The following is a 56,437-nucleotide window of genomic DNA, read 5'->3' as shown; positions in this document are numbered from 1 at the left end:
TCGACGGCCATGGGCCGGTGCCCATCGACGTGCGGATCATCTCCTCGAGCTCGCAGAACATCACCGCCATGATGGAGGAGGGGCGGTTCCGCACCGATCTCTTCCACCGGCTGTCGGTGGTGCCGCTGCAACTCTCGCCGCTGCGCGAGCGCCGGGAGGACATTCCGGCCCTGGTGACGCTGTTCGTCGCGCAATTGTCGCGCATGCACAATCTGCCGCGCTTCATGTTCGGCGAGGACGCCATCGCGGTGCTGCAGGGCCAGGACTGGCCGGGCAATGCCCGGCAGCTGCGCAACGCCATCGAGCGTCTGCTGATCCTCGTGCGCGATCAGCAGCCGCCCGACGGCATCATCACCGCCAACATGCTGCCCTCCGATATCAGCGAGGTGCTGCCCACCATCGGCGACACCGATTCGTCGGCGCATCTGATGAGCCTGCCGCTGCGCGACGCGCGCGAGGTGTTCGAGCGGCAATATCTGATCGCCCAGATCGAGCGCTTCGGGGGCAATATCTCCAAGACCGCCGAATTCGTCGGCATGGAGCGCAGCGCCCTGCACCGGAAGATCAAGTCGCTCGGGGTGTGAGCTTCCGGCCGGGCGGCGGCGCGGGACGAGGAACTAGGCCATGCGAGTGATCATTTGCGGCGCCGGACAGGTCGGATACGGGATCGCCGAGGCCCTTTCCGCCGAGGGCAACGACGTCACGGTGATCGACAACAATCCGGTCTTCGTGCAGCGCGTGCGCGATACGCTCGACGCGAGGGGACTGCACGGGCACGGCTCGCACCCCGACGTGCTGGCCCAGGCCGGCGCCCGGGACGCGGACATGCTGATCGCGGTGACCCAGGTCGACGAGGTCAACATGACCGCCTGCCAGATCGCCCATGCGATCTTCGAGGTGCCGACCCGCATCGCCCGCATCCGCTCCCAGAGCTATCTCGATCCCGAATGGAGCAATCTGTTTTCCCGCGAGCACCTGCCCATCGACGTGATCATCTCGCCCGAACGCGAGGTGGCCGAGCTGATCCTGCACCGCATGGCCTATCCCGGCGCCAATGAAATCATCACTTTCGAGGACGAGGCCGTGGTGGTGATCGAAGTGGACATCACCGAGGATTGCGCGGTGATCGACACGCCGCTGCGGCACCTCACCGACCTCTTCCCCAATCTCAACGCCACCGTGATGGGGGTGCGCCGCGATGGGGAGATGCGGGTTCTCCATTCCCACGAACAGATGATCGCCGGCGACCAGGCCATCGTCGCGGCGGCGCGCGACCAGGTGAGCCGGGTGCTCGGCCTGTTCGGGCAGGACGAGGCGCCGCCGCGCCGGGTGGTCATCGCCGGGGCCGGCCATGTGGGGCGCCACGTGGCGCGGCGCATCGAGGAAACCGACGCCTCGATCTCGGTGCGCATCATCGAGAACAACCGCGACACCGCCCAGCAGGCCGCCGAAGCGCTCAGCCATTCGATCGTGGTGTTCGGCGACGCGCTGGCCTCCGACATCATGCGCGAGGTCGACGTGCGGGACGCCCATATGTTCCTCGGGCTGACCAATGACGACAAGACCAATATCCTCTCGGCGGTGATCGCCAGCGAGATGGGGTGCCGGGCCAATATCGCGCTGGTCAACCAGAGCCGGCATCCGGGCATCGCCGAGCGGCTGGGGGTCGACGCCTTCATCAATCCGCGCGCCGTCACCGTCTCGAAAATCCTCCGCCATGTGCGGCGAGGGCGCATTCGCGGCGTGTTCACCCTGGCCGATGGCGCGGCGGAAATCCTCGAAGCCGAGGCGCTGGAGACCTCGACCCTGGTAGGCCGGCCGCTGCGCGAATTCAAGCTGCCCTCCGGCATCCGCATCGGGGCGCTGGTGCGCGGCAACAAGGCGATCTCGCCCACCGGCGACACCATCGTGCGGGCCGGGGACCGGGTGATCGTCTTCGCGCTGGCGGCCAGCCTGCGCCAGGTCGAGCAGATGTTCCGCGTCAGCATCGACTTTTTTTAGAGCCGAGCCGGGGAGGGAGCCGTGCCGACCATTGCGATCCTTGCGGCTGGCATGTGGGGCGTGGTGGCCATCGCCATGGTGCTGCCGCTGATGACGGCGCTGATCGAAGGCAATTGGCGGGCCGCCGAAGCCATGACCCTCATCGCCATCGGCCAGGGCTTCGTCGCCGGGCTGACGCTGCTGGCGCTCGGGGGGCGGCGACGCCGGCTCACAAGGGCAGGGGTGTTCACCGCCGCCATCGCCATCTGGCTCAGCCTCGTCATCGCCGCCGCGCCGGCCTTCATGCTCATCGAGGGCCAGGCGCCGATCCCGGCCCTGTTCGAGGCCACCTCGGCGGCGGTCACCCTGGGCGCCACCCTCGTTCCGCCGGCCGATATCAGCCTCTCCATGTCGTTCTACCGCGCCACCATCGCCTGGGTCGGCGGGCTGACGACGCTGATGCTCGCCGTCTATATCCTCGGACCCTATCAGGTGGGCGGCATTCCCGACGCCAATCTGCGGCAGGTCCAGCACGCAAGGACCGAGGACGATCCGCGCTTCCTCCAAACCCTGCGGGCCATCGGACTGCCCTATCTCGCGCTGACGCTGCTCTGCGCCGCGCTGCTGATCATGCTCCGGGTTTCGGCCGACGACGCGCTGATCGTCGCCATGAGCATGCTGGCCACCAACAGCTTCATGCCGCACCAGACCGGCACCACGGTGCTCGGCAATCCGGCCGCCGAACTGGTGATGATCGTCTTCATGGTGCTCGGCGCGACCAGCATCGTCTGGCACCGGCTGGTGCTCTCGCGCAATGCCACCCCCTCGCGCGACCGGGACGAGGGCCGGCTCTACCTCGGGGCGCTGGGGGTGCTGGTCCTCGCCGCCATCATCGTCTCGCTGATTTCCCCCGCCACGGACGGGCCGGGCTTCGACACCGCACTCACCCATGTGTTCGACGTGGTCTCCGTCGCGACGACCACCGGGATCACCCATGACCGCGCCACGGGGCTCTCCATTCCGTTCGAGCTGGTGCTGCTGATCGTCTTTATCGGCGGCTGCTCCTATTCGACGGCCGGAGGGATCAAGGCGTTCCGGCTGCAAGCCATGCTGCGGCATGTGGGCAACGAGCTCGAACGCCTCGTCTTTCCCAACGCCATGCTCAAGGACGACGTGCAATATGACGCCCGGCAGCACGCGCTCGCCAAGGCGGTGTGGAGCGCGTTCTTCCTCGCCGTCCTGACCATCACCATCGGCCTGCTGCTGCTCGCCGCGCAGGGCCATGCGCTGCCCGAGGCCATGGCGCTCTCCGCCGGCGCCTTTTCCCAGGTCGGCAACCTCGTCGCCGGCGCGGCGCCGGGACTGATGGAGGAGGGGGGCTCGGATGGAACCCTCATGATCCTCATGGGCATCGCGCTCATCGCGCGCATCGAAATCCTCGTCGTCCTCGCGGCGCTGGCCGGCGACCGGTGGTGAGGTTTTTCTGGTCCCCCGGAGGGTTTTGCGATACGCGCTTGTGTTGGTGAAAAAATACGTCACAATGGCCCGAGCGGCACCGGGGTTCGAATATCTCCGCAAGGGGATTCAGGGCATCTGAACCCGGCCGCATGCCAGACGCGAACAAGAGGCCGAGCAATGCCCAGTGAAAAAGTGCAGAACCTTCAGGATTCCTTTCTCAACCACGTCCGCAAGAACAAGGTTCCGGTGACGATTTTCCTGGTCAACGGGGTGAAGCTGCAAGGCGTCATCACCTGGTTCGACAATTTCTGCCTGTTGCTGCGGCGCGACGCGCAGAGCCAGCTGGTCTACAAGCACGCCATCTCGACCATCATGCCGGGCGCGCCCATCCAATTGTTCGATCCCGAGAGCAACACCGATTGAACGATAGCGACGACGACATCGAAAAGGGCTTCGTGGATCTCCGCGAGGTTCCCACCCGCACCTCTATCGTCACCCCCGACGTCAAATCCCTGCGCTACACGCGCGCGGCCGACGCCCGCCATGCCGAATTCGTCGGCCTCGCAGCGGCGATCGCGCTGGACGTGGTGCATGCCGAAATCCTGCGCGTGCGCGAAATCAAGCCGGCCACCTATCTGGGCGGCGGGCAGGTGGCGCAACTGGCCGAACGGGTCAAGGCCGACGATATCGAGCTGCTGCTGGTCGATGCGGCGCTGTCGCCCATCCAGCAGCGCAATCTCGAACGCGACATCGGGGTGAAGGTGCTCGACCGCACGGCGCTGATCCTCGAGATCTTCGGCGAACGCGCCGCGACCCGCGAGGGCGTGCTGCAGGTCGAACTGGCTCATCTCAACTATCAGAAGGGACGGCTGGTCCGCTCCTGGACCCATCTCGAGCGCCAGCGCGGCGGCGGCGGGTTTCTCGGCGGACCGGGCGAAACCCAGATCGAATCCGACCGCCGCCAGATCCAGGAGCGCATATTGGTGCTGGAGCGGCGGCTGGACAAGGTCCGCCGCACCCGCCAGCTGCAACGCGGGCCGCGCGCCGCCGTGCCGTTTCCGGTCGTGGCGCTGGTAGGCTATACCAACGCCGGAAAATCAAGCCTTTTCAATGCGCTGACCGGGTCCGGCGTCATGGCGGAAGACCTGCTCTTCGCAACGCTGGACACCACCGTGCGCAAGGTGACGCTGCCGCATGGGCGCGAGATCATCCTCTCGGACACGGTCGGCTTCATCTCCGACCTGCCCACCGACCTCATCGCCGCCTTCCGCGGCACGCTCGAAGAGGTGACGCAGGCGCAGGTTGTGCTGCATGTGCGCGACGTCGCCAACCCCGACCATCCGGCCCAGGCCGAGGACGTGCTGTCGGTTCTGGCCGATCTGGGCGTGTCCGGCGACTCGGTGCCGATCATCGAGGTGTGGAACAAGATCGACGCCCTTGATGGCGGGGAGGCGGGGCAGGGGCTCGACTCCATCCAGCCGGTGGGCAAGGTAGCGGCCACGGTGCCCGTCTCGGCCCGTACGGGCCAGGGCCTGCCGGAGCTGCTGGCCCGGATCGAAAAGGCGCTGGCACAGGATGCGCGGCTGTTTTCCGTGCTCATTCCCCATGAGCTGAGCGCGGAAACCGGTTGGCTCTACGCCAATGCGGAGGTGATCGAACGGGGGGAGCCCGACGATTCCGGCACCCGCTACACGGTGCGCGTGCTGCCCCGGCACAAGGCGGAATTTTCGGAAAAATTCGCCGGGCGCATCACGGGGCTTAACCCCTAATTATCTGGAAAACCTACGGTTTCTCCTTGTCCAGCGCCCGGATTTCGTTCCAATAGCCGTCGAGAACGGCCAGGCCGGCCGTTTCGATGGCGATCCCGTCCGCGCGGGCCCGGGCTTCCACATGGTCGAAGCGACGCACGAATTTGGCATTGGCGTCGCGCAGCGCCGCTTCCGGATCGACGCCGGCATTCCGGGCCAGATTGGCCACGGCAAAGAGCAGATCGCCGATTTCCTCGGTTTTGGCCGCTTCGGACCCGCCGGCCAGCGCTTCCTCGGTTTCGGCCAGTTCCTCGCGGACCTTGGCGACGACCGACGCGGTATCGGGCCAGTCGAACCCGACCCGCGCCGCCCGCTTGGCCAGCTTGCCGGCCCGCAACAGGGCGGGCAGGGCGGACGGTACGTCGTCGAGGATGGACGGCGGCCGCGTGCCCCCGCGCCGCTCGGCCTTGGTGGCCCGCTCGGCCGCCTTGATGTTCTCCCAGCGCTTCTCCGTGGAAACGGCCGTGCCCGGATCATCATCGCCAAAAACATGCGGGTGCCGGCGAATGAGCTTTTCGGTGACGGCGTGGATGACGTCGCCGATATCGAACAGGCCTTCCTCCTTGGCCATCTGGGCGTGATAGACCGGCTGCAGCAGCAGGTCGCCCAATTCGTCGCGCAGATCCTCATAATCCTTGCGCTCGATGGCATCGGAAACCTCATAGGCTTCCTCGATGGTGTAATGGCGGATGGTCTCGAAATTCTGCTCGATATCCCAGGGGCAGCCGGCTTCCTTGTCGCGCAGACGGGCCATGATTTCGAGCAATACGGACATGTCGCGGGAGGGTTGCATGAGCGGCCTTGTGAGTCGGAACCAATGATGGGTGATCATATCGCCGCCCATGGGCGGATGGCCATAAGGGAAGATCGAGGGCATGGCCATCGCGGCATGACCGCTGCGGCATATTCTGCCGTTTGCATCAATGCACGAATCGCATAATATATATTATGGAACTTTTATCCTGATGGATCGCAAGGCAACCGGCTATGGCGCAGGTCACAACAACCCGGCCTATTGGCTGAACGTGATCTCCATGCCGTCGAAGGCTGGGACGACGTGTTCGGGGATTTCGGTGCGCAGCGTCTCGTAGTCCATGTCCACATGCAGATTGGTGAGTACGGCGCGGCGCGGTGCGTAGCGCGCGATGAGGTCGAGCGCCTCTTCGAGATTGAGATGGCTGGGATGCGACTTGTAGCGCAAGGCATCGAGCACCCAGAGGTCCAGATCGTGCAGGACCGATTCCGAGGCGGCGGGAATGCCGGACAGGTCGCAGGAATAAGCAAATTTCCCTATACGGAAACCCAGCGAGGTGATCGAGCCATGTTGTTGTTCAAACGGCATGATCCGGATCGCGCCGCCGGCCCCGGCGATGGTGACAAGCTCGCCGCCGGCGATCGAATTGGCGTTGAGGATGGGCGGATATGGGCTGCCTTCCGGAGCGGTAAAGCAATAGGCGAAGGCATCGCGCAGACGACCCTCGGTCGAAATGGACATATAAACGTCGACCCGCCGTCTTGCATTGAGCGCCAGAACGCGCAGATCGTCGATGCCATGGGTATGGTCGGCATGCTCGTGCGTATAGAGCACGCCGTCGACTTCCGGGACCTCGGCGGTGAGCATCTGCTCACGCAGGTCGGGGCCGGCATCGATGAGGACGCGGGTGACGCCCGGCTGGTCGTCGCGCCAGCCGGTGAGCAGCAGCGAACAGCGCAAGCGGCGATTCTTGGGGTTGTGCGGATCGCAGGCGCCCCAATCATTGCCGATGCGCGGCACGCCGCCCGAAGAGCCGCAGCCCAGGATGCGGGCCGTGATGTGGGTGCAGGGCAATGGAATCATGCCGTAAGACCCGCCTTGGAAAACAGCCGGGCGAAATTGGCCGAGGACTGTTCGGCGATAGTTTCGAACGGCACCCCGCGCAATTCGGCCAGTTTTTCCGCCGTATGGCGCACGAAGGCGGGCTCGTTGGAGCGGCCCCGATGCGGCACCGGCGCGAGATAGGGCGCGTCGGTCTCCACGAGGAAACGATCGGCCGGCACCGCGCGGGCCACCTCCTGAATCTCGGCGGCGTTCTTGAAGGTGACGATGCCGGAAAACGAGATATAGCCGCCCAATGCGAGGCCGCGCCGGGCCAGTTCGGCGCCGGAGGTGAAGCAGTGCAGGACGAAGGGGAAGGCCCCCTGCTCCGCTTCCTCCTCGAGGATGGCGATCATGTCGTCATCGGCCTGGCGCGCATGGATCACCAGCGGCAGGCCGGTCTCGCGCGACGCGGCGATATGGGTGCGGAACCCCTGGGCCTGCGCGTCACGCGGCGAGGAATCATAGTGATAGTCGAGCCCGGCTTCGCCGATCGCCACGCATTTGGGGTGCTGCGACAAAGCGATGATTTCCTCGACGCTTATGTCGAGCTCTTCATGTGCATTGTGCGGATGGGTGCCCACCGAGCAGAACACATTGTCATGAGTTTCGGCGATGGCGCGGATGGTGTCGAAGCGGCGGATGCGCGTCGAGATGGTGACGCAATGGGTGACGCCATTGGCGCGGGCACGGGCCAGCCCGCCGTCGATATCGCCGGCCAGCACGTCGAAATCGAGATGGCAGTGGCTGTCGACGAGCATCAGGCTACGCTCTCGTCCTTCTCGACATAGCGCGGGAAAACCCCTTGCGGCGCGGGCAGCGGAGTGCCGGGCACCAGGCGCCCCGGACGGCCCAGTTGCGCGAAGGTGCGCCCCTCCCCCGCCACGGCCAGCAGGTCGAGCAGCTTTGCGCTCGAGGCGGGCATGACGGGCTGGGCGAGGATCGCCACCTGGCGCACCACTTCGATGGTGACGTAGAGCACGGTGGCCATGCGGGCCGGATCGGTCTTGCGCAGCGCCCAGGGCTCCTGGCCGGCGAAATAGCGATTGGCGTCGGCCACCACCTGCCACACGGCGCCGAGATAGGCGTGGATCGCCTGATCCTGCATGGCGGTGCGGGATTTTTCACCCAGCGCGTCGGCGGCGGCAAGGATGGCCTCGTCCTCGGCGGTCAGCGGGCCGGGCTGCGGGATCAGCCCCTCGCAATTCTTGGCGATCATCGACAGCGAGCGCTGGGCGAGATTGCCCAGATCGTTGGCGAGGTCAGCATTGATGCGGTTGACGATGGCCTCGTGATTGTAGGAACCGTCCTGGCCGAAGGAGACTTCGCGCAGGAAATAATAGCGCATGGCGTCGAGGCCGTATTTCTCGACCAGCTCGAACGGATCGACCACGTTGCCGACCGACTTGCTCATCTTCTCGCCGCGGTTGAACAGGAACCCGTGGGCGAAGACGCGGCCGGGCAGGTCGAGCCCGGCGCTCATGAGAAAGGCCGGCCAGTAGACGGCGTGGAAGCGCACGATGTCCTTGCCGATCATGTGCACGTCGGCGGGCCAGTATTTCCAGCGCGCAGCGGCCTGGTCGGGATAGCCGGCGGCGGTGATGTAATTGGTCAGCGCATCGACCCAGACATACATGATGTGGCGCGGATCGCCGGGCACCGGAATGCCCCAGTCAAAGGTGGTGCGCGAGATCGAGAGATCGCGCAGCCCCGACTTGACGAAGCTCATCACCTCGTTGCGGCGCTCGGCGGGCATGATGAAGCCGGGATTGGCCTCGTAATGGGCGATCAGCCGCTCGCCATAGGCTGAGAGGCGGAAGAAATAGCTTTCCTCCTCGACCCATTCCACCGGCGAGCCCAGGGGCTCGCGGCGCACGCCATCCTCGCCGAGCGTGGTCTCCTTCTCGTCGAAAAAGGCCTCCTGGCGCACCGAATACCAGCCGGAATAGGTGTCCTTGTAGATGTCGCCGCGCGCGAGCATCTGCTGCCAGATGGCCTGGCTGGCGGCGTGGTGGCGCGGCTCGGTGGTGCGGATATAATCGTCATAGGAGATGTCGAGGGCCGCCCACAGATCCTTGAACACCTGGGAGTTCCGCGTGGCGAGCTCGAGGGGCGCGATGCCTTCCTTCTCGGCCGTCTGCTGCATCTTCTGGCCGTGCTCGTCGGTGCCGGTGAGAAAGAACACGTCCTTGCCGTCCAGCCGGTGAAAGCGCGCGATGGTGTCGCTGGCGATAGCGGTATAGGCGTGGCCGATATGGGGAACGCCATTGGGGTAGAAAATCGGCGTGGTGATGTAGAAGGTGGGGCGGCTCATGGAACGGTGTCAGCTCACGGGAACGGTCTTGCGCACATGGTCGCGGATCAGATCGAAAACCGCGACCAGGGTCTGCCGCCGGTCGAGATTGTAGATATCAGCATCGGCGACGAGGGCGTTCGCCTTGTCCCACAAGGCGTTGGCGGACGCAAGGCGGAAACGCCCGCCCTGCCCGGCCCTGGCTGCGGCTTCCGCCTCGGCGGCCATCCAGTCGCGGACCATGTCCTGGCCGAACCCCAGTTCCGCCCCCTTGGCGGCGGCCAGCCCCTCGGCGATGGCCAGATGGGCGCGGGCCGGGTGAACCGCCGGATCGGCGAGCCATGTCTGCAGCGCGTCGAGAACGTCGCCCGCTTCGAGCATCAGCGATTCAAACCCCCGGCGCGGACGGCCGCGGGCAAAGCCGGTGGCGCGGGCGATATCGTCCTGCCCCAGCTCGGGCTTGATGCGCCCAAGGACGCTGGCGACGTCGAGATCGGCCAGTGGCCGCAGGCCAAAGCTCTGGCAGCGCGAGCGGATGGTCGCCAGCATGCCGCCGGGTTTGTGGGAAATGACGATGAACAGCGTCTCGGCCGGCGGCTCCTCGAGCGTCTTCAAGAGGCCGTTGGCCGAGCTGAGATTGCAATCGTCGATGGCATCGATGATGGCGATGCGATAGCCGGCGCGGCCGCGCGTCTGGTGCAGGGAATCGCGCATGGCGCGCACGTCATCGACGCGGATGGCGGAGAAATACTTGTCGGCATTGGCCGGATCGGCCTTACGACGCAGCAGGAACAGATTGGGATGCGACAGCGCGGCCACCTGCGCCGCGACGCGCTCGAAGGATTCGTCGGATGTGGCGGCGAGCATGCGCCGCGCCACCTCGAAGGCGAAGGTGGCCTTGCCGATGCCGCGCGGCCCGTGCAGGAGGATGGCGCTGGGCGGGCGCCCGCGCTCGATGCCGGCAAAAAGGCTCTCCAGCGGCCCGGCATGGCCGGAAAGCGCGCCGAATTCGGGCGCGGGGACGCCCTCGATCTGATCGGCCTCGCGGCGCTCGACGCTCACGCCGGCCGCTCCCGCCGCGCAAGGTCGGGGAAATGATCGCGCACCGCCGCCCATACCTCGGCTTCGACCGTATCCTCGTCGTTTTCCGCCGAGAGGACAACGCAGCGCCCCGGATTGGAAATGGCGATGGCCAGGAAATTGTCGCGCAGGCGGCGATGGAAGTCGATGTCTTCCTTCTCGAACCGGTCGGCGGGCAGGCCGTCTTCGAGGGCACGCTGGCGCCGGCGCTCAAAGGCCGCATCGGGATCCATGTCGAGGATGAGGGTGAGGTCGGGCTCGCGGCCATCGAGGGCGAGACTTTCCAGCGCGTCGATGAGGCGGTCCTCCCCGCCCCCGGTCAGCCCCTGATAGGCGCGGGTGGAATCGGCGAAGCGATCGCAGATCACCCATTTGCCCGCCGCCAGCGAGGGCGCGATGAGCGCGTTGACGTGATCGAGCCGCGCGGCGGCGAAGAGGACGGCTTCAGCCCCGACGCCCCAGCTTTCCGGCTTGCCCTGCAGGATGAAGGAGCGGATGCCCTCGGCCTTGGGCGTGCCGCCGGGCTCGCGCGTGCGCACGGCATCGATGCCCATCCGCGCCAGACGGGCGGCGAGACGGCGCACTTGGGTCGACTTGCCGACGCCCTCACCCCCTTCGAAGGTGATGAAGCGCGGGACGACGCCCCCGTCGCTGTCGGCCACTGCGTTGCTCAAACGCCAATCCATCCGAATGCCAGTTCAAACAGGGCGTCAGTGGCCTTGCGCACCAGATCGCCCTCCCCAACCGAGTCGGCCGCATAAAGCGGCGCGGTCTGAATTAGCTGGTCATCGCAAAGTATGTTGAGTTGCGCAAGCCTGTCTCCGGCTCGCACCGGGGGAACGATCGGCGCCTGATAGGTGATGCTGGCCGAAAGGCAGCGGCGGTTGCCGCGCGGCAGATAGATGTCGATGGCCCCCTCGCCCACCAGGCCGACCCGCGATTGTGCGCCGCCATAGACGCTGGCATAGCCCACGATCGCCGCCTCCTCGTAGGCGGGAATGCGCTCGAAGCTGCGGGCGCCCCAGATGACGAGCTTGCGCGCCTCCTCATTGCGCTCATTGGTGCTCTGCATACCGTGCAGGACGGCAATGAGGCGCCGCCCGCCCTCGGTGGTCGAGACGACGATGCCATAGCCGGCCGACTGGGTGTGCCCGGTCTTGAGGCCATCGACGCTGATCCCCAGGTCGAGAAGCCCGTTGCGGTTGGTCTGGCGGATGCCGTTCCAGGTGAAGTCCGCGACGGCGAACACCGGATAGTAATCGGGAAACTCGCGGATGATGTAGCGGCCGAGCTGGGCGAGATCGCGGGCGGTGACGTACATGTCGGGGTCCGGCAGGCCACTCGCATTGGTGAAATGGGAATTCTCCAGCCCGATATCCTCGGCCATCTCGTTCATGATCGGGGCGAAGGCCGCCTCGCTGCCGGCAATGCCCTCGGCCAGCGCGATGGCGGCGTCATTGCCCGACTGGATGATCACCGAGTGCAGCAGGTCATCGACGCTGATCTGCGAGCCGAGCTCGGCGAACATGGTCGAGCCGCCCGAAGGCGCGCCGCCGGTGCGCCAGGCATTCTCGGAAATGAAGAACTGGTCCTCGAGGCTCAGCGCCCCGCGCTCGACCATGTCGAGCACCACGGCCACCGTCATGAGCTTGGCCATGCTGGCCGGCTCGATCCGCGTATCCGCATCCTTCTGGAACAGGACCGTGCCGGATTCATGATCCATCAGGATGGCATAGGGCGCGCGGGTTTCGAACGTTGTCTGCGCCGCGGCCGCGCCGGCCAGCGCGGCCAACAGCAGGACGGCAAGCGCCAAACGTTCAAATGCGCGAAAGACCATGATCCGTCCCCGACCGGCGCCCCATATTTATAATCCCAAGATTATCAATACGGAATCGGATCGGCCAAGCCAAGGGATGCGGCGAGTTGCGCGACGTCGGCGGCGGTCACACCTTCGCGAAGATGATTGAGGGTGAGTTGGGTCACCGACTGGTCGCCCTGGGCGATGGTGGTGGTATCGACCGCGCCCAGAACCGCGAACCGGGCCGCGATGTCGCGTGCCGCGTCGCTGTCTGTGAAACGCCCCAATCCGATCAGCACCGGCGTGCCGGTCGGCTCGGGCAAGGCGGGGGTGGCGGCGATATCGACGCCATAGGAGAGCAACTGGAACGGCAGGTTGACCGGCGTGGCGGCGCTGTTGGCTGCATCAAGGGCTGAGGGGGAAGGTGCCGGCTCGGTCTGGGCAACCTGCACGTCGCCATAGGCCATGCGGGTGCCCGAATTGATCTCATAGGGCGTCAACTGGTTGATCGAGGCGACGAGAAAGCGCGTGTCGTCGCCCTGGAGCGGCGCCGGGCCGACATATTGCACCCGCACATCGGTCATGCCCTGGTTGATGAAGCCGAGCACCTCGGCGGTGCGGCGCGACAGGTCGATGACCCGATCATGGGAGAATGGCCCGCGATCGTTGACGCGCACGATGGTCGAGGCGCCATTGGCCGTGTTGGTGACGCGCACATAGGACGGCAGCGGCAGGGTCGGGTGCGCGGCCGAGAGATGGTACTGGTCGAAGACCTCGCCATTGGCGGTCAGCCGGCCATGGAAGGCCGGGCCGTACCAGGAGGCCTGGCCGGTGACGTCGAGATCGGGTTGCTCGCGCGGGGTAAAGGTACGCCCGGCCACCGTATAGGGCGCACCCACCTGATAGCGCCCTCCCCCCTTGGGGACGTTGCGCGATGTGGTGACGCGCGGCGACGCCTTCACGCCCATGGACGATTCGGAGAAGAATTCATTGCCGGCAAAGAGATCGGCGGCGCTGCACCCGGCGAGGAGCACGGCCGATGCGGCGGCGGCGCCAATGGTAGCGGCAAGCGAACGGCGGCGCGCCGATGCGGTTTTCAAGCTCATACAATCCGACCCAATACACACAAGATTGTCGATGCGCTCGCGCGTCGAACCTTTGAAAAACCACAGCTTTGTGTAGGTTTTGTTAACGGAGCGACAAGGGATGGGGCGCGCGGGGCACGATGAAGCCGGCGGTTTCGAGTGCTTCACGCACCGTTCTGGCCAGGGTGAGCGCGCCCGGCGTATCCCCGTGCAGGCAGATGGACCGGGCGTCGGTGGAGAGGATCGTACCGTCGATGGCGACGATCTCGCCCTGCCGCGCCAGACGCAGGCAGCGCGCGGTGATCGCGGCCGGGTCCTCGATCACCGCACCCGGAACGTCACGGGACACCAGCAGGCCATCGGCGTCATAGGCGCGGTCGGCATAGGCCTCGGCGATCACCGGAAGACCGATCGCCCTGGCGGCGCGCTCCTGCGCCGAGGCGGCCAGCGCCAGCACGGCCATATGCGGCCAGCGCGCGGCGATGCCAGCAAAGATATGCCGCGCCAACCCTTCGTCCTCGGCGGCCATATTGGCCAGCGCGCCATGCAGCTTGACATAGGCGACCTCCGCGCCCTCCTCATCCGCGATGGCGATCAGGACGGCGATCTGGTCGAGCACCTGTGTGCGAACCGTGTCGGCCGGCAGGGCGAGGCGGAGGCGGCCAAAATGCTCGGGATCGGCGAACCCCGGATGGGCGCCGATGCGGACCCCATTGTCCAGCGCCGAGCGGATCGCCAGACGCATGGTTTGGGCCGTGCCGGCGTGCCCGCCACAGGCAATCGACGCGCTGGTGACGATAGCGAGCATGGCGGCATCGTCGGCGATGCCCTCGCCGAGATCGGCATTGAGATCGATCATCCCGCACTCCGTGCAATTTTGTGGGCGTGTTCGACCGTCACGGGGACAAAACGCACCGGAGCACCGGGACGCATCTGCGCGAAGCGATCGAGGTCGGAGGCGATGATCGTCCCGATGCGGGGATAGCCGCCGGTGGGCTGATGGTCGCGCATGAGGACCACCGGCGTGCCATCGCCGATGATCTGGATATCGCCGGGCACCACGGCATCGGAAACGAGATCGAGGGCGACGCCGGCGGTGAAAACCCCGGCCGGATCGGCCAGCCGAACCCCCATGCGGTCCATGCCGGGCGAGATGGCGAAGGGGCTCGTGAGGAAACCCGCCCGAATCGCAGGCGGGAAGATCGCCGCGTGCAGGCCCCAGACGATCCGGAACGGCGCGTCATCGGGTGTGCCCGGTGGTGGAAGCGCTTCAACCGGCCCGGACGCCAGCGGCGCGAGCGCCAGGGTGTCGCCGGCCGCCAGCGCCCTGCCCTCCAGCCCACCCAGGGCGACACCGAGATTGGTGGCGCGGCTGCCGAGGACGACCGGCACGTCGATTTCGGCGGCAAAACGCAGATAGGCATAATTGCCGGCCGGGCCGCCGGTCACCGAAAGACGGCCGCCATCCTGCAGGATGACCCGGGCCGGCCAGGAAATCGCCTCGCCATTGAGCCTCGCGGCGAAGGCGCCTCCGGCAAGGCCGGCGACAAGCGGCGCCCCTCTGTGGACGAGGTCGAGCCCAAGCGGCCCCAATTCCAGCCCCGCGCCGCAGGGCATCTCGGTGATGGCGCCGGCCATGGCATAGCCCTGCCGGTCCATGGGCCCCGAGGCCGAAATGCCATGGCCGAGAAAGCCCGGCCGTCCGGCGTCCTGGATCGAGGTCATGGGACTGGCCCGCACGATATCGATCCGGTTCATGACACAGCCTCGAAGACGATGGCATCGCCCGGCTGCAAGCGGGTCGGCGGCGTGCGGGCGGGGTCGAAATTGGCGAAATCGGTGTGCCCGATCACCGACCAGCCGGTGCGGATCGGGGTTGCGGCAATCGCCGTCTGTCCGGCGGCAAAGAGGATGGAGCCGGCGGGCACGGAGGGCCGCACCGTGGTCCGGCGCTGGATGTGCAGCTGCGGCGCGTGCAGGCCGCAATAGGCAAAGCCCGGCGCAAACCCGATGGCGAGGACGCGCAGGCGGCTTTTCGCATGGGCGGCAATGAATTGGCCCGGCGCCATGCCGAGCTGGCCCGCCACATCCTCGAGATCGGGGCCATGGGGCCCGCCATAGCGGATGGGAATGGTGTGGGTGGCGGCCGCCGCCGGGTCGTCCCCTGCCCGCTCCAGGGCCAGGGCGATCTCGCCGGACAGGGCGGCAAAGGACATCCGATCCGGATCGTAATGAACGGCCACCGATACGAGGTTGGGCACGATCTCGGTCACGCCGGGCACGGGCCGGGCCGCGAGCAGCGCGGCGGCGGCGATGGCCCTCCTGTTGGCCCGTACATCGAAGGCGTCGGCGAAACGGATGAGCAGCACCCGGTCGCCGAGCGGAAGAAGAAGCGGTAAGATCTGCACCTGAGCCTCGAAAACCATTCGGCAGGACCTTGCCGTTTTCGCACTCCACTTGCAATGATGCAGCAAAACCATGAAGTTGGGGCAAAGGGAGACGAGGCGTGCAGAACAATCGCATTTTCCTGATCGCCGCCGGGCTGGTGGTGGCCGTGCTGGCGCTGATCGGCCTGGGACTCTCGGCATCCGAATTCGGATTGGTCATGCTGGGGGGCGCGCTGGTCGTGGCCGTGGCGATGTTCGTGCTCACCCGGCGGCGCCATCAGCGCATGACCCAGTCCGACAAGGAAGACCGCGATCCGCCCCAGCTATGACCGGGCGCGGCGGGTTTGATTAAACTCCGATCCAATGCGTTTGCTCTCGATTTGGTGATTGCCCGCAAGATGGAAGCATGGCCTGCAAGCAACCAGATGACGACCGACAGAAAACCGTGTGCGGACAGGCGCATGCGGTGCTCGACACGCTGTCGCGCACGCGCGGATTGCCGCTTCGGCTGAGCCTTTCCATCGAGGAAATTCTCGAACGCGCCTGGGAACTGGCCTATTTCCGCCAGCGGCGCAACACGGTGCTCCCCTTCGTGCCGCGGGAAAAGTCTCGCCGCGACGACACGGCGGCGTGATCGGCTGCGGAGATGACGCGCCGCACGGCTTCGGCTATATCGAATCTCCTGGTGGGTACGGATGGGGTCCGATGCGAACGATTGCGGCTTTGGCGTTGACGATTCTGGTGGCGGCCTGCGGCTCCTCCCATGTGGCCAGCGCCCCCCAGCTCAATCAGGAGCTCGAGATCAAATGCGTGGCCTCCAACGCCCGCCCCTCGGGCTGCACCACCAGCCACACCATCGCCGTCTCGACGACGATCACCCGCACCGATGGCACCCTGCCCTCGGCCGCCGATCTGCGTCCGCCCCAGGCCGGTGAGAGCGAGTTTTAGACTTCCTGCTCATCGCGCTTCCGAACCGCAAATTGCCACCCACCTTGGCTGAAAGCGCTCCGAGCCTTATGTGGAGGGGCGTTTCGCCCAGACCAGAACGGCGGCGAGCGCGATCATCGCCCCGCCCGATGTCTCCCGCAGACGTCTTACGAGGACCGGATTCGATGCCGCGCCGTCCCGGATATGCCCGGCGGTAAACGCCACGACGATATCGGCCAGCGTGTTGAGGAAGACCGATATCGAGCCCAGCAGGATGAATTGCAGCGCGACATTGCCTGATTCGACGTTCACGAACTGCGGGATGAACGCGAGGAAGAAGGCAGCGGTCTTGGGGTTGAGGGCTTCGACCAGCGTGCCCTCCCGAAACGCCCGCTTCGCGCCCACCGGCGGCGTCGCGATGCCCCCCTTCAAGGCGATATCGGCCTCCTGCCGCGCCTGCCGAATCGTGCGGTAGCCTATCCATACCAGATAGGCCGCTCCCAAAAACTTGAGAGCCGTGAACAGTTCCGCACTCGCGAGCACGATCGCGGAGACTCCCAAGGCACCTGCTAGGACATGGAACATCCCACCAAGGCCATTGCCGAAGCTCGACGCGATGCCCTCCGCCCGGCCGCCTGCCAGGGTTCGGGCCGCGACGTAGAAAATGCCCGGCCCCGGGGTTACGGCCAGCAAAAGGCATGCGCCGAGATATAAGACAAACGAACTGGGATCGATCATGAGGAGCACTCTAGCAGGGTTCGAGGGGCGGAACAGCCGCCTCTTTTGGCCTGTGCCGGGGTTTATTCGCGGGCGATAATCCTATATCCGCTGGCGCTGATTTCACCTTGATCGGAGACGAGGCAGGAAAGGAAGCCGGAGCATCATGGAGAGTATAAGCGAGTTCACCGCGCAATATCCCATTGTGGAAACGGTGGGCGCCCTGGCGGTATTGCTGGTCCTGGCGTTCCTGGCCAATTTCCTGGTCAAAAGAGTATTGCTGCGGGTGGTCGAACATCTGCTCAGCCGCACGCCGCTCGGCCAGCGCCCCGATATCCGCGTGCAGGAGGTGAACCGGCGGCTGGCCAATATCGTCCCGGCGATCATCATATCGAGCGGCATCGCCCTCGTCCCGCACATGCCGGTGGCGGCGATCACCGTGGTCAAGAACGTCGCCAATGCCTTCGTGATCCTCACCCTCGCCATGGCGCTGGCTGCCGCCATCGATGTCGGCGAAGCGATCTACCGGCGCGGCCCCAAGGCGAGCCTCAAGCCGATCAAGGGCTATGTGCAGATCTTCAAGATCTCCATCTACGCCATCGCCGCCATCCTGATCATCGCCGCGCTGATCGACCAGTCGCCGCTGATCCTGCTCTCCGGCCTCGGCGCCATGGCCGCCGTGCTTATCCTGGTCTTCCAGGACACGCTGCTCTCGCTGGTGGCCGGCGTGCAGATCTCCTCCACCGACATGGTGCGCCTGGGCGACTGGATCGAAATGCCCGCCGCCGACGCCGATGGCGATGTCATCGAGATATCGCTCTATACGGTGCGGGTGCAGAACTGGGACAAGACGATCACCAGCATCCCGATCCGCAAGCTGGTGACAGACTCGTTCAAGAATTGGCGCGGCATGACCGAATCGGGCGGGCGCCGCATCAAGCGTGCCATCCATCTGGACCAGACCAGCATCCGTTTCCTCGACCCCGAGGAGATCGATTTCCTCCACGGATTCCGGCATTTGACGCCGTATCTTGATCAGAAGCAGGAAGAACTCAGGGGCTGGAATGCCGGGCTCGGCGACAAGGGCGAAGTGAAGGCCAATACGCGCCGGCTGACCAATGTGGGGACCTTCCGCGCCTATGTGGAAGCCTATCTGCGCAATCATCCGCGCATCCACCAGAACATGTCGCTGATGGTGCGGCAGCTCCAGCCCGGCCGAGAGGGGCTTCCCATCGAGCTCTATTGCTTCACCACCACCACGGTGTGGCGCGACTACGAGGCCATCCAGTCCGATATCTTCGACCATCTGTTCGCCCTGCTCCCCGAATTCGGCCTGCGGGTGTTTCAGGACCCGGTCGGCAGCGATTTCAGGCAGCTCGGGCGCCAGTAAGGGACGGTCTCCCCGCGTCACTGCGCAGCCGCGTCCTCGGGGATTATGGCCAGCATGGGACCGGCGCGGGCGATGATCCGGCCGGTGGTGTCGCCCGCATTCCACGCCGCCGTCCGTCCGGTGCCCGGTCCTTCCGGCTGCGGTTCGTCGATCATGACGATCATGGTGTATTGCGGCGCGTCCATGGGGAATGACGCGGCAAAGAAGGTGGTGACGCTTTCGCCGCTATAGCGCCCATTGACCACCTTCTCGGCCGTTCCGGTCTTGCCGCCCAGCCGATAGCCCTGGGCCAGTCCATCGGCCCGGCGGGCCGAGCCTTCCAGCGCGTTGAGGCGCAGCAGGTAGCGGATCTGCGCGCTGGTCTCGGCCTTGAGCACGCGGGGGGCGTCGACGACGTTCTGCGTTTCCTGCCGCAGCAGCGTCGGCGGCACGAGATAGCCGCCATTGACCAGCGCCGCCTGCGCGGACAGCATTTGCAGCGGGGTGACGCTCAGTCCGTGCCCGAAAGAGGCGGTGGCGGCGACCACGTCGGAAAAGCTCTGCGGGATCGCGGAAGTGGTGGTCTCGGGAATCTCGATATGCGGGATGTCGTCGAACCCCATGCGGGTGAGAAAGGCCCGGAACGCCTCCTTGCCCATGGCCTCCATGATGCGGATCGTGCCGATATTGGAGGAATAGCGGAAGACCTCCGGCACGGTGAGGACGCGGTTCTGCCCGTAATAGTCGGAAATCGTATGGCGGCCGAAGCGCACGCCGGTGCTGGCGTCGACCGTGTCGTCGAGGCTCACCGCATCGGCGTCGAGCGCGCCGGCGATGGTTATGGCCTTGAAGATCGAGGCCACCTCGAACTTGGCGGCGGTGATGCGGTTGAAGCGCCCTTCCCTGAGCATGCTGGCCGGCTGGTTGGGATCGAAATCGGGCAGGGAAACCAGCGCGACGATCTCGCCGCTGGCGACGTCCATGATGGCGCCGGCCGCAGCCTTGGCCTGGTAGCGCTCGAGCGCGGCGCTCAATTCGTCGCGCAGGATATGCTGCACGCGCAAATCCAGCGAGAGATGGACGGGCGCCAGATCCTGCCCGCGCGCCAGGCCCAGCTCCTGCAGGAGCGCGATTTCGAGGTCGCGGTCGAGATAATGCTCGATCCCGGCAATCCCGGCATTGTCGACATTGACCGCGCCCAGAACATGGGATGCGGTCGCCCCGCCGGGATAGAAGCGCCGGGTTTCCTCGAGAAACCCGAGGCCGGGAATGCCCAGCGCCATGATCTCGTCGCGCTGGCGCGGCGTGAGCTCGCGGCGGATCCAGACAAAGCCCTCCTCGCCGTCCAGCCGATCCTCAAGCCATTTCCGATCCAGCGCCGGCAGCACCGAAAGGATGGCCCGGGCTGCCTCGGGGACGTCGATGATGCGGCGTGGCTCGGCATAGAGCGAGGGGACGTGGATGTCGAAGGCGAGCTCCAGCCCGTTGCGATCGAGCAGGACCGGGCGGGAGGCAAGCAGGGCCGTCTGCGTCCGGGCCGTGAAGCTCACCGGCTCCGCCGTCATGCCGAGGGCGACCAGGCGGACCGCCATGATGGCGAAAATCGCGAGGATGACGGCGAGCGCGATGCGCAGCCGCGAACGGGTGACCGCGTCGCGCGCCTTGCGGGAGCCGTCGATGGCGATGGCGTCGCCGGAGGTCGTCATTGCGCGAACTCCAGCACTGTGGGGGTATCGGCACGATCGTGGAGCCGCACATAGTGCCCCGGCAGATCGACCACCGGCCGGCCCTCATGGGCCGTGGTCATCACCTCGCGCCAGATGCGCGCCGGGATCTGCCCGCCAAAGGCGCGCGTCGGAGAATCGTCGTCATTGCCCAGCCAGACGCCGCCCACATACTGCGCCGTGTAGCCGACAAAGAGCGCATCGCGGTTGCGCTGCGAGGTGCCTGTCTTGCCCCCGATCGGCCATTGCCCGAAATGGGCCTGCCGGCTGGTGCCGACCTCGACGCTGGAGCGCAGCATGTCGTTCATCATCCCCACCTGTTCGTCGGTGAGGATGCGCCCCGGCCCGGCCTCGGAGGCGCTATAGAGTATTTCACCATCGGCCGTGGCGATCTGGGAGATCACGTCGGGGATGACTCCATAGCCGCCATTGGCGAAGGGCGCATAGGCGCCGGTCAGCTCCAGAAGGGAGACTTCCTCGGACCCCAGCGAGATGGACGGCACCGCCTGCAGGGGCGAGGAAATGCCCATGCGATAGGCCGTCTCGACCACGGCTTCGGGGCCAAGCTCGATGGCGAGCAGCGCCGGGATGGTGTTGAGCGAATAGGTCAGCGATTCGCGCAACAGGATCGGGCCGACGAATTTGCCCGATGAGTTTTTCGGCGACCAGCCATTGTGCTCGAAGGGGCCATCGACCACCAGCGTATCGGGCGTATAGCCGTGCTGCAGCGCCGTGAGATAGACGAAGGGCTTGAACGCCGATCCCGGCTGGCGGCGTGCGGTGACGGCGCGATTATACGAGCTTCGCGCATAGTCGGTACCCCCGACCATGGCCCGCACCTGGCCCTCCACATCCATGATCACCAGCGCCGCCTGGGTGAAGCCGGCCCCCGGCCCCTCATTGGCGACGGCGGTGCGCAGCACGCGCTCCGCATGGGCCTGGAGGCCGGCATCGAGCGTGGTGGTCACCACCACGTCCTGGGCGACCTCGCCGAGATAGGCGGTCATCAGCGTCTCGACCCAGTCCGCCACATAGTGCTGCGCGCCCGAACGGCCCCCGGCGACGACCTGGGCATCCGGATCGGCCATGGCGGCGTCGGCCTGGGCCGTGGTGATGAAGCCGGCGCGGACCATGTTGGCGAGCGCCAGCCTTTGCCGCTCGATGGCGCGTTCGGGATAGGTGCGGGGATTATAGGTACTGGGCGCAGGCAGGATGCCGGCCAGCATCGCCGCCTGGCCCAGCGAGAGATTGCGGGCCGAGATGCCGAAATAGGTCTGCGCCGCCGCCTCGATGCCGGTAGCCCCCGAGCCGAAATGGACCCGGTTGAGATAGAGCTCGAGGATCTGGTCCTTGGTGTAGGTGCGCTCCAGCCATATGGCCAAAAGCGCCTCCTGAACCTTGCGCTCGAGCGATTGCTCGGGGCTGAGAAAGAGGTTCTTGGCCACCTGTTGCGTGATGGTCGAGGCGCCGCGCGTGACCCGGCCCGATTGCACGGATTCGACGGCAACCGAGACGAGGCCGAGCGGATCGACGCCGAAATGGGAATAAAAGCGCCGGTCCTCGCTGGCGATGACCGCCTGCCCGACATATTCGGGCAGTTCGTGCAGACCGACCGCCTCGCCGCCGGTCTGGCCGCGATTGGCGATCACCTGGCCATTGGCGGCGAGGACGCGGATATTGGGCGGGCGCTGCGGAATTTCCCATGTGTCGGAGGCCCCGAGGTCCTGACCGTAATAGGCCACGACGCCCCCCAGCGCGACGAGGGCCAGCAAGGCCAGCCCGGACACCCAATAGGTGAGTCTAACGACAAAGCCGAAGCCGCCATGGCGCCGGCTCCGGCGCCGGATGGCGGGCGGCCTGGGCTGGCGCGTGCGGACACGGCGCGGCTCGCGTCCGGTGGCCGCGCCTCTGTCGGTCGCAGGAGTCGCCGGGGCGGCAATCCGATCATCGTGATAGACACGGATGTCCATGGCCTGGTCCAGTTCTGTTGGGAAAGATGCGCGGGGGCGGGAAGGATCGGTCGTCACGAGGGTGCGCCCCAGCCGCATGGCGAGCCCAGCGCCCGTGGTTTTCACGGTCGCCAATTGTGGGGCATGCGCAAGAATCGGCGGATGGCACCTACCAGCTCGGTGGAGCTGGCGCTAAAGACGGACGATCAATCGGGATACAGCGACGGGATGTGCATCGGTCGGCCTCCATTGGGTGCTCCGCCATGCGCGAAACATGGGAGCCCCCTCTGTCATTAGCCTGAGAGTTTCGCCGCGATCGACAGGGATCGACCGCAACTTACACCGTCGGCGGGAGCTGGTGCTCCGCTTTCCAGAGTGTTAACCGGCAAACGGTCCGGTTGCCTGAGAGTTTCCGGGGCGGTTGCTCCTTCGGCGGCCGGTCCGAAACCGGCTCTCTCCCGCTTGCCAGGCGAGGGAACAGCATTTGCCGCGCCAAGGCAATGGCAATCTGTCCCGCGCAACCCCGACAGAGCGTTTCCTATTGCGAAACAATCGTCTAGGCGCGTTCACATTTGCTTGTCCGTGCCCCCATAAAGGGCTCAGATCCGGCGCCAGAGACCGTCCTCGACACTCTTGCGATGCAGGCTGACGCCGAGGCCGGGGCCGGTCTGGAAGGCCAGCCTGCCCCCCTCGACCAGCGTTTCCAGGGGCGTTTCGATGATCTGCCGATAGCCCGGCTCGGCGTCGAAATCGGGGAAGAGCTCGAGGGTGAGGGCATTGGAAATCGCGGCGCAGGCCTGCAGCGAAATGGCGGTGGCCAGGGGGCTGCCGTAATTATGCGGCGCCACCCGCAGGTTATAGGCTTCGGCCATCGCGGCGATCTTCTTGGTTTCCATCAGCCCGCCGGTGTTGCAGACATCGGGCTGGGCGATGCTGATGGCATTGCCGGCGAAAAGCGGCGCGAAGCCGTAGCGGGTATAGACGCGCTCGCCCGCCGCGACCGGAATCGTAGTCGCCTGAGCGACCCGGGCCAGCGCGTGCGGCAAGGCCGGGTCGACCGGCTCTTCGATGAAGGCGATGCCGATCGGCTCCAGCGCGTGCAGGATCTTCATCAGCTGGTGGTGGCTCAGCCCCCCGCCCAGATCGAGCAGGATCTCCACATCGGGGCCGACCGCATCGCGAATGGCCGCACAGCGGTCGATGACCATCTTCTCGTCGCGCACCTCGAGCATCCGCCGGGTCGGGTGCCGCACGATGGTGACCGGATCGGCCATCCCCAGCGGATAGAGCTTGAGCGCCGAATAGCCCCGCGCCACGGTATCGGCCGCCGCCCGGGCATAGCTCTGCGGATCGTCGCAGCCGATCCACCAGCCATTGGCATAGACCGGCACATCGTCGCCGACCGCGCCGCCGAGCAGGGAATATGCGGGTACGCCCAGATCCTTGCCCTTGATGTCCCACAGCGCATGCTCGATGGCGCTCATGGCGGCGAAGGTGATCGCCCCGCCGCCCTTGGTCCAGAAGGCCACGTCATAGATGGAATTCCAGATCGATTCGATTCTCCCGGCATCCTGGCCGATGACGAAACGCTCCACCATCTCGCCGACCAGCTCGGCCGCCGCCGTGGTGCCGGCCCCATAGGCGATGCCGGCTTCTCCTACGCCGGAAATACCCGCGTCGGTTTCGAGCTCCACGATCACAGCCCGCCGGTTGCCGCAAGGCACAACGTAAATGCTCGCCGATTTGACTTTCATGCCCTCGAACTTTCTGACGTTTTCGCCATATTCGAGGCATTGCCCGCGCCCAGCCAACCGAATTCTGGTCCGCAGGGTGCGACCGGCAGGAATAAGGACGGCTGAGTTAGGCCAAAAGGACCAGCAATTGCCGCTCGTCCTCCCGCATTTCGGCGATCAGCCATTCGCGCACCTCCTTGACGATGGGGCGCAGGGCGCGCTGGCTCGAGGCGACGAAATGATAGCTGCGATCGGTCCGCACCACGGTGCTGCTGGCGGGAACCAGCAGGCTGTCGATGATCAGTCCGGAGATCACCGAGGTCCAGCCCAGCACCAGCCCCTGCCCGCTCAGCGCCGCCTGCACGCAGACCGAATAGTCGGAAAACGAGAGCCGCTCGGTCTCCGCGCCGATGCGCCGGGACGCCTCATGGGCGAATTCGGGCCAGCCGAAATGATGGTCCGGCAGGCTGATCAGCGTGTGCGGGCGCTTGGGCGCCTCGAAGGTGCCATGCGCTTCGAGATAGGCCGGAGTGCAGATGGCCAGGACGCGCTCGGGGGCGAACCAGCCCTCCAGCGTGCTGGAATCGGCACCCGACGCGACGCGCAGGCCAAGATCGCAATTGTAGAGCGGTCCGCCGACGCTGCCCGGAATCAGCTGGAACTGCAGATCCACATGCGGGAACCGGTCGCGAAAGCGGTCATATCGCGGCATGAGCCAATGGGTCGCCATGCCCGAGGAGATCGAGAGCATGACGATCTCGCGCGAGCCGTCCCGGCCGGCCATGTCCTCGAGAACCTTTTCGATGGCCCCGAAGGAGCGCGAGGTTACCCGGCCCAGCTTTGCCCCGTTGTCTGTGAGCACCAGGCGTGGCCCGGAACGGATGAAGAGCTTTTGCCCCAGATGGTTCTCCAGCGATGCGATCGCGTGGCTGACCGCCGGCTGGGTGATGTTGAGCTCCTTGGCGGCGCGGGAAAACGAGCCGAGCCGAGCGGCGGCCTCGAAGGCCATCAACGCACTGGCGGAGGGGATGTAACGGCGCAATACCATGAATTCAATTCATACTAACGATGAAATTTATGATGCTTTTTCGCGTGCGGCAGAAATGCCAGTCTCGCGGTGAGCTCAGCCTATGCGAGCGCCAGAAATACAACAAGTGGGCTTATGGACATCGATTTCGAGACCCTCAGGCGGGATACGCCCGGGTGCAAGGGCAACATTATCCATCTCAATAATGCCGGCGCTTCGCTGATGCCGCAGCCGGTGTTGTCGGCCCTCTCCGGTCATGTGGAGCTCGAAAGCCGCATCGGCGGCTATGAAGCCGCCGCCGCCAGCGAGGATGCCATAAGCGGATTTTATGACGCGATCGCCGCGCTCCTCAATGGGCATCGCGACGAGGTCGCCTTTCTCGACAGCGCCACCCGCGCCTGGCACGCCGCCTTTCACGCCATGGAATGGCATCCGGCGGACGTCATTCTCACGGCCCGCTCGGAATACAACGCCAATATGGTGAGCTTCCTGCATGCGCGGAAGCGCTACGGGATCGAGTTCCGGCTGGTGCCGGATACCGTCGACGGCACTATCGACACCGAAGCCTTGCGGGCCATGATATGCCCGAAGACACGGCTGATCTGCCTCTCGCACATGCCCACCAATGACGGGCTGGTCAATCCGGTCGAGGAGGTCGGAAAGATCGCCCGCGAACACGGCCTTCCTTTCCTGCTCGATGCCTGCCAGTCGGCGGGGCAGATGCCGCTCGACGTCGAGGCGATCGGCTGCACCATGGTGTCGGCAACCGGGCGTAAATATCTGCGCGGGCCGCGCGGCACCGGCTTTCTCTGGGCCCATGCGGACTGGATCGAAAAGCTCGAGCCCTATGCCCTCGACATCCGGTCGGCGAGCTGGTGCTCGGCGTCTTCATACAAGATCGCGGACGGCGCGCAGCGGTTCGAGCTGTGGGAAAACAACATCGCCGGCCAGATCGCCCTGGGCGAAGCCGCGCGCTATGCCATGGCAGCCGATATCGGCGCCATGTGGCCACGCATCCAGGAACTGGCACGCGCGCTGCGCGAGAAGATCGACGGCCGCGAGGGGTTTTCGGTACACGACCAAGGCACCATCCGCAGCGGCATCGTGACCTTTTCCCATCCACGGCTTTCCGCGGCAGAGATCGTCGCTCACCTCCATTCGCGCCACACGATCAACACCTCGCTCTCGGCCAGCCAGCTGACCCGCGCCGACCTGGCCGCCAGAGGGGTTTCGCACATGGTGAGGGCGTCGGTGCACGCCTACAACACGACTTCCGAACTCGATGCGCTCGTTGAAGCGCTCGTTGCGATGGCACGCCAGAAGGACACGGGCTTGCCGCACGCCAATAAGAACAACAAAGCGTCCAACACATCCATTGGAGTGGAACAATGACCAATATTTTGACCCGGCGCACCCTGCTCAAGGGTGCGGGTGCAGCAGGACTGACAGCGCTGGCCGCCCCAGCCATCATCCGTCCCGCCTTCGCGCAATCGAACGAGCTCAATATCTGGAGCTATTCGGGCTTCGTCACCGACGCCTTCCGCCAGCGTTTCGAGGAGGAAACCGGCATCCGGCTCAATATTCGCCCGGTGTCCGACCAGGGCGAGCAATTCAACCTCATGGCGGCCGAAGGGAGCAATTTCAGCGCCGACATCGTGTGCGTGGCCGGCCATCGCTTCTATCAGTTCGTCGATGCGGGCTTCCTCGAAGCTATCGACATGGACAAGATGACCGCCTGGGACCGGATCGAGAGCGAATATTCGAACGCCAACTGGGTGTCGCGCAACGGCCGTCAGTGGGGCGTGCCGTTGGTCGTCGTCTCGACCGGGCTGCTCTACGATTCCAGCCAGTTCGAGGAGCCAACGAGCTGGGACATCATGTTCGATCCCGCCAATGCAGGCCGGACGACCTACCAGATCCAGGATTTCTTCCAGATCGTCATGAACTATCTGGGTTATGACGGGTCGGCCGTTTCCTATGTCGGCACGCCGGAAAAGGCGCAGGAAGCGGTGAACGCCACCCGCGACTTCCTCATCGAGCACAAGTCGCAGGTGCGCCGCTACTACGAGGCGCCCAACGAGATTCAGCAGATGTTCGTCAATGGCGACGTCACCCTGGGACAGGCCGGTTCCGGCCCCGCTGCCCAGCTGATCATCGACGGCTTCCCGGCCGGCTACACCATTCCCGAAGAGGGTGGATTGGCCTATGCCTACGGGTTCAACATCACCCGCAACGCGGCGAATATGGACAATGCCTATGCCTTCCTCAACGCCCTGCTCTCCTCGCCTGAAAATGGCGCCGAGATCGTGCGCTCGACCGGCTATTCCTCGGTGATCGCGGGTACGGAGGAACTGTTGACCACCGAGGAACGCGAGGCCCTTGCGCTCGACAGCGATGAACGCAGCCGCCTCTCCTGGGTGGATGTCGAGACGGCCCCGTTCATCTTCGACCTGATCGACACGGCAGCCGAAGAGATTCGCGCCGCCTAGTTCAGATCGTGCCATCCGGGTGGCCGCACGGCCGCCCGGACGGCACCAGACCTCGAGTGTTGGAATGACCGCCTTCTTCATCTGGGCGCGCCGCTTCGCGGCCTATAGAGCCCTGACGGAACTGCTCGCCCGATCGCCGGGTGCGCGCCTTTTTGCCACGGCGCTGCTGCCCGTCGCCTGGATCCTGCTCGCCAATCTGGCGCCCCTGGTGCAGATGCTGGTCATCAGCTTTTACGAAAGCTATCCGCTGGCGGAAGGCACCTCGGCGGAGCTGACGCTGCGCCACTACATGGCGTTCATCGAGCGTCCGCTCTATCTGTCGGCCTTCGCGCGCTCGTTCATCTTCGCCACAATCGTCACGGCGCTCACCCTCGTCGTGATGTTTCCCGTGGCCTATTACATCGCCAAGGGCGCGCCGCGCCAGCGCCGCGTCCGGCTGCTGCTGCTGGTCATTTCCCCGTTCTGGATCAGCGAGATCATCCGCAGCTTCGCCTGGATGCTGATGCTGTCCAATCGCGGGGCGGTCAATTCCTTCCTGTCCTTCATCGGCTATTCAGGCCCGCCGCTCGACCTCCTTTACAACAATGTCTCGCTCACCATCGGCGTGCTTTACCTCACCTCGCTCTACATGCTGCTGCCGCTCTATTCGGCACTCGAAAAGATCGACGACAATCTGCTGGAGGCGGCCGCCGACCTGGGGGCCACGGCGCCGCGGCGATTCATGCGCATCATCCTGCCCCTCGCCCGCGACGGCATCGTCACCGGCTGCACCCTGACCTTCCTGCTCATCGTCGGGCTCTACGCCATGCCGCTGCTGCTGGGCGGGCCGTCGAACACGCTGTTTGCCACCATTATCGGGCAGGTCTTCGGACGGGCCGGCGATTCCTGGCCGCTGGGAAGCGCGTTCAGCATCATCCTGATCGTCGCCGCGCTGGCCTATGTCGGCATCTTCATGACCATCGTCCAGAAACGGCCCCGGAGGCAGGGATGATCAAGCTCATCGGCCGCATCGCGCTGCCCACCTATTTCTGGATCTTCGTCGCCTGGCTGTTCCTGCCGCTTGCCGTCATGGCCGCCATGGGGTTCAGGGATTCCAATTTCGTCGCCTTTCCCATCCAGTCCTGGACCACCGACTGGTATCGGTCGGTGCTGACCGACAGGGAGATGAGCGCCTCGCTCTGGGTATCGCTGCAGGTGGCCCTGATCTCGACGGCGATGGGGCTGGTCATCGGCACCCCGATGGCCTTCATGGTCGCCCGCTTCACCGGCGCGATCCGCGCTCTGCTCATCGCGGTGATCGTGCTGCCCGCCTTCATTCCGATCGTGGTCGCATCGATTTCGCTGCGCATGTTCATCGGCAATTTCGGCTTTTCCACCGGCATCATGGCGGTCGCTTTCGGCCATGCGGTCTCTTCGGTGCCCTTCGTGGTGGTCATGCTGCTCACCCGGCTCAACTCCATGAGCACCAATCTCACCGATGCCGCCCGCGATCTGGGGGCCGACGATTTCATCGTCTTCTTCCGCATCGTGCTGCCCTATCTGGCCCCGGCCCTGTTCGGCGCCTTCATGTTCTGCATGCTGCTCTCGTTCGAGGATTTCACACGCTCCTTCTTCCTGGGCAGCTTCGACCCCACCTTCCCCGTCCTGCTCTTTGCCAAGCTGCGCTTCGGCTTCGATCCGGGCCTCGCCGCGATCTCGACCCTGGTCCTGATCGTGACCATCGCCCTGGGACTCTATGCCGAGCGCTTCTCGCGCCGCCGCAAACTGGGAAATCAAGGCCAGGTAACGGCCATAGGAGACAATGGGAATGGCTGAGACCACACCCGCGATCGAAACCCGCAACGTCATCAAGTCCTTCGGTTCGGTCCGTGCCATCGATGACGTGTCCCTCACCGTCGAGAGCGGCATTTTCCTCACGCTGCTGGGGCCGTCGGGCTGCGGCAAGTCCACCCTATTGCGCTCGATCGCCGGCTTTTCGCCGGTGACGTCGGGCACGATCATGGTCGGCGGACGCGATGTGACGCACCAGCCCCCGCATCTGCGGCCGGTCAACATGGTGTTCCAGGACTACGCCCTGTTCCCCCATATGAGCGTGCGCCGGAATATCGGCTTCGGCTGCGAGATGAAGGCCATGCCCAAGCCCGAGATCGAGAAGCGCGTCGACGCCATGCTCGACCTCATCCGCCTGCCCGCGGTCGGCCACAGGGAACCGGGCGAATTGTCGGGCGGCCAGCGCCAGCGGGTCGCACTGGCGCGGGCGCTCGCCCCCGATCCGGTCTCCCTGCTGCTCGACGAACCGCTCGGCGCGCTGGATCTCAAATTGCGGATCGAGCTCCAGCACGAGCTCAAGTCCATTCAGCGCAGCACCGGCAAGACCTTCGTCTTTGTCACTCACGATCAGGACGAGGCGATGTCCATGTCCGACCTGGTCGCGGTGATGAAGGACGGGCGCATCGAGCAACTCGACACGCCACAGGCCATTTATGCCCGCCCGGCGACGGCCTTCGTCGCGGGTTTCGTCGGCGCTGCGAACCTCATTCCCGCTCGCCTCGCACAACTGGACGCAGACAATGCCCTCATTACCGTCGAAGGGCGGGACTGGCAGGTCCCGGCGAGCCGCATCACCACCTCCCACATGCCGTCAGCGGGCGACGCCATCACCCTGATGATACGCCCCGAGGACGTGGCGCTAGGCCAGGCACCGGAAGGCGCGCTCACCCTGACAGGCAAGGTCGCGGACCAGACCTTTCTCGGCGGCCGGATACACATGGGCTGCGAGACGGCTGGCGGCACCAAGATCATGATCGAAACCCGGCCGGGCGGCATGCCCGATGCCGATGGCGCCATCGATTTCCATTTCCGTCCCGATGCCGTCGCCATCCTCTCCCATTCCGAAAAAGCATGACGGCATCCCGAGCGATGCCGTCACCCACGAACCGAAAAGGATACCAGCCATGCTCATGATCGATTCCCAGCGGGTCCACGAACTGCTCGACTTTCCCGGCCTGATCGCGGCGCTGGAAACGGCGCATATGGGCGGCATGCCCAAGCAGTCCGACCGGCAGATATACCAGGAGCCCAACGCCGAGGGGCAGCCGGACATCTTCATCATCCTGCCGGCCTGGCAGCCGGGCGAGGGCATATTGGCCAAGCTGGTCACCTCCTTTCCCAACAACAAGGCGCGGCATGGCCTCTCCACCGTCAACTCGATCTACACCTTCATCAATGGCGAGACCGGCGTCGTTGAGGCGATCATCGACGGCGAGGCGGTGATCTTCCACAAGACCTCCTCGGACTCCGCCCTCGGGTCCAAGCTGCTGTCGCGGCCCGATTCCAAGACCTTCCTGATGGTCGGCGCCGGCGGTCTGGCCCCCTATCTGGTCGAGGCGCATCTCACCGCTCGTCCGGGAATCGAGAACGTCCTTTTGTGGAACCGCACCTTGGCCAATGCCGAGGCGCTGGCTGAAAAGCTGGCCGCCAAGGGTATCAAGGCCGAGGCGGTGACCGACCTCGATGCGGCGCTGAGGGAAGCCGACATCATTTCGAGCGCCACCATGGCGACCGAGCCCCACATCAAGGGCAAGCTGCTCAAGGAAGGTGCCCATCTCGACCTCGTGGGCTCGTTCACGCCCGAAATGCGCGAATCCGATGACGACGTGCTGACGCGGGCCAAGATTTTCGTCGACCATCGCCAGACGACCACCCGTTCGGGCGAGTTCCTGGGGCCGTTCGAGCGCGGCGTCATCACCCGCGATGATGTTCGAGCCGACCTGTTCGAGCTTTGCCAGAAGCGGGCCGAGGGACGCACCAGCGATACCGACATCACCATGATGAAGAATGGCGGCGGCAGCCATATCGACTATTACGTCGCCAAATATCTCATGGACCGCCATGCCGGCCGTTCATTCTCGACAACCTGCAACAGTTAGGCTTCACCGCCGTCCGGACAGGAGGGTGACATATGGACCTGCCCCGTCGCGCCATACCATCCATGGCCGGTCTCCTCGCTTTCGAGGCGACGGCGCGTTACCTCAGCTTCTCCCGGGCGGCGGAAGACCTCTGCCTCTCCCAGGGCGCGGTCAGCAAGCGCGTCCGCAAGCTCGAACAGGTAGTGGGGGTGCCGCTTCTGGCCCGCACACGCCACCAGGTGCACCTGACCGAGACCGGCGAAGCCTATCTCAGCCGCGTCCGCCATCTGCTGGCCGAGCTGGAAGCCACCACCCATGCGGTGCGCAGCGAAGCCAAGGGGCGCGAGGCGATCGTCCTCGCTGCCCCCCTCTCCTTCTCCCTGCGCTGGCTGATGCCGCGACTGCGCCGCTATCGCGATGCTCATCCCGGCCTGCGGATCGACGTCGTCACCGCCGCCGAGAACGCGACGCTCGAACCCGATTCGGGCATCGACTGCCTCGTGCATCAGGGGCGCCGGCAGGGTAGCGATGCGCTGCATCTCCCCTTGTTCGATATCGATTGGATCGCCGTCGCCAGCCCCGCCTATCGCGACCGGCACGCCGTCCGCTCCCTCTCCGATATCGGCCGCCTCGTGCGTATCGAGCAATCCGACCTGCCGGGCCTGTGGCAGGCCTGGCTGGGGCAATCGGGGATCGAACTCTTCGACAACACCCATTCGCCGCGCGTGGAAGGGCTGGAACTGGCCATCGGCGCGGCCGTGGCCGGCAACGGCATCGCGCTGGCCCCCCGCGCCCTTGTCGAGGCCGAACTGGCGGCGCATGAACTGGCCGCGGTGTTCGAGGGATGCGAATTCCGCGACAAGGGCTATCAGCTCTCGATCCCGATCCGATTGGCGGGCGATCGCATGGTCTCGGGCTTTGCCGACTGGATGAGCCGGGAAGCCTTGGCGGGCGCGCGGACCATCCGCGCCGCCTGAGCGCTCAGGATAACGCTTCGACGATGACGATATGGGCCGTGCAGGCACCGTCCCGCCGGGCGCGCGCTGCCTGGTATTGCGGGGAATGATAGCAGGTCCGCGCCGCCTCCAGGCTGGGAAACTCGATGATCACGTGCCGCGAGAGCTCGGGTCCTTCCAGGACCTCATGGGCTCCGCCCCGGGCGAGGAAACTCCCGCCATGGGCCTTGAAGGCCTCGGGGGCCAGGGCCTGATAGCCCGCATAGGCTTCGGGGTCGGTCACAGTCACATGGGCGATCCAATAGGCGGTCATCGGCTCTTGTCCTCCGGCCTTGCGTCATTGCCGAGCAGGCGTCTCGCGATCTCGGCCGCCTCGGTGAGGTGATCATGGACGGCGCTCGCGGCACGCTCCGGGTCGCTGTCGAGGATCGCTTCGCAGATCCGCGTCATGCGGGCCTGCCCCGAAACATGGCGGTCGGTGGAGGCCAGCGTCAGGGCCCGAAGCCGTGAGATGCGGCCGTTGAGCCGCTGCACGATCTCCCAGGCCACATCGTGTCCGGCCACCGTGAAGATCACTTCGTAGAAATGGGTCGTCGCGTCATAGAGCCTTTGCGGCTCGGAGGCGCGAAATGCTTCGTCCAGCGCCTGCAGCGCGTCGCGGAGCGCCGCCTTGGCCGCCGCATCGGCCTTGCGCGCGCAATCGGCGGCGGCCTGGGTCTCGAGCAACAGGCGGATATTGTAGATCTGCTCGGCCTGCCCCCAGTCGAGGGTGGCGACGACCGGTCCGCTGCGCGGCGCATTTTCCACCAATCCCTCGGCTTCGAGATAGCGGATCGCCTCGCGCACCACCGAGCGCGACACGCCGAGCTGGTCGCACAGCGTGCGCTCCACCAGCCGGGCGCCGGACGGGAAACGGCCGGCGATGATCGCGCCGCGCAAGCGCTCGACGGCGATTTCTCTCAGCGTTCGGGGAAGGTGGTCGATCTTGAGATCGTCTAGGGCGGTGTTGTGCATGGCGTGAACCTAATAGCGAACAGATTTTCTGACAATAGATGTTGACAGACCATCTTATGGCATACCAAGATTAGCACACCTTGAGCCGAATGGAACGCAAAAATGTCCGCCATCATCCGCAAGACCCTCGTCAACGTCGAAACTACCCTGATCGAGGGCGGGCGCGCGGCCGCCCGGCCGCTGAAGCTCATCGCGGCGGCGGCGGTGGTGAAAAACCCCTGGGCCGGGCGCGGCTTCGTCGAAGATCTCAAGCCCGATATCCATGCGGTGGCGCCTGACTTGGGAGAATTGCTGACCGGACTGATCCTCGATGAAGCGGGATCGGGCGCCGATGTGGAAGCCTATGGCAAGGCCGCTGTGGTGGGGCTGGATGGCGAGGTCGAACACGCTTCGGCGCTGATCCATACCCTGCATTTCGGCAATCCTTACCGGCAGGCGGTGGGCGCGAAATCCTACCTCTCCTTCACCAATACGCGCGGGCCAGCCAACTGCCCGATCATGATCCCGCTGATGGACAAGAACGACGAGGGCCGCCGCTCGCATTATCTGACGATCCAGTTCGCCATTCCCGATGCGCCGGCCGCCGACGAGATCGTGGTGGCGCTGGGCGCCTCGATCGGCGGGCGTCCGCATCACCGCATCGGCGACCGCTATCAGGACCTCAAGGATCTCGGCCATGACGCCGCAAATCCTGCAGCTGTCTGACGGCGCCGCGGTTCGGCTCCGCGACCTGGGGGACGGCGAGCCGATCCTGCTGATCCATGGCGTGGGGATGCGCCTGGAGGCCTGGGAGCCGCAGATCGCGGCCCTCTCGACGCGCTGGCGGGTGCTTGCTGCCGACATGCCGGGGCATGGGGAAAGCGATCCCCTGCCCGAAGGCGCCGGTCTCGCCGATTTCGTCGCCTGGGCGGCGCGGCTGATCGAGACGCTCGCATGCGGGCCGGTCAACCTCGTCGGCCATTCCATGGGCGCGCTGATCGCGTCGGGGGTGGCCATCGAGCGGCCCGAACTCGTGCGCCGGCTGGCACTGCTCAATGCCGTCCATCGCCGCACGCCGGTGGCAAGGGCGGCGGTGCTGGCGCGGGCCGAGGATATCGCCCAGGGCCGCACGGGAATAGAATCGGCGCTGGAGCGCTGGTTCGGCCCGGGTGACGAAGCGGTTCGCGACCACGTGGCCGACTGGTTTCGGACCATCGACCAGCAGGGCTATCTTGCGGCGTATCGGGCCTTTGCCCGGGGCGATACGGTCTATGCCGACCGGCTGGGGGAAATCGCAGTGCCGGCCCTGCTGCTGACCGGCGAGAACGATCCGAACTCCACCCCGGCCATGTCCCGCGCCATGGCGGCGCTGATGCCGCGCGGGGAGGCAAGGATCGTCGACGGGCACCGCCATATGGTCAATCTCACCGCGCCCGAAATGGTGACGGCGGCGCTTGAGGACCTGCTGGCGCGCGAGGAGGCCTGCCCATGAGCGCGATGGACCTGCGCGCGCTGCGCGATGCGTTCGGGACCTTTATGACCGGGGTGACCGTGGTCACCACCATGGACGCGGAGGATCGGCCGGTCGGCTTCACCGCCAATTCCTTCTCCTCGGTTTCGCTCGACCCTCCGCTGCTGCTCATCTCCATCGCCCGCAGCTCGCGCAATTGGGACACCTTCGTCAAGGCGCGGGGCTTTGCCATCAACATCCTCTCCGAAGGGCAGAAGGAGGTTTCCAACACCTTCGCTCGCCCGGTCGAGGACCGGTTTTCCAGCGTCGGCTGGCGGCGCGGCCCGGCCGGATCGCCGGTGCTCGAAAATGTCTCGGCCTGGTTCGATTGCGCCCTGCACCAGGTGGTCGAGGCGGGGGACCATGCCATCCTGATCGGCCGCATCGAGGCGTTCGAAGCGGGCCAGGAGCCGGGCCTGGGCTATTATCGCGGCAGCTATTTCACCCCCGCCCATACCGGAGCGCAGATGCCGGCCGGGCCGGACGTCATGGTCTCGGCCATCATCGAGGCCGAGGGCCATGTGCTGCTCGAGGACGACGGCAAGGGCGGGCTGGTCCTGCCCCATGGCCGGGCGGGACGGGAAGGATTGCAGCCGGCATTGGACGCCCTCATCGCCCGCACCGGCCTCGATGCCGCGCCTGGCTTCATCTATTCGGTCTATGACGACACCGAGCGCGGGCACCAGCGCATCGCCTTCCTGTGTCCCGCCGCCCGCAGCGAGGCCCGGCGCGGCAGCTTCGTGGCGCTTTCGTCCGACGGGCTCGAACGGGTCTCGGACCCGGCGGAAAGGGTCATGCTCGAACGCCTCGCGGCGGAAAACCGGATCGGCAATTACGGGGTCTATTTCGGCAATTACCAGCAAGGCCGCGTGGCCCGTGCCGGAGAGAGGAACCAGACATGAAATTCTCCTTGTTCGTCCATATGGAGCGGGTCTCGGCCGAAGACGACCAGCAGCAGCTTTACCGCGAAATGCTCGAACTTTGCCGTATCGCCGACGAGGGCGGCATGCACGCCATCTGGACCGGCGAGCACCACGGTATGAATTTCACCATAGCGCCCAATCCCTTCCTCAACCTGGTCGATCTCGCCCGGCGCACCAAGAATGTCCGTCTGGGCACGGGCACCGTGGTGGCACCGTTCTGGCATCCGATCCGCCTGGCGGGCGAGGCGGCCATGGTCGACATCATCACCGAGGGGCGGCTTGACCTAGGGATCGCGCGCGGCGCCTACAGCTTCGAATATGAGCGCATGTCGCCCGGGCTCGACGCCTGGACGGCCGGCGCCAAACTGCGCGAGCTGATCCCCGCGGTCAAAAAGCTCTGGGAGGGCGATTATGCCCATGAGGGCGAGCACTGGCAGTTCCCCAAGACCACTTCTTCCCCCCTGCCCGTGCAAAAGCCGCATCCGCCGATCTGGGTGGCGGCGCGCGACCCCAACAGCCACGAATTCGCGGTGTCGCAGGGCTGCAACGTGCAGGTGACCCCGCTGCATCTGGGCGATGACGAGGTCCAGAGCCTCATGGACCGTTTCAACGCCGCCTGCGAAAAATTCCCCCAGACCCCACGCCCCAGGATCATGGTGCTGCGGCACGCCTATGTCGCCGACAGCGAGGCCGACGCGCAGAAGGCGGCCGAGGAGATGAACCGCTTCTACAACTATTTCGGCGCCTGGTTCAAAAACGAGCGCCCGATCTCCATGGGGCTGATCGAAACGCTCTCGGACGCTGAGATCGCCGCCCACCCCTTCTATTCGGCCGAGGCGATGCGCAAGAACCAGATCATCGGCGAACCGGCCGAGGTGATCGCGCGCGTCAGGGGCTACAAGGACATGGGCTATGACGAGTTCGCATTCTGGATCGACAGCGGCATGAGCTTCGAACGCAAGAAAGCGTCATTGGAACGCTTCATCGCCGACGTGATGCCCGCTTTGGCCTGAGAGGAAAAATGCAGCAATTCGCGCATTATATCGACGGAGTCTTCGAAACCGGATCGGCGCAGTTCGACAGCCTCGACCCCGCCACCGGAAAGCCCTGGGCCCGCATGCCGGCGGCCACCCCAGCCGATGTGTCCCGCGCCGTCGCGGCGGCGAACCGGGCCTTCCGCTCCCCGGCCTGGGCCGGGCTGACCGCTTCGGCGCGCGGCAGGCTCCTGTTCCGGCTCGCCGACCTCGTGGCCGCCGCCGCACCCCGGCTGGCCGAGCTCGAGACCCGCGACACCGGCAAGATCATCCGCGAAACCAGCGCCCAGATTGCCTATGTCGCCGAATATTATCGCTATTATGCCGGGCTGGCCGACAAGATCGAAGGCGCGCACCTGCCCATCGACAAGCCGGACATGGAAGTCTGGCTGCGGCGCGAGCCGATCGGCGTGGTCGCGGCGATCGTTCCGTGGAACAGCCAGTTGTTTCTCTCCGCCGTCAAGCTCGGCCCGGCGCTGGCCGCGGGCTGCACGGTGGTGCTGAAGGCCTCTGAGGACGGCCCAGCACCCCTGCTCGAATTCGCCCGGCTGGTCGATGAAGCGGGCTTCCCGCCCGGCGTGGTCAATATCATCACCGGCGTGGCTGAAGCTGGCGCCGCGCTCACCACCCACGCCGGGATTGCCCATATCGCCTTTACCGGCGGGCCGGAGACGGCGCGGCACATCGTGCGCGGATCGGCCGAAAATCTCGCGCGCACCTCGCTCGAGCTGGGCGGAAAGTCGCCCTTCATCGTCTTTGCCGATGCCGATCTCGACAGCGCGACCAACGCCCAGGTGGCGGGCATCTTCGCGGCGACCGGGCAAAGCTGCGTCGCCGGCTCGCGGCTCCTGGTGCAGGAGGACGTCAAGGACGAGATGCTAGCTCGCCTCAAGGCCAAGGCGGAAGCCGTGCGCATCGGCGCGCCGGAACACATGGAAACCGAAGTCGGGCCGCTCTGCACGGCGCGCCAGCGCGAGCGCATCGCCGATGCCGTGGCGCGCTCGGTGGCGGAGGGCGCAAAGCTCATCACCGGTGGCGCAGCGCCGCAAGGCGACGGGTATTATTTTCCCCCGACCATCCTCGATTGCTCGGACACCCCCGATGCCCCTTGCGTCACCGAAGAACTCTTCGGCCCGGTGCTCTCGGTACAGTCCTTTGCCACCGAGGCGGAAGCGCTGGAACACGCCAACGCAACCCCATACGGCCTCGCCTCGGGCGTCTTCACCCGCGACCTGACCCGCGCGCACCGCATGATGCGCGGCATCCGGGCCGGCATCGTCTGGGTGAACACCTATCGCGCCGTTTCGCCCATCGCGCCCTTTGGCGGCCATGGCCTGTCGGGTCACGGACGCGAAGGAGGGCTGGCGGCGGCACTCGACTACACGACGGTGAAAACCGTGTGGCTGCGCACTTCGGACGATCCGATCCCGGATCCCTTCGTAATGCGTTGAACGACATTGGAAAACAGGGAGTGAGACCATGAAGCATATGCTGACAGCCCTTGCCGTGGCCGGGGCCCTCGCCTCGACCGGCGCACAGGCGCAGACCATCACCTTCTCGTCCTGGGGCGGCACCACCCAGGATGCGCAGACCGAGCACTGGGCGGCGCCGTTCACCGCCGACACCGGCATCGGCGTGGTGCAGGACGGCCCGACCGACTACGGCAAGTTCCAGGCCATGGTGGAAGCCGGCGCGGTGAGCTGGGACGTGGTCGACGTCGAATTCGACTTCGCCTTGCAGGCCGGCCAGATGGGCCTCCTCGAACCGCTCGATTTCGACATCATCGACAAGGACCAGCTCGATCCGCGCTTCGTTTCCGACTATGCGGTCGGCTCGTTCTATTATTCCTTCACACTGGGCTGGAACCCGGCGAACTTTTCGGGCGCGCAGCCCTCGACCTTCGCTGACCTGTTCGACCTCGAAGCCTTCCCCGGCAAGCGCACCTTCTATGCCTGGTCGCATCCGGGCGTGATCGAGGCTGCCCTCCTGGCCGACGGCGTCGCCCCGGACGATCTCTATCCCCTCGATCTCGATCGCGCCTTCGCCAAGCTCGACACGATCAAGGATGAGATCATCTGGTGGGAAGGCGGAGCCCAGTCGCAATTGCTGCTCGCCTCGGGCGAGGCCCCGCTCGGATTGTTCTGGAACGGTCGCCTCTATGCCCTCGAAGCCGAGGGGCTGGAGGTCGGGATCAGCTGGGACCACAACATCACCGCCGCCGACGCCCTCGTGGTCCCCAAGGGCACCAATAACCGGGAAGCCGCGATGCAATTCATCGCCGAAGCGACCAGCGCGCGCGGACAGGCCGATTTCGCGGCCGCCTCGGCCTATGCGCCGATCAACCTGGCTTCGCCCGACCTGATGGACCCAGCCATCCGCGCCACGCTGCCCGACGTCCAGACCGCCGTGCAGGTCAACGCCGACCTCGCCTATTGGGCGGAAAACCGCGAAGCGATCGGCAATCGCTGGTACGCTTGGCAGGCCCAGTAGGAAAACCCGCGCACCACGGCATCGGACAGGACCCGCTTCCCGCCCGATGCCCATCCCGGAGAAGGCAGATGGTGACCATCGCAACGACACAGCGGCGCCGCAGATCGGGACTGGGCATGGCCATGCCCGCCATCCTGCTGCTGCTGGCCTTCTTCGTGGTTCCCGTCGTCATGCTGCTCACGCGCTCGGTGACCGATCCCGAACCGGGCCTGCACAATTATGCCGCGCTTCTCGGCAGCCCGACCTATGGCCGGATCTTCTTCAACACCTTCTTCGTCTCGGGCCTGGTCACCCTCATCACGGCGCTGATCGCCTTCCCCATCGCCTGGGCGCTGGCCATCATGCCGCGCCTGCCGGCCGGCATCCTGTTCGCGGTGATCCTCCTGTCCATGTGGACCAACCTTCTGACCCGCACCTATGCCTGGATGGTGATGCTGCAACAGACCGGCATCATCAACCGCATGCTGCAATCCATCGGGCTGATCGACACGCCGATCCAGCTCACCAACAATCTGATCGGCGTCACCATCGGCATGGTCTACATCATGCTGCCCTTCATGATCCTTCCCCTCTACGGGGTGATCCGCAAGATCGACCCGGCCATCCTGCAGGCGGCGGCGCTGTGCGGCGCCTCGCGCATGCAGGCGCTGGTGCGGGTGCTGCTGCCCCTGGCCGCGCCCGGAATCGCCTCGGGCGGGCTGATGGTGTTCGTGATGTCTCTCGGCTATTACGTCACCCCCTCGCTCCTCGGTGGCACCGCCAACATGATGCTGGCCGAATTCATCGTCCAGCAGGTGCAGAGCCTGCTCAACTGGGGCATGGGCGGCGCCGCGGCCTTCGTGCTGCTGGTCGTGACCCTCGCCCTCTACGCCCTGCAACTGCGCCTGTTCGAGCCAAGGGAGACCCGCTGATGCTGCTCGATTTCGGCAAGTTGGGGAGCTGGAAGTGGATTCTCATCGCGATCTGTACATTGACCGCGCTGTTTCTGCTGCTGCCCATCGTCTTCATCATCGCGCTGTCCTTCGGCTCCTCGCGCTGGCTGGCCTTCCCGCCCCCGGGCTGGACATTGCGCTGGTATGAGGAATTGTTCGCCGATCCGCGCTGGATCCAGTCGGCGCTGACCTCGGCCAAGATCGCCATCATCGTGACGATCCTTTCAGTGGCGCTCGGGCTTCTGGCCTCGTTCGCCCTCGTGCGCGGCCGCTTTCGCGGGCGGGCCGTGCTGCGGGCCTTCTTCCTCACCCCCATGGTGCTGCCGGTGGTGATCCTCGCCGTGGCGCTTTACGCAGGCTTCCTGCGGCTGGGGATCAACGGCACGCTCACCGGCTTCGTCATCGCCCATCTGATCGTCGCCCTGCCCTTTTCGATCATCAACATTTCCGCCGCGCTGGAGACCTTCGATCCCGCCATCGAGGACGCGGCGGTGCTGTGCGGCGCTTCGCCCTGGGAGGCGCGCTACCGCGTTACCCTGCCCGCCATCAGCCACGGCCTGTTCTCGGCCGCCATCTTCTCTTTCCTCATCTCATGGGACGAGGTGGTGCTGGCCATCTTCATGGCCTCGCCCACCTTGCAGACCCTGCCCGTGCGGGTTTGGACAACGCTGCGCCAGGACCTCACCCCGGTGATCGCCGCCGTCTCTACCCTGTTCGTGGTCCTTACCATCGTCCTCATGGTCGCAACCGCGCTGATCCGCAAAGGCACGTCCAAATGACCACCCCCTACCTCCATATCGACGGCATCCGGAAGGTCTATGGCGAGGTCGTCGCCACCGATCACGTGGAGCTGACCATCGGGGAAAGCGAATTCCTCACCTTTCTCGGTCCCTCCGGCTCGGGCAAATCGACGACGCTCTATATTCTGGCCGGATTCCAGGACCCGACCGCCGGCGACATCCGCCTGCGCGGGCAGTCGATCCTGCGCATTCCCTCGCACAAGCGCCAGATCGGCATGGTCTTCCAGCGCTATACGCTGTTTCCGCATCTGAGCGTGGGCGAGAACGTGGCGTTTCCCCTGCGCGTGCGCCGCATGGGGCGGGCTGAAATCGAGGAGAAGGTCAGGAATGCGCTGGCCCTGGTGCGCCTTTCCGGCTTCGAGGACCGCATGCCCTCGGCCATGTCGGGCGGCCAGCAGCAGCGCGTGGCGCTGGCCCGCGCGCTGGTCTACGATCCGCCGGTGCTGCTCATGGACGAGCCGCTTTCGGCGCTCGACAAGAAACTGCGCGAGGAAATCCAGCTCGAAATCCGCCGCATCCATCAGGAAACCGGCGTCACCATCCTCTACGTCACCCACGACCAGGACGAGGCGTTGCGCCTCTCCGACCGCATCGCCGTGTTCAACCGCGGGCGGATCGAGCAGGTGGGCACCGGGGCCGAGCTCTATGCCGGCCCGGCCACCCGCTTCGTTGCCGATTTCATCGGCGACAGCGCCTTCCTCGCAGGGCGGCTGGCGACGGTGTCCGGCAATCGCGCCAGCCTGCGCTTCCCCGATGGCACGGTGGCGACCGATGTTCCCGTGCATGGCGGTGGCACCGTGGACCAGGAGGCTGAATTGATGCTGCGGCCCGAACGCATCGAGCTGACCCGCGAGCCGGGCCCGGAGGGCACCACCCTCCCCGTCACGGTGCAGGACATCACCTTCCTCGGCAACAACACCACGGTGGTATTGCGGACCGGCTGGCAGCAGGAATTGAGCGCGCGGCTGAGCTTCGGCCATCCCCTGGTGGGCGGCATCGGCCGGGGCGACAATCTCCATATCCGCTGGCAGCCCGACGTGGCCCAGGCTTTCGCCACGCCCTGACGGCGCCCCGCGACGGCGATTGCCTTGACGCGGCCGCTGCACTAGGCTCGCCTCGGGCGAACCCTCGCGTCGCCCGCACGAAACCTCGATGAGAACCATGATGGACGAAGGCCCTGGTTGCCCGACCTCGCCGGCTTGCCGCGGGGTCGCCTCACGACAGAAACCCCGTGCAGGGGCACCAAGAGGCGTGCGGTAACAGCCGGCCGCGCCTCCCGTGCCCTGCACGCAGGAGGCGCATATGCAAACAAAAACCAACGATATTCGCGACATCTTCCTCGCCGGCGCGACCGACGCCGTAACGGCGACCCTGGCGGCGGAACACCCCGCCGACCTGGCCGACGCCCTGCAGACCCTCGACCCGCCCGCCGCCTGGACGACGCTCGCGCACGCTCCAGTGGCGCGGCAGGCCGATATCTTCGGCTATCTCGACCATGAGTTCCAGATGCTGCTCGCCACGGTGATGCCGCGGACCGACCTCGCCGCCATCGTCATGGAGATGAATGCCGACGACCGGGCCGACCTCTACAAGGAATTGTCGGACCAGCAGCGCAAGGCCCTGATGCCCGCCCTCGCCCAGGCCGAACGCGAGGATATCCGCCGTCTCGCCTCCTATGACGAAGGCACGGCGGGCGCGATCATGACATCGGACTATGCCGCTCTCCCACCCGATCTGAGCGCCACCAAGGCGCTGACCATGCTGCGGCGCGAAGCCCCCGACAAGGAAACCATCTACCGCACCTATGTCATCGACGCGGAACGCCGGCTGCTGGGCTCGGTCCGGCTGCAGGACCTCATCACCGCGCCGGCGCAGGCGCGGGTCGCCGACATTATGGAGATCAACACCCATGCGATCCGCGTCGATGACGATGTGGAAGCCGCGGCGCGCAAAATCGCCCATTACGACGTGATCGCCCTGCCGGTGGTGGACACGGATGGCCGCCTCGTGGGCATCATCACCCATGACGACGCCCTCGACGTGATGGAAGCCGAAGCCACGGAGGACTTTCACCGCGTCGGCACGGTCACCAGGCTCGAGGCGGGCGTCGGGACGGCGTCGATCCCCATGCTCTACCGGGCACGGATCGCCTGGCTCATGGTGCTCGTCTTCGGCAATATCTTCTCGGGCGCCGGCATCGCCTATTTCGAGGACACCATCGCCGCGCATCTGGCGCTGATGTTCTTCCTGCCGATCCTGATCGCCTCGGGCGGCAATGCCGGCTCGCAATCGGCCACCCTGATGGTGCGGGCGCTGGCGACCGGCGAGATCGGCGTTTCCGACTGGGGCCGGGTACTCGGCCGCGAACTGGTGGTGGCGATCCTGCTCGGGCTGAGCATGGCCGCCGCCATCGCCATCATCGGGGTGGTGCGCGGCGGACCGGAGATCGCCCTGGTCATCTCGCTCTCCATGGTGCTCATCGTCATCGTGGGCAGCCTGATCGGCATGCTGCTGCCCTTCCTTCTCAGCAAGCTCAACATGGATCCGGCGACGGCCAGCACCCCACTGGTAACATCCATCGCCGACGCGACCGGCGTACTGATCTATTTCAGTATCGCCAACGTAATTCTCACCATGCCCTGACAAGACGGCATGCGGTATCGAGCCGCAGCAAAGCATTTCATCGGGCTTCGGTCCTGATTTTTCTGTCCTTCCGGGCTAGGATGCCCCCAAAATACGAAAGGACCATTCATGCTTCATCTCGACATTCCCACCAGAAACGAATTTTCCCGGCTGGCGGACAAACGTTCCGATGGCGCTGTCTCGATCTATTTGAAGACGACTCCGGTAACGGAGAACGTTCCCGCCTCCCGCATCGAGCTCAAGAACCTCATCCGGGAGGCACAGACCCAGCTCGAGGAAATCGATTTCGACAAGCGGCGGCTCGATGCGCTTCTGGATGGGCTCAACGACCTCCTGGACGATGACGAGTTCTGGCGCTTCCAGGCCAACAGCCTGGCCATCTTCGCCACCCCTGACAGCATCCGCACCTATCGCCTCGCCAACGACCTCTCCTCCATGGTGCAGGTGTCCGACCGCTTCCATCTAAAACCGCTGTTCCGGGCCATCACCTTCCCGCATTCGGCCTTCATCCTGGCCCTGTCGGAAAACGCCGTGCGCCTCGTGGAAATGAATGCCGACCTTCCGGCCGAAGAGATCAAGGTGCCGGCAATGCCCAAGGATGCCGCCTCGGCCGCCGGCAAATCCACCCTCAACGACCGGACATTCAGCGGCCGCATTCACGGCTCGGAAGGCCAGAACGTGCGGCTCGAGCAGTATGTGCGCAAAGTCGATGCGGCGCTGCGCCCGATCCTCGCGGGGCGCGAGACACCGCTGGTCCTCGCCGCGACCGGACGGCTGGCGGAACTGTTCAAGCAGTTCAGCTCCTATAACAACGTCCTGGGTGAAACCATTTCCGAAAGCCCCGATCGCCTGACGGCGGCCGAATTGGTCGCACGGGCGCGGCCGGTGCTCGACGCGGCCTATGCCGAACAGATTGCGGAGATAAGGGCCCTGTTCGAGCGACGCACCGGCGAGCGCCGCACCACGACCGATATTTCCGACGCGGCGCGCGCGGCAACGTTCGGCGCCGTCCAGACGCTGCTGGTCGATATCGATTCCGTGACCGCCGGCTTCATTGATGACGAGACCGGGGCCGTGACCTTCGTGGATACCGACGATGCCAAGGCCTATGGCGTGGTCGACCAGATCACCGCGCGGGCCTTTGCCAGCGGTGCGACCGTCCTGGGCGTGCGCCGCGAGGATATCCCCGGCGGCAACGAACTCGCCGCCATCCTGCGCTATCCGCACTGAGGAAAAATGGGTTCCGGCGGCACATCGCCGCCGGTCCCGCTTGTCGTGTCGCGCTTGCGAACCGCAAGAGCGGCGTCCACTTTTGCCGAAAGCCTTTTAGCGCGATGGGAAGACGCTCCAGCGTTTGGGCCTGAACGCGATGCGCGTCTGGGCCGTGGCGGGATGATCGACGGGGATTTCGATTTCCACCCGTTCCTTGGCCCCGCCCACTTCCAGTTCGACCTGCCGCGTGCCGGCGGTGCGGCGGCTGGCGGCGACGATGCCGACAATCGCCACCCCAGCATCCTCGACGATCTCGATATCGTGCGGGCGGAAGAACAATTCAGCCTCGCCATCGGCGCTGCCCTGCGCGTCGAGCCCCAGCGGGCGGTCGGCGAAATAGACTTGCCCCCGGTTGATCGAAACCGGGAGTTTCGACGACTCCCCGATGAAGGAAAACACCGTCGGCGAATTGGGCCGGTCATAGACTTCGTCCGGCTTGCCGACCTGCTCGATCCGGCCCTGGCTCATCACCACGACCCGGTCGGCGAGTTCGAGCGCCTCCTCCTGATCATGGGTGACGAAAACCGTGGTATGGCCGGTGGATTCATGCACCTCGCGCAGCCATCGGCGCAGTTCCTTGCGCACCTGCGCGTCGAGTGCACCAAAGGGCTCGTCGAGCAGCAGGACCTTAGGTTCGATGGCCAGCGCCCGCGCCAGCGCAACCCGCTGCCGCTGCCCGCCCGAAAGCTGGTTGGGATAGCGTTTTTCCAACCCGCGAAGCTGGACGAATTCGAGAAGATCGCGGGCGCGTTTCTCGATATCCGGTTTGGCCGGACGGTTGCGGCCCTTCCGCACCTTGAGGCCGAAGCCCACATTATCGAGCACCGTCATGTGCCGGAACAGGGCATAGTGCTGGAAAACGAAGCCGATATTGCGCTCCTGCACGCTTTTGAGCGAGGCGTCGTCCTCGCCGAAATAGATCGCCCCCTCGGTGGGGAAATCGAGCCCGGCGATCAGGCGCAACAGCGTGGTCTTGCCCGAGCCCGAAGGCCCGAGCAGGGCGATCAGCTCGCCCGAACGGATATCGAGCGAGACATCGTGCAGGGCGGGGAAATCCCCGAACTCCTTGCGCACATTCTTGACTGTAACGTCCATGTTCGGTCCTCAGTGACGAACCCCGCCCGCATGGTCGCGGCCATAGACACGCTCGAGCAGGGCCTTGAGGATCAAGGTGACCAGCGCGAGCAGCGCCAGCAGCGCGGCAACGGCGAAGGCGGCGGAAAAATTGTACTCGTTGTATAAAATTTCGATCTGCAGCGGCATAGTGACGGTTTCGCCGCGTAGGCGGCCGGACACCACCGAGACGGCGCCGAATTCCCCCATGACGCGGGCATTGCACAGCAGCACGCCGTAAAGGAGGCCCCATTTGATATTGGGCAAGGTCACCCGCCAGAAGGTCTGCCAGCCGCCGGCGCCGAGCGAGATGGCCGCCTCCTCGTCCCCCGTCCCCTGATCTTCCATCAGCGGAATGAGCTCGCGCGCCACGAAAGGAAAGGTGACGAACAGCGTCGCCAGCACCACGCCGGGCACCGCGAAAAGCACCTGCAACCCGGCCGAGTTGAAGATCGGGCCCAGAACGCTGCCGGAGCCGAACAAAAGCACATAGACCAACCCCGCAATGACCGGGGAAACCGAAAACGGCAGGTCGATCAATGTGGTGAGGAAGGCCTTGCCCTTGAACTCATATTTGGCGATGGCCCAGGCTGCCGCGACCCCGAACACCATATTGAGCGGCACTGAGATCGCCGCCACCAGAAGGGTCAGCCGGATGGCGGCCAGCGCGTCGGGTTCGGTGATCGCGGCGAGGAAGGCCCCCGCCCCGAGCCTGAACGCTTCGAGGAACACGGCCAGCAGCGGGATGAACAGCACCACGGCCATGAACAGGCCCGCCACGGCGATGGTCACCCATTTGACGGTTCCGGACTCGGTGGTCGGATCGGGCAATCGGATATTACGCGCCATGACCGTACCTCCCTCTGCTCCAGGTCTGGATGAGATTGACGGCGAACAGGACGATGAAGGCGAGGATCAGCATGATCGCGCCGATGGCGGTCGCGGCGGGATAGTTGAACTCCTCGAGCCGCATGACGATCAGCAGCGGTGCGATCTCCGAGACATAGGGGATGTTGCCAGCAATGAAGATCACCGAGCCGTATTCCCCCACCGCCCGGCCGAAGGCGAGCGCGAAGCCGGTCAGGATGGCCGGAAACAAGGCCGGCAGGATGATCGAGACGATGGTCTGCAACCGGTTTGCCCCCAGGGTAGCGGCGGCCTCCTCCACCTCCCTGTCGAAATCCTCGAGAACCGGCTGCACCGTGCGCACCACGAAGGGCAGGCCGATGAAGATCAGGGCGATGACGATGCCGATGGGCGTATAGGCGATGCGGATGCCCAGGGGGGCGAAGAATTGCCCGATCCAGCCCGTTGGTGCGTAGAGAGCGGTCAGCGCGATGCCGGCCACCGCGGTGGGAAGCGCGAAGGGCAGATCGACCACCGCATCGACGATCCTCCGCCCCGGAAACTCGTAGCGCACCAGGACCCAGGCGACGATGACCCCGAACACCGCATTGACCAGTGCGGCAAGGGCGGCGGTCCAGAAACTGGTGCGCAGGGCGGCAAGGACGCGGGCATCGGTTCCGATGCGCCAGAATTCCTCCCAGCCGAGGGCCGCCGAACGCCAGCCCACGCCGGCCAGCGGGATGAGGACGATGAGGCATAGATAGACGATGGCGAAACCGAGCGTCAGCCCGAAACCGGGAATGACGCTCGGCTGTTTCCATCGCCACCCACGCCGGGACGAGGGAGCGAGGCTCATCGATTACTGTACCGGCTGGTAGATCTGGTCGAATATGCCGCCGTCGCCGAAAAAGCTCGGCTGCACTTCGACCCATCCGCCATAGTCATCGATGCTGACCAGATCGACCGCCGGGAAGCGCTCCAGCAGGCTCTGGTCGGTCACCAGTTCGGGGTTCGAAGGCCGGTAGAAATGCCGGGCGGCGATGGTCTGGCCGACATCGGAATAAAGATATTCGAGATAGGCCGTGGCAAGGTCGCGCGTACCCTTGGCATCGACATTCTCGTCGACGATGGCGACCGGCGGCTCGGCGAGGACCGAGATCGAGGGCACCACGATATCGAAGGCGTCGGGGCCAAGTTCCTCGATGGCGAGGAAGGCTTCATTTTCCCAGGCCAGCAGGACGTCGCCAATGCCGCGCTGCGCGAAGGTGGTGGTCGACCCGCGCGCGCCGCTGTCGAGCACCGGCACATGGCGGTAGAGATCGCCGACGAACTGGCGGATCTGCGCCTCGTCGCCATCGAACTCACGATCGGCCCACGCCCAGGCGGCGATGAGGTTCCAGCGCGCGCCGCCCGAGGTCTTGGGATTGGGCGTGATCACCTCGACGCCCTCCTGCACCAGGTCCCCCCAATCAGTGAGGTTCTTGGGATTGCCCTTGCGGACGAGGAAAACGATGGTGGAGGTATAGGGGGCGTTGTTGTTCTCAAGGGTGCCGCGCCAGTCCGCGCGGATCTTGCCCGATTGCTCCGCGATAGCGTTGATGTCGGCTTCCAGCGCCAGCGTCACCACATCGGCATCGAGCCCATCGATGACGGTGCGGGCCTGCGAGCCCGAGCCGCCATGGGTCACCTGGATGGTGACGGCGCCATTCCCCTGCTCCTGCCAATGGGACGTGAACGCCGCATTATACTCGCGATAGAGCTCGCGGGTGGGATCGTAGGACACGTTGATCAACGTCTGCTGCCCATGGGCGGTCACGCTGCCGATAAACAGCAGCGAACCGGCCAGGGCGGTCAGCGCGAGTGTGCGTTTGAAGGTCATTGTCGTCATCCCTCCTGATTGGATCGACCCCTAAACCCTATCTGCAAGGTCGAGATTGTCAAGAAGAGACGGAATGGGCGATTCCGCATGCTGGGGACTTGGCGGGTCACTCAGGCAGAAATCTTGTAAGTCTCAGTAATATCTTGGATATTTCCATCCCGCGCATCGGCGAGCGAGGTGCTGTCAAGCACCATTCTGGTGGCTACGGCCACCTGCGCGAAGACCCTGCGCACCTCGCATTTGTCTTCGTTTTTGCAATCAACGCACCGACGATAGGCGATTTTGCTCAAGCAGGGGAGCGGCGCGATAGGCCCGTCGATGACGCGCAGCACTTCTCCGAAGAATATTTCACGCGGGTCCTTGATCAGCATATAGCCGCCGACCTTGCCCCTTCGGCTCGCAACGAGGCCAGAGCGCTTGAGATCGAGCAGGATCTGCTCGAGAAATTTTTGCGGGATATCCTCGGTGCGCGCCAATTCGCCGATCGCCACGGGCTCGTCCTCGCCCCGGCGCGACAGGGCAATAAGGGCTCGGAAGGCGTAACGCGCCTTTTGCGAAATCATCTGCGGCAAGCTCCAGTGGATGCCCGCTCCTTACCGCGAAATCGGCTTGCGCACAACGCGCGGCCCCTCAGGCCAGAGGCGGGATGTCCCGGCGCAGCGCACCGGCTAGCATTGCGGCCTGCACCCGGATTTCCGGCACGGATTCGATTTCGAAGAATTGTCCGCGCGTCAGGGGCCCAACCGCGAACAGACGCCGGCTGGGCCGCCCATCCGCCGCGACCACGGCGCAGCCCGGCGTCACCTCGAGGCCGATGCGCAGCGGATCGGGCCGCGCCTTGCCCGATGCGACGAGGTTCTGGATCACCGGATTGGAGCTTTTCGCTATGTTGACGGCGACCCCGCCACAATCATAGACCCGCGCCACCTCCAGCTCCTCGGAAATGCCGAGGCCACGGCGGCGAACATGGGCGACCACCCCCTCTCCCTCACTGGCGGCATCGAGCCCGATCACCTCGCCGGCGATGAGCGTGATCTGGCTCGACGCGACCGCCGCCGTCAGCCGCTCATGCAGGGCGGGTGGCAGGCGATGGCGATGGATGTTCCAGATCGGGCGCACATAGCGCAGGAAACGCTCGCGCGTCGAGCGCGGCCAGCTTTGCCAGATCTTCTGGCTGAACGGGCGTAGCCCGTCGACCACCGACCGCCAGTCGCCGCCCTTTTCCACCGTCTCCTCCACGAGGCGGCGGAACCAGTCCACGAAGGCGGTCATGTCCGTTCCGAACGGAATATCGGCCGCGGCGATATCGAGGGGCACGACCGGCTTGTGCGCGCGCGGCAGGAGGCCGTGGCGCGAGACGACGATGATCGGCCCCTGATGACGGCGGCCGGCCAGCGTCAACCAGGCATCGACCATGCTCAGCCCCGACCCCAGCACCATGACGCGGGCATAGGGATCGAGCGGGGTATCGGCAAGGCTGCCGGCGCGAACCGAAAGGCCGTTGCCGCGCGCCTGCCGCTCCTCATGGCCGAGCGCGAGCACCGCCGCATGGCCGATGATCGAACTGCCATCGTCGAGCCTCACCTCCACACCCCGCGCGGTTTCCTCGACGGCTTCGCAATGCGCGTTGACGAGGTGCAGCCGCTGACGGTCGGCGCGCTGGTCGAGATCCTTGAGCAACTGACCGAGATAATGCCCATAGCGCGCCCGGGGCGGAAAGCTGTCGCGCGTGACCGAGGGATCGAGCGCGCTGAGCCAGCGGAAAAAATGCTCCGGGTCGTCGGGGAAGGCGCTCATGCCAGCGGCGGTGATGTTGAGGATGTGATCGGGATTGTCAGTGGAATAGGCCATGCCATGGCCGAGGCGATTGGATTTTTCGACGATGGTCACCCGCACATTCGCCGCCGGGTCGCGCAGCAGATGGGCCGCCAGCAGCACACCGCTGGCGCCGCCGCCGATGACGATCACCGACACAAAGCCATTGTCATCAAGGGTCATGACTGTTCTCCTCACTTGCCGATCACTCAATCCTGTTATACCCTATCTGATTAGTCTAGTATAAATCTTCCGCTGTGGATTTCGGCCTGCGCAGCCCGGGAAAATGGGGTATCGGGCGCCGCCGGGCGAAATTCGTTGCCATTGACCCCTGCCCCAGCCCGAGCGGGCTCTCCGATACGATCGATGTTGTCGCAAAAAGCCAAATATGCTCTTCGAGCCCTCGTCGCCCTTGCAAGGGCGCCGCAGGGAAAGCCGCTGGTCATCTCGGAGATCGCCCACAGCCAGCGTATCCCCAAGAAATTCCTCGAGCAGATTCTGCTCGGCCTCAAGCATCAGGGCATATTGGACAGCCGGCGCGGCAAGGGCGGCGGCTATGTATTGCTCAAACCCGCAGACCAGATTTCTTATGGCGAAGTCCTGCGCGCCATCGACGGGCCGCTGGCTCCCCTGCCCTGCCTTAGCGTCACCGCCTATCGCAAATGCGCCGATTGCATCGATGAGGCCAGTTGCGAGACGCGGCGGGTCTTTGCCGATGTCGCGGCCCAGACCCGCCTTCTGCTCGACACCCGGACCATTGCCGATGCCATAGCCGAACCCAAGTCGACGCCGCCCGTCGCGTAATCCGGGCTTGCCGCCGGGGGAGAAATCGGTTTTCCATCATGCCTCTTGAGGCGGCGAGGTGCCCATGAGCTTCGATCAGATCGGCATTCTGGGCCTTCTCGCCGCCATGATGGTCGGCTTCGCCACGGTGCGCCGCTTCGAGATCGTGGCCCTGGCAGGCCTCGCCCTGGGAGGGCTCCTGGGCCTTGTGCCAGCCGCCGACCTGTTTGCTGGATTTGCCAGTCCCAGCGTCATCACGGTCATCGAAATCCTGCTCATCGTCGACGTGCTGAAGCGCTCGGTCGTCCTCGACGCCCTCGCCGAACGGTTGGGCGGAGCGCTGTCGAGCGAGCGCGGCGTGATCCTCGGCCTCTGCGCCGTCGCCGCAATCATGTCATCGGTGATGAACAATATCGGCGCGCTCGCGCTGGTGCTGCCCCTGGCGATCAGCCTCGCCGAGCGCTACGGCATCGCCCCCGAACGGATGCTGATGCCCCTCTCCTTCGCGACGCTTCTGGGAGGATTGTGCTCGGTCATCGGCACCCCGGCCAATCTGCTCGGCGCGGCGGCCATCGAATCCGCGCTTGGCGACAGCTTCGGCTTTTTCGAGATCGCGCTGGTGGGCCTGCCCCTGACCCTGGCCGGCCTCGCCTATCTCTGGGTTGTGCTACCACGCCAGGCGCTGGGATCGCCCGCCGAGCCGGACGCAACGCCAGATTCGCGCAATTTCCTCACTGAAATCGAGCTTACCGCCTTCTCGCCTCTGGTCGGCGGCACGCGGGAAGCGGCCGCCGTACGCTTCGGCGTCACCATCCACAACGTGGTGCGGCGCGATGCCTTCCTGTTCGGCCGCGACAAGCCGCTCGAAGCCGGCGACATCGTGATCGTCGAAGGGGAGCGCGCCGCGATCACCGCACTCTCTGGACACGACGAGCAGCCTTTGGATCTGGTGGAAGCGGTGGTGATGCCCGAAAGCATCTATATCGGCTCCGCCGTTGACGACCTCGTGGCTTTTGCGCAAGCCGGCGTCTCGATCATTGAGCTCGGAATCACCCCGCGCCGGGTGGAGGGGCGCCTGGCCAACGTCAAGCTCTCGGTCGGCGACATCATCGTCATGCGCGGCGACAAGGCGAGGATTGCGCAGGAATGCGCCGAAAGCGGCCTGCTGCAACTGGCCCCGGCGCGCCGCGATCCCGCGCAACCCACCTATTTCCCGTTGATCGCGTTCGGCATGGGCATTGCCGCCTCGGCCTTTGCCGGCATCGATCCGGCCGTCGCGTTCGGACTGGTCGTGGTGGTCCTGGCCCTTACCGGTCATCTGTCGCTGCGGCAAGGTTTCGAGGGCCTCAACTGGTCCATCCTGATCATGCTCGGCGCGATGATCCCGCTCGGCCAGGCGGTTGCCGGCACAAGAGCAGCCGAGGCCCTGGCCACGACCATGACCGGCTTCATACCCGAGATGAACACCGTCGGCCTCACGGCAATCATGCTGGCTTTTTCGGTGCTGCTGACGCCCTTCGTCAACAACCCCACCACCGTCCTCGTGCTCGCGCCCATCGCCGTGGCGCTATCCGGCCAATACGGCCTGCCCGCAACCCCGGCCCTCGTCGCGGTGATCGTCGGCGCCTCGCTCGACTTTCTCACCCCCTTCGGCCACCATAACAATACGCTCGTCATGGGCATCGCCGGCTACCGCTTCGGCGACTACGCCCGGCTGGGCTGGCCCCTGGTCCTCATCTGCTCCCTCATCGCGATTTTCCTCATCCCGGCTCTGTTCTGAGGAGGTGGGTTACAGCAAGGCGATCCCTCACTCCGCCCGGACCGCCTCGACGTGGAAGCTTACTGTGACCCCATGGCCGACCAGTTCTTCTTCCACGTCCTCGTCCATGTTGCCGATCTCGTAGTCGAGGCGGTTGAGCGAGAGCGTGCCGTCGGCGACAGCGCTGTCGCCGTCGATGGCCAGAGTGAAGGGAAGTTCGACCTCGCGGGTGACGCCTTTGATCTCCAGCGTGCCCAAAGCCACATAGCTCCCGTCGCTCGCCTCCACCACTGCGCTGGAGGTGAACACCGCCTGCGGGAAGTTCGCCGTATAGAACCAGCTGCGGTTCTGGGAATCGCTGTCGCGGTCGGGCGAGCCCGATGCGAAGGAGGCGATATCGACAAGGACCTCGATCGTGGCCGAGGAGAGATCCGCCGGGTCGAGGACGATGCCGGTCTCGAAGCGCCTGAACTGGCCCCGGAATTCGCTTCCTGTCTGGGTGCCGGCAAAGCTCAGCGTGCTGGCCTCGGGGATCATGGTCCAGCTTGCGGCCTGTATCTCGGTCATCGCGCCGGCTAGTGCGGCGGCAAACGAAGCCAAGGGCGGAAATGCGAACAGTCATGGCGGGTAATCCATCAGGGTTTGGTTGATCCGAAGGGCAGCATGCGACGCAGGGTGGCGTCACGCAGAACGAAATGGCGCTTGAGCGCACCGGCGACATGCAGGGCGATAGCGGCCATGAACAGCTTGTTGAGCCAGCCATGCAGCGCCAGCGCCGCGTCCTGCACCTGCTCGCTGGGGCCGATCAGGGCCGGGATGGGCGAGACCCCGAAAAAGCTCATGGGCAGGCCGGATGCCGAGGCGCCGATCCATCCCACGATCGGGATGGCGATCATCAGGGTGTAGAGTGCGATATGGGTTCCATGCGCCATCCATATCTCCCAAGGCCTGGTGCCCTGGGTCAGCACGGGCGGCGCCGGCCGATAGATGCGCCAGCCAAGCCTGAGAATGGCCAAGACCATGAGCGAAAGGCCCGCCGCCTTGTGGAAATCGAACAGCCGATAGGTGCGCAGCGACGGGGGCTGGCTGGTCATGTAGAGCCCGAACCCGATCAGCGACAGGATGGCCAGCGCCATCAGCCAGTGCAGCGCCTTGGCCACCGGGTCATAGGTCTCCGGCGATGGTTTCCCGGCTCTGGCGATCGTCTGCGGCTCGGCACTCATGGGCAATCTGGCTTCACGTCAGGCAGGTATGGACGGGCGTTCTGGGGCGATGGCGGGGACTTTGCCATCATCGCCAATCCAGGGAAAGCCATATTATGACTTTTCTTGTCATAATAGACTTGCATAACATGACTTCAAGAGTCATAAATTCGCCCGCATCCGCTGTTCCGCGCCATTCTCCGTCCGTTCGCGGACCCGGATGCTTCATGCGTCGCGAGCGTCTTCGCGCGGCGCTTCGCAACCAGCAGGCAATGGGGGGCTCGCGAGGAGCGCCCGCAACACGAGAGAGACTTCAGATGACTTTGATTGCTTCATCCACGGCACGCCGTCTGCGCACGGCCGCCCTGGTCATCGCGGGCGCGGGATTGCTCGCGCCGGCGGCTTTCGCCCAGGAAGTGGCGGAATCGGGCTGGGCCTATACCGTCGAGAGGATCGCCACCGGCGTCAACAATGGCTACCAGCTCGCCTTCGACTCGGAAGGCCGTCAGGTCTATTTCGCCGATACGCGCTGGCGCAGCGAAGCGCGCGATGCCGACGGCAATGTGGCGGTGACCCAGCGCGCGACCGGCAAGGTGGTACAGTTCGACGCCGAGACCCGTGCGATCAGCGACATCTATTCCTATCTCGGCCTGTCGCGCAGCGACGGCAATGGCACGGAAGGCGATGCGTTCGACTGGACCGGCGTCGACGCCGAATCGCTTTCGTCCATGCGCAGCCATTTCTCGCCGTATGGCATCGCCGTCGACTATAATGGCGGCGACCCGCTGGTCATCACCACGACGGCGCGCGGCCGCGATGCCGAACTCGGCTATGGCGGCCATGTGGTGGTGTTCAACCCCGCCCAGGGCGATCCGACCGATGCCGACCGCATTTGGCAGCTCGAAGACGGCTCGCCGGTCTTTGACGGCGTGCGTCGCGTCGCGGTCAACACCGAGACCCACAAGGCGTTCGTGACCAATTTCGCCGACGCGCGCGGCGACAAGACCCGTCCCGGCTTCGTCGTAGTCATCGACCTGCCCACCAGGACCGTCGAAGCCCGCGTCGCCATCCCCGAAGGCGGCGCCATCGGCCTTGCCGTCGATGAGGAGCGCAACCTCGTCTATGTCGGCTCGCTCGTGGGCGAGAATTTGTACGTGATCGACGCCGGCGCACTCGACACCAGCGCTCCGGCCGACCTCGAACTCAACGCCGATGCGGTGACCCTGCTCCCGGCCTCGGTTCCGGAGAATGCGCGCCCGACCTACAGCCCCGAGCTGCAGCGTCTCTATATCTCCTCCTATGCCAGTCCCGAGGGCACCATCACCGTCGTCGACGCCGACACGGACAGCGCCTCCTATGGCGAAGTGATCGACACCATCGCCACCGGTCCGACCAATTCCGTTGCCGTCGATGGCGAGCGCGGCCTGCTCTACTCGGCCAATCTGGGCGACCGCGAGGTCGTGGTCTATGACGCCGAGAGCTTCGAGGAACTGCACCGCCTGCCCACTACGGGCAATGCGCTCAACGTCGGCATCGATCCGGCGACCGGCGACGCCTGGGTCTCGAACTTCTCGCAGGCCAGCGTCACCGATGTGTTCACGCTCACCTATGTCGGCGAGTAAGATCTAGCAAAGCGGAAGCCGGGTCCGCCCGGCTTCCGCCCATTCGCTACCGCTCCGGCCCCGCTGGCATCCCGCCGACGGTGCCGTTTTTCCATGTCTAGAGCATTTCCTGTTCTGATTGAATCAGAACAGGAGCTCTAAGTCTTTGATTTGTCGCGTTTCCGAACCGCAAAGTGGTGTCCACTTTTGCTGGAAACGCTCTAGGTTCAATCGACATTCAGGATTCAATTCTGTCGGGGAGTGTGATTCATGGGTTTCCAGATTCAATGATCTGGAGG

The 56,437-nt window shown here is 65.3% G+C and carries 56 protein-coding genes and 1 riboswitch (1 of these 57 cut by a window edge); of the genes, 30 read left to right on the top strand and 26 right to left on the bottom strand.

What is annotated here, in order from left to right:
- From ntrX to hflX, 5 genes are all read left to right on the top strand, one after another.
- Positions 1-584 carry the 3' portion of a nitrogen assimilation response regulator NtrX gene (gene ntrX, locus DVH29_RS10745; RefSeq protein ID WP_114646178.1) on the top strand. 796 nt of this gene lie to the left of the window's left edge, so the window shows 584 of its 1,380 coding nt (coding positions 797-1,380); its start codon lies off the left edge, out of view; the stop codon is at positions 582-584.
- A 40-nt stretch (positions 585-624) separates the two neighbouring features.
- On the top strand, positions 625-2,001 hold the full coding sequence (gene trkA, locus DVH29_RS10740; RefSeq protein ID WP_114646177.1) for a Trk system potassium transporter TrkA: 1,377 nt from the start codon (positions 625-627) through the stop codon (positions 1,999-2,001).
- Positions 2,002-2,022: 21 nt separating this feature from the next.
- Positions 2,023-3,456 (top strand): potassium transporter TrkG, encoded by a 1,434-nt coding sequence (locus DVH29_RS10735; RefSeq protein WP_147276062.1) that lies wholly within the window; start codon positions 2,023-2,025, stop codon positions 3,454-3,456.
- A 159-nt stretch (positions 3,457-3,615) separates the two neighbouring features.
- Positions 3,616-3,861 carry an RNA chaperone Hfq gene (gene hfq / locus DVH29_RS10730; protein ID WP_090597081.1) on the top strand — a complete coding sequence of 82 codons (246 nt, stop codon included), beginning with the start codon at positions 3,616-3,618 and terminating at the stop codon, positions 3,859-3,861.
- Positions 3,858-5,207, top strand: a complete 1,350-nt coding sequence (hflX, locus tag DVH29_RS10725; protein WP_114646175.1) for a GTPase HflX — start codon at positions 3,858-3,860, stop codon at positions 5,205-5,207. The genes hfq and hflX overlap by 4 nt, the downstream gene beginning before the upstream one ends.
- A gap of 13 nt (positions 5,208-5,220) precedes the next feature.
- Here the strand turns inward: hflX and mazG are convergent, their stop codons facing one another.
- From mazG to DVH29_RS10670, 11 genes are all read right to left on the bottom strand, one after another.
- Positions 5,221-6,039 (bottom strand): nucleoside triphosphate pyrophosphohydrolase, encoded by an 819-nt coding sequence (gene mazG / locus DVH29_RS10720; protein WP_114646195.1) that lies wholly within the window; start codon positions 6,037-6,039, stop codon positions 5,221-5,223.
- 219 nt (positions 6,040-6,258) lie between these two features.
- Positions 6,259-7,083 carry an MBL fold metallo-hydrolase gene (locus tag DVH29_RS10715; protein WP_114646174.1) on the bottom strand — a complete coding sequence of 275 codons (825 nt, stop codon included), beginning with the start codon at positions 7,081-7,083 and terminating at the stop codon, positions 6,259-6,261.
- Positions 7,080-7,862 (bottom strand): TatD family hydrolase, encoded by a 783-nt coding sequence (locus tag DVH29_RS10710; RefSeq protein ID WP_114646173.1) that lies wholly within the window; start codon positions 7,860-7,862, stop codon positions 7,080-7,082. The genes DVH29_RS10715 and DVH29_RS10710 overlap by 4 nt, the downstream gene beginning before the upstream one ends.
- Positions 7,862-9,415 (bottom strand): methionine--tRNA ligase, encoded by a 1,554-nt coding sequence (gene metG, locus DVH29_RS10705; RefSeq protein WP_114646172.1) that lies wholly within the window; start codon positions 9,413-9,415, stop codon positions 7,862-7,864. Before metG ends, DVH29_RS10710 begins: the two co-directional genes overlap by 1 nt.
- A gap of 9 nt (positions 9,416-9,424) precedes the next feature.
- Positions 9,425-10,456, bottom strand: coding sequence for a DNA polymerase III delta subunit-related protein (locus DVH29_RS10700; protein WP_158541636.1), 1,032 nt, complete (start codon positions 10,454-10,456; stop codon positions 9,425-9,427).
- On the bottom strand, positions 10,453-11,148 hold the full coding sequence (gene tmk, locus DVH29_RS10695; protein ID WP_245944953.1) for a dTMP kinase: 696 nt from the start codon (positions 11,146-11,148) through the stop codon (positions 10,453-10,455). The genes DVH29_RS10700 and tmk overlap by 4 nt, the downstream gene beginning before the upstream one ends.
- Complete coding sequence (locus DVH29_RS10690) at positions 11,145-12,311, bottom strand: D-alanyl-D-alanine carboxypeptidase family protein (RefSeq protein ID WP_114646169.1); 1,167 nt, start codon at positions 12,309-12,311, stop codon at positions 11,145-11,147. The genes tmk and DVH29_RS10690 overlap by 4 nt, the downstream gene beginning before the upstream one ends.
- Before the next feature lie 44 nt (positions 12,312-12,355).
- On the bottom strand, positions 12,356-13,378 hold the full coding sequence (locus tag DVH29_RS10685) for a septal ring lytic transglycosylase RlpA family protein (RefSeq protein WP_114646168.1): 1,023 nt from the start codon (positions 13,376-13,378) through the stop codon (positions 12,356-12,358).
- 82 nt (positions 13,379-13,460) lie between these two features.
- The gene (locus DVH29_RS10680) at positions 13,461-14,216 is read right to left on the bottom strand and encodes a 5-oxoprolinase subunit PxpA (RefSeq protein WP_114646167.1); all 756 of its coding nucleotides are present in this window, start codon (positions 14,214-14,216) and stop codon (positions 13,461-13,463) included.
- Entirely contained in the window at positions 14,213-15,115 is a 903-nt protein-coding gene (locus DVH29_RS10675) for a 5-oxoprolinase subunit C family protein (RefSeq protein WP_114646166.1), read from the bottom strand. Before DVH29_RS10675 ends, DVH29_RS10680 begins: the two co-directional genes overlap by 4 nt.
- Positions 15,112-15,783, bottom strand: coding sequence for a 5-oxoprolinase subunit B family protein (locus DVH29_RS10670; protein WP_158541635.1), 672 nt, complete (start codon positions 15,781-15,783; stop codon positions 15,112-15,114). Before DVH29_RS10670 ends, DVH29_RS10675 begins: the two co-directional genes overlap by 4 nt.
- An 80-nt stretch (positions 15,784-15,863) precedes the next feature.
- Between DVH29_RS10670 and DVH29_RS16405 the strand changes: the two genes are divergently transcribed.
- The 3 genes from DVH29_RS16405 (at position 15,864) to DVH29_RS10660 (ending at position 16,692) form a co-directional block, all read left to right on the top strand.
- Positions 15,864-16,073: a hypothetical protein gene (locus DVH29_RS16405; protein WP_158541634.1), complete on the top strand. Its 210-nt coding sequence runs from the start codon at positions 15,864-15,866 to the stop codon at positions 16,071-16,073.
- A gap of 77 nt (positions 16,074-16,150) precedes the next feature.
- Complete coding sequence (locus DVH29_RS10665; protein WP_114646164.1) at positions 16,151-16,378, top strand: hypothetical protein; 228 nt, start codon at positions 16,151-16,153, stop codon at positions 16,376-16,378.
- A gap of 71 nt (positions 16,379-16,449) precedes the next feature.
- Entirely contained in the window at positions 16,450-16,692 is a 243-nt protein-coding gene (locus DVH29_RS10660; RefSeq protein ID WP_147276061.1) for a hypothetical protein, read from the top strand.
- A 66-nt stretch (positions 16,693-16,758) separates the two neighbouring features.
- Here DVH29_RS10660 and DVH29_RS10655 read toward each other — a convergent pair whose 3' ends face one another.
- Positions 16,759-17,409, bottom strand: coding sequence for a LysE family translocator (locus DVH29_RS10655; RefSeq protein ID WP_114646162.1), 651 nt, complete (start codon positions 17,407-17,409; stop codon positions 16,759-16,761).
- A 154-nt stretch (positions 17,410-17,563) separates the two neighbouring features.
- Between DVH29_RS10655 and DVH29_RS10650 the strand changes: the two genes are divergently transcribed.
- A complete protein-coding gene (locus DVH29_RS10650) occupies positions 17,564-18,778 on the top strand; it encodes a mechanosensitive ion channel family protein (protein WP_199562575.1) in 1,215 nt (404 codons plus the stop codon).
- A gap of 17 nt (positions 18,779-18,795) precedes the next feature.
- Here the strand turns inward: DVH29_RS10650 and DVH29_RS10645 are convergent, their stop codons facing one another.
- The 4 genes from DVH29_RS10645 to DVH29_RS10630 all read right to left on the bottom strand — a co-directional run bounded on the left by DVH29_RS10645 (position 18,796) and on the right by DVH29_RS10630 (position 25,211).
- Positions 18,796-20,463 carry a peptidoglycan D,D-transpeptidase FtsI family protein gene (locus tag DVH29_RS10645; RefSeq protein WP_114646160.1) on the bottom strand — a complete coding sequence of 556 codons (1,668 nt, stop codon included), beginning with the start codon at positions 20,461-20,463 and terminating at the stop codon, positions 18,796-18,798.
- The gene (locus DVH29_RS10640) at positions 20,460-22,451 is read right to left on the bottom strand and encodes a transglycosylase domain-containing protein (protein ID WP_158541633.1); all 1,992 of its coding nucleotides are present in this window, start codon (positions 22,449-22,451) and stop codon (positions 20,460-20,462) included. The genes DVH29_RS10645 and DVH29_RS10640 overlap by 4 nt, the downstream gene beginning before the upstream one ends.
- A 359-nt stretch (positions 22,452-22,810) precedes the next feature.
- A riboswitch (glycine riboswitch) is annotated at positions 22,811-22,901 on the bottom strand.
- 128 nt (positions 22,902-23,029) lie between these two features.
- Positions 23,030-24,184: a mandelate racemase/muconate lactonizing enzyme family protein gene (locus DVH29_RS10635; RefSeq protein ID WP_114646194.1), complete on the bottom strand. Its 1,155-nt coding sequence runs from the start codon at positions 24,182-24,184 to the stop codon at positions 23,030-23,032.
- A 106-nt stretch (positions 24,185-24,290) separates the two neighbouring features.
- Positions 24,291-25,211, bottom strand: a complete 921-nt coding sequence (locus DVH29_RS10630) for a LysR family transcriptional regulator (protein WP_114646158.1) — start codon at positions 25,209-25,211, stop codon at positions 24,291-24,293.
- A 114-nt stretch (positions 25,212-25,325) separates the two neighbouring features.
- Between DVH29_RS10630 and DVH29_RS10625 the strand changes: the two genes are divergently transcribed.
- The 7 genes from DVH29_RS10625 (at position 25,326) to DVH29_RS10595 (ending at position 32,564) form a co-directional block, all read left to right on the top strand.
- Positions 25,326-26,582, top strand: a complete 1,257-nt coding sequence (locus tag DVH29_RS10625) for an aminotransferase class V-fold PLP-dependent enzyme (RefSeq protein WP_114646157.1) — start codon at positions 25,326-25,328, stop codon at positions 26,580-26,582.
- Positions 26,579-27,679, top strand: coding sequence for an ABC transporter substrate-binding protein (locus DVH29_RS10620; protein ID WP_114646156.1), 1,101 nt, complete (start codon positions 26,579-26,581; stop codon positions 27,677-27,679). Before DVH29_RS10625 ends, DVH29_RS10620 begins: the two co-directional genes overlap by 4 nt.
- A gap of 64 nt (positions 27,680-27,743) precedes the next feature.
- Positions 27,744-28,670: an ABC transporter permease gene (locus DVH29_RS10615; protein WP_114646155.1), complete on the top strand. Its 927-nt coding sequence runs from the start codon at positions 27,744-27,746 to the stop codon at positions 28,668-28,670.
- Positions 28,667-29,494, top strand: coding sequence for an ABC transporter permease (locus tag DVH29_RS10610; RefSeq protein ID WP_114646154.1), 828 nt, complete (start codon positions 28,667-28,669; stop codon positions 29,492-29,494). The genes DVH29_RS10615 and DVH29_RS10610 overlap by 4 nt, the downstream gene beginning before the upstream one ends.
- Positions 29,487-30,584 (top strand): ABC transporter ATP-binding protein, encoded by a 1,098-nt coding sequence (locus DVH29_RS10605; RefSeq protein ID WP_158541632.1) that lies wholly within the window; start codon positions 29,487-29,489, stop codon positions 30,582-30,584. Before DVH29_RS10610 ends, DVH29_RS10605 begins: the two co-directional genes overlap by 8 nt.
- A 49-nt stretch (positions 30,585-30,633) precedes the next feature.
- Entirely contained in the window at positions 30,634-31,608 is a 975-nt protein-coding gene (locus tag DVH29_RS10600; RefSeq protein WP_114646152.1) for an ornithine cyclodeaminase, read from the top strand.
- A 32-nt stretch (positions 31,609-31,640) separates the two neighbouring features.
- Entirely contained in the window at positions 31,641-32,564 is a 924-nt protein-coding gene (locus DVH29_RS10595) for a LysR substrate-binding domain-containing protein (RefSeq protein ID WP_114646151.1), read from the top strand.
- Positions 32,565-32,568: 4 nt separating this feature from the next.
- On the opposite strand, the gene DVH29_RS10590 is transcribed toward DVH29_RS10595, so the two are convergent.
- The gene (locus DVH29_RS10590) at positions 32,569-32,856 is read right to left on the bottom strand and encodes a DUF1330 domain-containing protein (protein WP_114646150.1); all 288 of its coding nucleotides are present in this window, start codon (positions 32,854-32,856) and stop codon (positions 32,569-32,571) included.
- Complete coding sequence (locus DVH29_RS10585) at positions 32,853-33,557, bottom strand: GntR family transcriptional regulator (protein ID WP_114646149.1); 705 nt, start codon at positions 33,555-33,557, stop codon at positions 32,853-32,855. Before DVH29_RS10585 ends, DVH29_RS10590 begins: the two co-directional genes overlap by 4 nt.
- 102 nt (positions 33,558-33,659) lie before the next feature.
- Between DVH29_RS10585 and DVH29_RS16595 the strand changes: the two genes are divergently transcribed.
- The 11 genes from DVH29_RS16595 (at position 33,660) to DVH29_RS10530 (ending at position 45,098) form a co-directional block, all read left to right on the top strand.
- Positions 33,660-34,262 (top strand): amino acid synthesis family protein, encoded by a 603-nt coding sequence (locus tag DVH29_RS16595; protein ID WP_114646148.1) that lies wholly within the window; start codon positions 33,660-33,662, stop codon positions 34,260-34,262.
- Positions 34,234-35,028 carry an alpha/beta fold hydrolase gene (locus tag DVH29_RS10575; RefSeq protein WP_114646147.1) on the top strand — a complete coding sequence of 265 codons (795 nt, stop codon included), beginning with the start codon at positions 34,234-34,236 and terminating at the stop codon, positions 35,026-35,028. Before DVH29_RS16595 ends, DVH29_RS10575 begins: the two co-directional genes overlap by 29 nt.
- A complete protein-coding gene (locus DVH29_RS10570) occupies positions 35,025-35,948 on the top strand; it encodes a flavin reductase family protein (protein WP_114646146.1) in 924 nt (307 codons plus the stop codon). Before DVH29_RS10575 ends, DVH29_RS10570 begins: the two co-directional genes overlap by 4 nt.
- Positions 35,945-36,982 (top strand): LLM class flavin-dependent oxidoreductase, encoded by a 1,038-nt coding sequence (locus DVH29_RS10565; RefSeq protein WP_114646145.1) that lies wholly within the window; start codon positions 35,945-35,947, stop codon positions 36,980-36,982. Before DVH29_RS10570 ends, DVH29_RS10565 begins: the two co-directional genes overlap by 4 nt.
- A gap of 8 nt (positions 36,983-36,990) precedes the next feature.
- The gene (locus tag DVH29_RS10560) at positions 36,991-38,454 is read left to right on the top strand and encodes an aldehyde dehydrogenase (RefSeq protein ID WP_114646144.1); all 1,464 of its coding nucleotides are present in this window, start codon (positions 36,991-36,993) and stop codon (positions 38,452-38,454) included.
- A 28-nt stretch (positions 38,455-38,482) separates the two neighbouring features.
- Positions 38,483-39,493 (top strand): ABC transporter substrate-binding protein, encoded by a 1,011-nt coding sequence (locus tag DVH29_RS10555; RefSeq protein ID WP_114646143.1) that lies wholly within the window; start codon positions 38,483-38,485, stop codon positions 39,491-39,493.
- 68 nt (positions 39,494-39,561) lie between these two features.
- On the top strand, positions 39,562-40,404 hold the full coding sequence (locus tag DVH29_RS10550) for an ABC transporter permease (RefSeq protein WP_114646142.1): 843 nt from the start codon (positions 39,562-39,564) through the stop codon (positions 40,402-40,404).
- The gene (locus DVH29_RS10545) at positions 40,404-41,204 is read left to right on the top strand and encodes an ABC transporter permease (protein ID WP_114646141.1); all 801 of its coding nucleotides are present in this window, start codon (positions 40,404-40,406) and stop codon (positions 41,202-41,204) included. The genes DVH29_RS10550 and DVH29_RS10545 overlap by 1 nt, the downstream gene beginning before the upstream one ends.
- Complete coding sequence (locus DVH29_RS10540) at positions 41,201-42,289, top strand: ABC transporter ATP-binding protein (protein ID WP_114646140.1); 1,089 nt, start codon at positions 41,201-41,203, stop codon at positions 42,287-42,289. Before DVH29_RS10545 ends, DVH29_RS10540 begins: the two co-directional genes overlap by 4 nt.
- 238 nt (positions 42,290-42,527) lie before the next feature.
- Positions 42,528-43,868, top strand: a complete 1,341-nt coding sequence (gene mgtE, locus DVH29_RS10535) for a magnesium transporter (RefSeq protein WP_114646139.1) — start codon at positions 42,528-42,530, stop codon at positions 43,866-43,868.
- Positions 43,869-43,976: 108 nt separating this feature from the next.
- Positions 43,977-45,098: a baeRF11 domain-containing protein gene (locus tag DVH29_RS10530; protein WP_114646138.1), complete on the top strand. Its 1,122-nt coding sequence runs from the start codon at positions 43,977-43,979 to the stop codon at positions 45,096-45,098.
- Positions 45,099-45,194: 96 nt separating this feature from the next.
- Here the strand turns inward: DVH29_RS10530 and DVH29_RS10525 are convergent, their stop codons facing one another.
- The 6 genes from DVH29_RS10525 to DVH29_RS10500 all read right to left on the bottom strand — a co-directional run bounded on the left by DVH29_RS10525 (position 45,195) and on the right by DVH29_RS10500 (position 50,976).
- On the bottom strand, positions 45,195-46,235 hold the full coding sequence (locus DVH29_RS10525; RefSeq protein WP_114646137.1) for a sulfate/molybdate ABC transporter ATP-binding protein: 1,041 nt from the start codon (positions 46,233-46,235) through the stop codon (positions 45,195-45,197).
- Positions 46,236-46,244: 9 nt separating this feature from the next.
- Complete coding sequence (cysW, locus tag DVH29_RS10520) at positions 46,245-47,102, bottom strand: sulfate ABC transporter permease subunit CysW (protein WP_114646136.1); 858 nt, start codon at positions 47,100-47,102, stop codon at positions 46,245-46,247.
- Positions 47,092-47,955, bottom strand: coding sequence for a sulfate ABC transporter permease subunit CysT (cysT, locus tag DVH29_RS10515; RefSeq protein WP_114646135.1), 864 nt, complete (start codon positions 47,953-47,955; stop codon positions 47,092-47,094). Before cysT ends, cysW begins: the two co-directional genes overlap by 11 nt.
- Positions 47,956-47,958: 3 nt before the next feature.
- Positions 47,959-48,987 carry a sulfate ABC transporter substrate-binding protein gene (locus DVH29_RS10510; protein ID WP_114646134.1) on the bottom strand — a complete coding sequence of 343 codons (1,029 nt, stop codon included), beginning with the start codon at positions 48,985-48,987 and terminating at the stop codon, positions 47,959-47,961.
- 101 nt (positions 48,988-49,088) lie between these two features.
- Entirely contained in the window at positions 49,089-49,541 is a 453-nt protein-coding gene (locus DVH29_RS10505) for an RrF2 family transcriptional regulator (RefSeq protein WP_114646193.1), read from the bottom strand.
- Between the two features lie 67 nt (positions 49,542-49,608).
- Complete coding sequence (locus DVH29_RS10500; protein WP_114646133.1) at positions 49,609-50,976, bottom strand: FAD/NAD(P)-binding protein; 1,368 nt, start codon at positions 50,974-50,976, stop codon at positions 49,609-49,611.
- A 183-nt stretch (positions 50,977-51,159) separates the two neighbouring features.
- Here DVH29_RS10500 and DVH29_RS10495 point away from each other — a divergent pair, with 183 nt between their 5' ends.
- Positions 51,160-51,597, top strand: coding sequence for an RrF2 family transcriptional regulator (locus tag DVH29_RS10495; RefSeq protein ID WP_114646132.1), 438 nt, complete (start codon positions 51,160-51,162; stop codon positions 51,595-51,597).
- A 64-nt stretch (positions 51,598-51,661) separates the two neighbouring features.
- On the top strand, positions 51,662-53,356 hold the full coding sequence (locus tag DVH29_RS10490; RefSeq protein ID WP_114646131.1) for an SLC13 family permease: 1,695 nt from the start codon (positions 51,662-51,664) through the stop codon (positions 53,354-53,356).
- A 27-nt stretch (positions 53,357-53,383) separates the two neighbouring features.
- Here the strand turns inward: DVH29_RS10490 and DVH29_RS10485 are convergent, their stop codons facing one another.
- Positions 53,384-53,902: a YceI family protein gene (locus tag DVH29_RS10485; RefSeq protein WP_114646130.1), complete on the bottom strand. Its 519-nt coding sequence runs from the start codon at positions 53,900-53,902 to the stop codon at positions 53,384-53,386.
- A 68-nt stretch (positions 53,903-53,970) separates the two neighbouring features.
- Positions 53,971-54,558 (bottom strand): cytochrome b, encoded by a 588-nt coding sequence (locus tag DVH29_RS10480; RefSeq protein ID WP_114646129.1) that lies wholly within the window; start codon positions 54,556-54,558, stop codon positions 53,971-53,973.
- 296 nt (positions 54,559-54,854) lie between these two features.
- Here DVH29_RS10480 and DVH29_RS10475 point away from each other — a divergent pair, with 296 nt between their 5' ends.
- Positions 54,855-56,159 carry a YncE family protein gene (locus tag DVH29_RS10475; RefSeq protein WP_147276059.1) on the top strand — a complete coding sequence of 435 codons (1,305 nt, stop codon included), beginning with the start codon at positions 54,855-54,857 and terminating at the stop codon, positions 56,157-56,159.
- Positions 56,160-56,437: the final 278 nt, after the last annotated feature.

Origin of the sequence: Pelagibacterium lacus, assembly GCF_003345525.1 — a bacterium.
Taxonomy (GTDB): Bacteria; Pseudomonadota; Alphaproteobacteria; order Rhizobiales; family Devosiaceae; genus Pelagibacterium; species Pelagibacterium lacus.
The sequence above is the reverse complement of the archived record's forward strand: the minus strand, read 5'-3'. Positions and strand labels throughout refer to the sequence as shown.

Coding starts and splice junctions, on each gene's coding strand:
- trkA (WP_114646177.1), top strand. CDS start 625: ATGCGAGTGATCATTTGCGGCGCCGGACAGGTCGGATACGGGATCGCC.
- hfq (WP_090597081.1), top strand. CDS start 3,616: ATGCCCAGTGAAAAAGTGCAGAACCTTCAGGATTCCTTTCTCAACCAC.
- mazG (WP_114646195.1), bottom strand. CDS start 6,039: ATGCAACCCTCCCGCGACATGTCCGTATTGCTCGAAATCATGGCCCGT.
- DVH29_RS10715 (WP_114646174.1), bottom strand. CDS start 7,083: ATGATTCCATTGCCCTGCACCCACATCACGGCCCGCATCCTGGGCTGC.
- DVH29_RS10710 (WP_114646173.1), bottom strand. CDS start 7,862: ATGCTCGTCGACAGCCACTGCCATCTCGATTTCGACGTGCTGGCCGGC.
- metG (WP_114646172.1), bottom strand. CDS start 9,415: ATGAGCCGCCCCACCTTCTACATCACCACGCCGATTTTCTACCCCAAT.
- DVH29_RS10690 (WP_114646169.1), bottom strand. CDS start 12,311: ATGGTCTTTCGCGCATTTGAACGTTTGGCGCTTGCCGTCCTGCTGTTG.
- DVH29_RS10685 (WP_114646168.1), bottom strand. CDS start 13,378: ATGAGCTTGAAAACCGCATCGGCGCGCCGCCGTTCGCTTGCCGCTACC.
- DVH29_RS10680 (WP_114646167.1), bottom strand. CDS start 14,216: ATGATCGATCTCAATGCCGATCTCGGCGAGGGCATCGCCGACGATGCC.
- DVH29_RS10675 (WP_114646166.1), bottom strand. CDS start 15,115: ATGAACCGGATCGATATCGTGCGGGCCAGTCCCATGACCTCGATCCAG.
- DVH29_RS10670 (WP_158541635.1), bottom strand. CDS start 15,783: ATGGTTTTCGAGGCTCAGGTGCAGATCTTACCGCTTCTTCTTCCGCTC.
- DVH29_RS10665 (WP_114646164.1), top strand. CDS start 16,151: ATGGCCTGCAAGCAACCAGATGACGACCGACAGAAAACCGTGTGCGGA.
- DVH29_RS10660 (WP_147276061.1), top strand. CDS start 16,450: ATGCGAACGATTGCGGCTTTGGCGTTGACGATTCTGGTGGCGGCCTGC.
- DVH29_RS10655 (WP_114646162.1), bottom strand. CDS start 17,409: ATGATCGATCCCAGTTCGTTTGTCTTATATCTCGGCGCATGCCTTTTG.
- DVH29_RS10645 (WP_114646160.1), bottom strand. CDS start 20,463: ATGACGACCTCCGGCGACGCCATCGCCATCGACGGCTCCCGCAAGGCG.
- DVH29_RS10640 (WP_158541633.1), bottom strand. CDS start 22,451: ATGGACATCCGTGTCTATCACGATGATCGGATTGCCGCCCCGGCGACT.
- DVH29_RS10635 (WP_114646194.1), bottom strand. CDS start 24,184: ATGAAAGTCAAATCGGCGAGCATTTACGTTGTGCCTTGCGGCAACCGG.
- DVH29_RS10630 (WP_114646158.1), bottom strand. CDS start 25,211: ATGGTATTGCGCCGTTACATCCCCTCCGCCAGTGCGTTGATGGCCTTC.
- DVH29_RS10625 (WP_114646157.1), top strand. CDS start 25,326: ATGGACATCGATTTCGAGACCCTCAGGCGGGATACGCCCGGGTGCAAG.
- DVH29_RS10620 (WP_114646156.1), top strand. CDS start 26,579: ATGACCAATATTTTGACCCGGCGCACCCTGCTCAAGGGTGCGGGTGCA.
- DVH29_RS10615 (WP_114646155.1), top strand. CDS start 27,744: ATGACCGCCTTCTTCATCTGGGCGCGCCGCTTCGCGGCCTATAGAGCC.
- DVH29_RS10610 (WP_114646154.1), top strand. CDS start 28,667: ATGATCAAGCTCATCGGCCGCATCGCGCTGCCCACCTATTTCTGGATC.
- DVH29_RS10605 (WP_158541632.1), top strand. CDS start 29,487: ATGGCTGAGACCACACCCGCGATCGAAACCCGCAACGTCATCAAGTCC.
- DVH29_RS10600 (WP_114646152.1), top strand. CDS start 30,634: ATGCTCATGATCGATTCCCAGCGGGTCCACGAACTGCTCGACTTTCCC.
- DVH29_RS10595 (WP_114646151.1), top strand. CDS start 31,641: ATGGACCTGCCCCGTCGCGCCATACCATCCATGGCCGGTCTCCTCGCT.
- DVH29_RS10590 (WP_114646150.1), bottom strand. CDS start 32,856: ATGACCGCCTATTGGATCGCCCATGTGACTGTGACCGACCCCGAAGCC.
- DVH29_RS10585 (WP_114646149.1), bottom strand. CDS start 33,557: ATGCACAACACCGCCCTAGACGATCTCAAGATCGACCACCTTCCCCGA.
- DVH29_RS16595 (WP_114646148.1), top strand. CDS start 33,660: ATGTCCGCCATCATCCGCAAGACCCTCGTCAACGTCGAAACTACCCTG.
- DVH29_RS10575 (WP_114646147.1), top strand. CDS start 34,234: ATGACGCCGCAAATCCTGCAGCTGTCTGACGGCGCCGCGGTTCGGCTC.
- DVH29_RS10570 (WP_114646146.1), top strand. CDS start 35,025: ATGAGCGCGATGGACCTGCGCGCGCTGCGCGATGCGTTCGGGACCTTT.
- DVH29_RS10565 (WP_114646145.1), top strand. CDS start 35,945: ATGAAATTCTCCTTGTTCGTCCATATGGAGCGGGTCTCGGCCGAAGAC.
- DVH29_RS10560 (WP_114646144.1), top strand. CDS start 36,991: ATGCAGCAATTCGCGCATTATATCGACGGAGTCTTCGAAACCGGATCG.
- DVH29_RS10555 (WP_114646143.1), top strand. CDS start 38,483: ATGAAGCATATGCTGACAGCCCTTGCCGTGGCCGGGGCCCTCGCCTCG.
- DVH29_RS10550 (WP_114646142.1), top strand. CDS start 39,562: ATGGTGACCATCGCAACGACACAGCGGCGCCGCAGATCGGGACTGGGC.
- DVH29_RS10545 (WP_114646141.1), top strand. CDS start 40,404: ATGCTGCTCGATTTCGGCAAGTTGGGGAGCTGGAAGTGGATTCTCATC.
- DVH29_RS10540 (WP_114646140.1), top strand. CDS start 41,201: ATGACCACCCCCTACCTCCATATCGACGGCATCCGGAAGGTCTATGGC.
- mgtE (WP_114646139.1), top strand. CDS start 42,528: ATGCAAACAAAAACCAACGATATTCGCGACATCTTCCTCGCCGGCGCG.
- DVH29_RS10530 (WP_114646138.1), top strand. CDS start 43,977: ATGCTTCATCTCGACATTCCCACCAGAAACGAATTTTCCCGGCTGGCG.
- DVH29_RS10525 (WP_114646137.1), bottom strand. CDS start 46,235: ATGGACGTTACAGTCAAGAATGTGCGCAAGGAGTTCGGGGATTTCCCC.
- cysW (WP_114646136.1), bottom strand. CDS start 47,102: ATGGCGCGTAATATCCGATTGCCCGATCCGACCACCGAGTCCGGAACC.
- cysT (WP_114646135.1), bottom strand. CDS start 47,955: ATGAGCCTCGCTCCCTCGTCCCGGCGTGGGTGGCGATGGAAACAGCCG.
- DVH29_RS10510 (WP_114646134.1), bottom strand. CDS start 48,987: ATGACGACAATGACCTTCAAACGCACACTCGCGCTGACCGCCCTGGCC.
- DVH29_RS10505 (WP_114646193.1), bottom strand. CDS start 49,541: ATGATTTCGCAAAAGGCGCGTTACGCCTTCCGAGCCCTTATTGCCCTG.
- DVH29_RS10500 (WP_114646133.1), bottom strand. CDS start 50,976: ATGACCCTTGATGACAATGGCTTTGTGTCGGTGATCGTCATCGGCGGC.
- DVH29_RS10495 (WP_114646132.1), top strand. CDS start 51,160: ATGTTGTCGCAAAAAGCCAAATATGCTCTTCGAGCCCTCGTCGCCCTT.
- DVH29_RS10490 (WP_114646131.1), top strand. CDS start 51,662: ATGAGCTTCGATCAGATCGGCATTCTGGGCCTTCTCGCCGCCATGATG.
- DVH29_RS10485 (WP_114646130.1), bottom strand. CDS start 53,902: ATGACCGAGATACAGGCCGCAAGCTGGACCATGATCCCCGAGGCCAGC.
- DVH29_RS10480 (WP_114646129.1), bottom strand. CDS start 54,558: ATGAGTGCCGAGCCGCAGACGATCGCCAGAGCCGGGAAACCATCGCCG.
- DVH29_RS10475 (WP_147276059.1), top strand. CDS start 54,855: ATGACTTTGATTGCTTCATCCACGGCACGCCGTCTGCGCACGGCCGCC.